The organism is Hymenobacter crusticola, from assembly GCF_002154225.1.
Lineage (GTDB): Bacteria > Bacteroidota > Bacteroidia > Cytophagales > Hymenobacteraceae > Hymenobacter > Hymenobacter crusticola.
This window is the reverse complement of the sequence record NZ_MTSE01000002.1, coordinates 461,372-519,042: the sequence shown is the minus strand read 5'-3', so window position 1 is coordinate 519,042 and position 57,671 is coordinate 461,372. Positions and strand designations below refer to the sequence as shown.

At 54.8% G+C, this 57,671-nt stretch carries 52 protein-coding genes (2 of these 52 running past the window's edge); 32 read left to right on the top strand and 20 right to left on the bottom strand.

Going from position 1 to position 57,671, the window contains the following annotated elements:
- Nucleotides 1-1,034: the 5' portion of a flavin monoamine oxidase family protein gene (locus BXP70_RS05475; protein ID WP_317044455.1), read on the bottom strand. It extends 556 nt beyond the left edge of the window; the window shows 1,034 of its 1,590 coding nt (coding positions 1-1,034); its start codon is at nt 1,032-1,034; its stop codon lies beyond the left edge, outside the window.
- Between the two features lie 277 nt (nt 1,035-1,311).
- On the opposite strand from BXP70_RS05475, the gene BXP70_RS05470 reads away from it, so the two are divergent.
- The 4 genes from BXP70_RS05470 to rplS all read left to right on the top strand — a co-directional run bounded on the left by BXP70_RS05470 (nt 1,312) and on the right by rplS (nt 3,784).
- Complete coding sequence (locus tag BXP70_RS05470) at nt 1,312-1,839, top strand: 30S ribosomal protein S16 (RefSeq protein ID WP_086593008.1); 528 nt, start codon at nt 1,312-1,314, stop codon at nt 1,837-1,839.
- 100 nt (nt 1,840-1,939) lie between these two features.
- Nucleotides 1,940-2,512: a ribosome maturation factor RimM gene (rimM, locus tag BXP70_RS05465; RefSeq protein ID WP_086593007.1), complete on the top strand. Its 573-nt coding sequence runs from the start codon at nt 1,940-1,942 to the stop codon at nt 2,510-2,512.
- A 65-nt stretch (nt 2,513-2,577) separates the two neighbouring features.
- Nucleotides 2,578-3,258 (top strand): tRNA (guanosine(37)-N1)-methyltransferase TrmD, encoded by a 681-nt coding sequence (gene trmD, locus BXP70_RS05460; protein WP_086593006.1) that lies wholly within the window; start codon nt 2,578-2,580, stop codon nt 3,256-3,258.
- 169 nt (nt 3,259-3,427) lie between these two features.
- On the top strand, nt 3,428-3,784 hold the full coding sequence (gene rplS / locus BXP70_RS05455) for a 50S ribosomal protein L19 (protein WP_086593005.1): 357 nt from the start codon (nt 3,428-3,430) through the stop codon (nt 3,782-3,784).
- 88 nt (nt 3,785-3,872) lie between these two features.
- On the opposite strand, the gene BXP70_RS05450 is transcribed toward rplS, so the two are convergent.
- Nucleotides 3,873-4,289: a hypothetical protein gene (locus tag BXP70_RS05450; RefSeq protein ID WP_086593004.1), complete on the bottom strand. Its 417-nt coding sequence runs from the start codon at nt 4,287-4,289 to the stop codon at nt 3,873-3,875.
- A gap of 156 nt (nt 4,290-4,445) precedes the next feature.
- Here BXP70_RS05450 and BXP70_RS05445 point away from each other — a divergent pair, with 156 nt between their 5' ends.
- Complete coding sequence (locus BXP70_RS05445; protein WP_086593003.1) at nt 4,446-7,415, top strand: M1 family metallopeptidase; 2,970 nt, start codon at nt 4,446-4,448, stop codon at nt 7,413-7,415.
- 37 nt (nt 7,416-7,452) lie between these two features.
- Complete coding sequence (locus tag BXP70_RS05440; RefSeq protein ID WP_179197597.1) at nt 7,453-8,034, top strand: inorganic diphosphatase; 582 nt, start codon at nt 7,453-7,455, stop codon at nt 8,032-8,034.
- A gap of 93 nt (nt 8,035-8,127) precedes the next feature.
- Here BXP70_RS05440 and BXP70_RS05435 read toward each other — a convergent pair whose 3' ends face one another.
- Nucleotides 8,128-8,835, bottom strand: coding sequence for a hypothetical protein (locus BXP70_RS05435; protein ID WP_086593001.1), 708 nt, complete (start codon nt 8,833-8,835; stop codon nt 8,128-8,130).
- A gap of 383 nt (nt 8,836-9,218) precedes the next feature.
- Between BXP70_RS05435 and BXP70_RS05430 the strand changes: the two genes are divergently transcribed.
- The 3 genes from BXP70_RS05430 to BXP70_RS05420 all read left to right on the top strand — a co-directional run bounded on the left by BXP70_RS05430 (nt 9,219) and on the right by BXP70_RS05420 (nt 11,375).
- Nucleotides 9,219-9,626, top strand: a complete 408-nt coding sequence (locus BXP70_RS05430) for a 6-pyruvoyl trahydropterin synthase family protein (RefSeq protein WP_086593000.1) — start codon at nt 9,219-9,221, stop codon at nt 9,624-9,626.
- On the top strand, nt 9,619-10,302 hold the full coding sequence (folE, locus tag BXP70_RS05425) for a GTP cyclohydrolase I FolE (RefSeq protein WP_086592999.1): 684 nt from the start codon (nt 9,619-9,621) through the stop codon (nt 10,300-10,302). The genes BXP70_RS05430 and folE overlap by 8 nt, the downstream gene beginning before the upstream one ends.
- Nucleotides 10,303-10,457: 155 nt before the next feature.
- Complete coding sequence (locus tag BXP70_RS05420) at nt 10,458-11,375, top strand: TIGR01777 family oxidoreductase (protein WP_086592998.1); 918 nt, start codon at nt 10,458-10,460, stop codon at nt 11,373-11,375.
- A 107-nt stretch (nt 11,376-11,482) separates the two neighbouring features.
- Here the strand turns inward: BXP70_RS05420 and BXP70_RS05415 are convergent, their stop codons facing one another.
- The 9 genes from BXP70_RS05415 to BXP70_RS05375 form a co-directional block, all read right to left on the bottom strand.
- Nucleotides 11,483-13,852, bottom strand: a complete 2,370-nt coding sequence (locus tag BXP70_RS05415) for a transglycosylase domain-containing protein (RefSeq protein ID WP_218779744.1) — start codon at nt 13,850-13,852, stop codon at nt 11,483-11,485.
- A gap of 250 nt (nt 13,853-14,102) precedes the next feature.
- Nucleotides 14,103-14,447, bottom strand: a complete 345-nt coding sequence (locus tag BXP70_RS31005) for a ribosomal maturation YjgA family protein (protein ID WP_218779743.1) — start codon at nt 14,445-14,447, stop codon at nt 14,103-14,105.
- A gap of 17 nt (nt 14,448-14,464) precedes the next feature.
- Nucleotides 14,465-14,851 carry a hypothetical protein gene (locus BXP70_RS05405; protein WP_143436376.1) on the bottom strand — a complete coding sequence of 129 codons (387 nt, stop codon included), beginning with the start codon at nt 14,849-14,851 and terminating at the stop codon, nt 14,465-14,467.
- Between the two features lie 20 nt (nt 14,852-14,871).
- Nucleotides 14,872-15,255 carry a hypothetical protein gene (locus BXP70_RS05400; protein WP_143436375.1) on the bottom strand — a complete coding sequence of 128 codons (384 nt, stop codon included), beginning with the start codon at nt 15,253-15,255 and terminating at the stop codon, nt 14,872-14,874.
- Nucleotides 15,252-15,665, bottom strand: coding sequence for a hypothetical protein (locus BXP70_RS05395; protein WP_086592995.1), 414 nt, complete (start codon nt 15,663-15,665; stop codon nt 15,252-15,254). The genes BXP70_RS05400 and BXP70_RS05395 overlap by 4 nt, the downstream gene beginning before the upstream one ends.
- Before the next feature lie 136 nt (nt 15,666-15,801).
- Entirely contained in the window at nt 15,802-16,599 is a 798-nt protein-coding gene (locus BXP70_RS05390) for a ferritin-like domain-containing protein (RefSeq protein ID WP_086592994.1), read from the bottom strand.
- An 8-nt stretch (nt 16,600-16,607) separates the two neighbouring features.
- On the bottom strand, nt 16,608-18,248 hold the full coding sequence (locus BXP70_RS05385; protein WP_086592993.1) for a DUF4153 domain-containing protein: 1,641 nt from the start codon (nt 18,246-18,248) through the stop codon (nt 16,608-16,610).
- Nucleotides 18,249-18,304: 56 nt separating this feature from the next.
- Nucleotides 18,305-18,604, bottom strand: coding sequence for a winged helix-turn-helix domain-containing protein (locus BXP70_RS05380; protein WP_179197596.1), 300 nt, complete (start codon nt 18,602-18,604; stop codon nt 18,305-18,307).
- Complete coding sequence (locus BXP70_RS05375; RefSeq protein ID WP_086592992.1) at nt 18,601-19,248, bottom strand: hypothetical protein; 648 nt, start codon at nt 19,246-19,248, stop codon at nt 18,601-18,603. The genes BXP70_RS05380 and BXP70_RS05375 overlap by 4 nt, the downstream gene beginning before the upstream one ends.
- A 311-nt stretch (nt 19,249-19,559) precedes the next feature.
- Here BXP70_RS05375 and BXP70_RS05370 point away from each other — a divergent pair, with 311 nt between their 5' ends.
- From BXP70_RS05370 to BXP70_RS05305, 14 genes are all read left to right on the top strand, one after another.
- Nucleotides 19,560-20,033, top strand: coding sequence for a hypothetical protein (locus BXP70_RS05370; RefSeq protein ID WP_086592991.1), 474 nt, complete (start codon nt 19,560-19,562; stop codon nt 20,031-20,033).
- Nucleotides 20,034-20,059: 26 nt separating this feature from the next.
- Complete coding sequence (locus BXP70_RS05365) at nt 20,060-20,983, top strand: NUDIX hydrolase (RefSeq protein ID WP_143436374.1); 924 nt, start codon at nt 20,060-20,062, stop codon at nt 20,981-20,983.
- Between the two features lie 15 nt (nt 20,984-20,998).
- Complete coding sequence (locus BXP70_RS05360) at nt 20,999-21,880, top strand: UbiA family prenyltransferase (RefSeq protein WP_086592989.1); 882 nt, start codon at nt 20,999-21,001, stop codon at nt 21,878-21,880.
- A 184-nt stretch (nt 21,881-22,064) separates the two neighbouring features.
- Nucleotides 22,065-23,783, top strand: coding sequence for a pectate lyase family protein (locus BXP70_RS05355; RefSeq protein WP_086593195.1), 1,719 nt, complete (start codon nt 22,065-22,067; stop codon nt 23,781-23,783).
- 121 nt (nt 23,784-23,904) lie between these two features.
- Nucleotides 23,905-25,350: a sialate O-acetylesterase gene (locus BXP70_RS05350; RefSeq protein WP_086592988.1), complete on the top strand. Its 1,446-nt coding sequence runs from the start codon at nt 23,905-23,907 to the stop codon at nt 25,348-25,350.
- Nucleotides 25,351-25,450: 100 nt separating this feature from the next.
- Nucleotides 25,451-26,350, top strand: a complete 900-nt coding sequence (locus BXP70_RS05345; protein ID WP_086592987.1) for a sugar phosphate isomerase/epimerase family protein — start codon at nt 25,451-25,453, stop codon at nt 26,348-26,350.
- A gap of 25 nt (nt 26,351-26,375) precedes the next feature.
- Nucleotides 26,376-27,620 carry a ribulose-bisphosphate carboxylase large subunit family protein gene (locus tag BXP70_RS05340; protein ID WP_086592986.1) on the top strand — a complete coding sequence of 415 codons (1,245 nt, stop codon included), beginning with the start codon at nt 26,376-26,378 and terminating at the stop codon, nt 27,618-27,620.
- Nucleotides 27,617-28,969 (top strand): four-carbon acid sugar kinase family protein, encoded by a 1,353-nt coding sequence (locus BXP70_RS05335; RefSeq protein WP_086592985.1) that lies wholly within the window; start codon nt 27,617-27,619, stop codon nt 28,967-28,969. The genes BXP70_RS05340 and BXP70_RS05335 overlap by 4 nt, the downstream gene beginning before the upstream one ends.
- 53 nt (nt 28,970-29,022) lie before the next feature.
- A complete protein-coding gene (locus tag BXP70_RS05330) occupies nt 29,023-29,685 on the top strand; it encodes an aspartate/glutamate racemase family protein (protein WP_086592984.1) in 663 nt (220 codons plus the stop codon).
- A gap of 80 nt (nt 29,686-29,765) precedes the next feature.
- Nucleotides 29,766-31,091, top strand: coding sequence for a bile acid:sodium symporter family protein (locus BXP70_RS05325; protein WP_086592983.1), 1,326 nt, complete (start codon nt 29,766-29,768; stop codon nt 31,089-31,091).
- Between the two features lie 188 nt (nt 31,092-31,279).
- Entirely contained in the window at nt 31,280-31,960 is a 681-nt protein-coding gene (locus BXP70_RS05320; protein WP_086592982.1) for a DUF3826 domain-containing protein, read from the top strand.
- A 41-nt stretch (nt 31,961-32,001) separates the two neighbouring features.
- On the top strand, nt 32,002-35,226 hold the full coding sequence (locus BXP70_RS05315) for a SusC/RagA family TonB-linked outer membrane protein (RefSeq protein ID WP_086592981.1): 3,225 nt from the start codon (nt 32,002-32,004) through the stop codon (nt 35,224-35,226).
- A gap of 13 nt (nt 35,227-35,239) precedes the next feature.
- A complete protein-coding gene (locus BXP70_RS05310) occupies nt 35,240-37,051 on the top strand; it encodes a RagB/SusD family nutrient uptake outer membrane protein (RefSeq protein WP_086593194.1) in 1,812 nt (603 codons plus the stop codon).
- Nucleotides 37,052-37,206: 155 nt separating this feature from the next.
- A complete protein-coding gene (locus BXP70_RS05305) occupies nt 37,207-37,827 on the top strand; it encodes a hypothetical protein (RefSeq protein ID WP_086592980.1) in 621 nt (206 codons plus the stop codon).
- Between the two features lie 19 nt (nt 37,828-37,846).
- Here the strand turns inward: BXP70_RS05305 and BXP70_RS05300 are convergent, their stop codons facing one another.
- Together BXP70_RS05300 and rho are read right to left on the bottom strand one after the other, a co-directional pair.
- A complete protein-coding gene (locus tag BXP70_RS05300) occupies nt 37,847-38,509 on the bottom strand; it encodes a DsbA family protein (protein ID WP_086592979.1) in 663 nt (220 codons plus the stop codon).
- 241 nt (nt 38,510-38,750) lie between these two features.
- Complete coding sequence (rho, locus tag BXP70_RS05295; RefSeq protein WP_086592978.1) at nt 38,751-40,997, bottom strand: transcription termination factor Rho; 2,247 nt, start codon at nt 40,995-40,997, stop codon at nt 38,751-38,753.
- 393 nt (nt 40,998-41,390) lie between these two features.
- Between rho and serS the strand changes: the two genes are divergently transcribed.
- Nucleotides 41,391-42,665 (top strand): serine--tRNA ligase, encoded by a 1,275-nt coding sequence (gene serS, locus BXP70_RS05290; RefSeq protein ID WP_086593193.1) that lies wholly within the window; start codon nt 41,391-41,393, stop codon nt 42,663-42,665.
- Between the two features lie 496 nt (nt 42,666-43,161).
- On the opposite strand, the gene BXP70_RS05280 is transcribed toward serS, so the two are convergent.
- From BXP70_RS05280 to polX, 4 genes are all read right to left on the bottom strand, one after another.
- Nucleotides 43,162-43,428, bottom strand: coding sequence for a UBP-type zinc finger domain-containing protein (locus tag BXP70_RS05280; RefSeq protein WP_086592976.1), 267 nt, complete (start codon nt 43,426-43,428; stop codon nt 43,162-43,164).
- 41 nt (nt 43,429-43,469) lie between these two features.
- On the bottom strand, nt 43,470-43,919 hold the full coding sequence (locus BXP70_RS05275; protein WP_086592975.1) for an OsmC family protein: 450 nt from the start codon (nt 43,917-43,919) through the stop codon (nt 43,470-43,472).
- Nucleotides 43,920-43,993: 74 nt separating this feature from the next.
- Nucleotides 43,994-45,064 carry a glycosyltransferase family 9 protein gene (locus tag BXP70_RS05270; protein ID WP_086592974.1) on the bottom strand — a complete coding sequence of 357 codons (1,071 nt, stop codon included), beginning with the start codon at nt 45,062-45,064 and terminating at the stop codon, nt 43,994-43,996.
- A gap of 174 nt (nt 45,065-45,238) precedes the next feature.
- Nucleotides 45,239-46,987: a DNA polymerase/3'-5' exonuclease PolX gene (gene polX / locus BXP70_RS05265; protein WP_086593192.1), complete on the bottom strand. Its 1,749-nt coding sequence runs from the start codon at nt 46,985-46,987 to the stop codon at nt 45,239-45,241.
- 199 nt (nt 46,988-47,186) lie between these two features.
- Here polX and BXP70_RS05260 point away from each other — a divergent pair, with 199 nt between their 5' ends.
- From BXP70_RS05260 to BXP70_RS05240, 5 genes are all read left to right on the top strand, one after another.
- Nucleotides 47,187-47,579 carry a hypothetical protein gene (locus BXP70_RS05260; RefSeq protein WP_086592973.1) on the top strand — a complete coding sequence of 131 codons (393 nt, stop codon included), beginning with the start codon at nt 47,187-47,189 and terminating at the stop codon, nt 47,577-47,579.
- A 132-nt stretch (nt 47,580-47,711) separates the two neighbouring features.
- Complete coding sequence (locus BXP70_RS05255) at nt 47,712-48,047, top strand: hypothetical protein (protein ID WP_143436373.1); 336 nt, start codon at nt 47,712-47,714, stop codon at nt 48,045-48,047.
- Between the two features lie 112 nt (nt 48,048-48,159).
- Nucleotides 48,160-48,567, top strand: a complete 408-nt coding sequence (locus BXP70_RS05250) for an EVE domain-containing protein (RefSeq protein WP_086592971.1) — start codon at nt 48,160-48,162, stop codon at nt 48,565-48,567.
- A gap of 253 nt (nt 48,568-48,820) precedes the next feature.
- Entirely contained in the window at nt 48,821-50,392 is a 1,572-nt protein-coding gene (locus BXP70_RS05245) for a hypothetical protein (RefSeq protein ID WP_086592970.1), read from the top strand.
- 72 nt (nt 50,393-50,464) lie between these two features.
- Nucleotides 50,465-51,025, top strand: a complete 561-nt coding sequence (locus tag BXP70_RS05240; protein ID WP_086592969.1) for a DUF4252 domain-containing protein — start codon at nt 50,465-50,467, stop codon at nt 51,023-51,025.
- Between the two features lie 543 nt (nt 51,026-51,568).
- Here BXP70_RS05240 and BXP70_RS05235 read toward each other — a convergent pair.
- Both BXP70_RS05235 and BXP70_RS05230 read right to left on the bottom strand, forming a co-directional pair.
- Complete coding sequence (locus BXP70_RS05235; RefSeq protein ID WP_086592968.1) at nt 51,569-53,062, bottom strand: OmpA family protein; 1,494 nt, start codon at nt 53,060-53,062, stop codon at nt 51,569-51,571.
- Nucleotides 53,063-53,420: 358 nt separating this feature from the next.
- Nucleotides 53,421-54,713 carry an aminopeptidase P N-terminal domain-containing protein gene (locus BXP70_RS05230; protein WP_086592967.1) on the bottom strand — a complete coding sequence of 431 codons (1,293 nt, stop codon included), beginning with the start codon at nt 54,711-54,713 and terminating at the stop codon, nt 53,421-53,423.
- Between the two features lie 228 nt (nt 54,714-54,941).
- Here BXP70_RS05230 and BXP70_RS05225 point away from each other — a divergent pair, with 228 nt between their 5' ends.
- The 3 genes from BXP70_RS05225 to BXP70_RS05215 all read left to right on the top strand — a co-directional run.
- Nucleotides 54,942-55,970: a glycosyltransferase family 9 protein gene (locus BXP70_RS05225; protein ID WP_086592966.1), complete on the top strand. Its 1,029-nt coding sequence runs from the start codon at nt 54,942-54,944 to the stop codon at nt 55,968-55,970.
- Between the two features lie 154 nt (nt 55,971-56,124).
- Nucleotides 56,125-57,360, top strand: coding sequence for a M16 family metallopeptidase (locus BXP70_RS05220; RefSeq protein ID WP_086592965.1), 1,236 nt, complete (start codon nt 56,125-56,127; stop codon nt 57,358-57,360).
- Between the two features lie 69 nt (nt 57,361-57,429).
- Nucleotides 57,430-57,671, top strand: partial view of a YDG/SRA domain-containing protein gene (locus BXP70_RS05215; protein ID WP_086592964.1) — the 5' portion only. It continues 208 nt past the right edge of the window; 242 of the gene's 450 nt are visible here — the first part of the coding sequence; its start codon is at nt 57,430-57,432; the stop codon falls past the right edge of the window.

Genomic DNA, 57,671 nt, shown 5'->3' with positions numbered 1-57,671 from the left:
TCCGACGAGAAGTTGTGATTGACGTTACCGAGTACCGGCAACGGCAGCGTGCAGATGCACAAATCACCCGTTAGCTCGTGCGTGCCTTTCTGGTCTTTGTAGGTGATCTTCACCCCTTCCGTTTGGTTCTGAATGGCCGTTACTTCGGCACCTAGCTTTAGGTTTCCAACCACTCTCTTCTCCAGCGCCTTCGCAATTTGATCCATGCCGCCGACGGCCTGGAACATGGTCATTTGAAGTTCGTAGGTATACTCCGCTACGTTGTAGAAATCGGGGTCAAGCAAGCCTGACTGAATAATTTCCGCCAGCCTCAGCGGGTCACCTAGCTTACCGGCATGGGTGCCCGCCCCTGGCGCTTCCATGTAGCCCCGACGGGCAGAAGCTTTGTAGAGCTTATCAACATCTAATCCTCCTTCAGCTCTCAGGTATTCAATTACTTTGGCGGCATCCTCTTGGGTCAGCCCCGTGTCGAGCTTGCGTTGGTCAACGGCTTTGGCGAGTAGCTCGCTCATGTAACCCCGCATATCGTTGTGCACTTCGCGGGCGCGTACTTTCTTGTTAGATAAAGGCCCTTTGCCTTCCGCGTAATAGTAAGTGCTCTCGTTGACGTTGTTGTATACTTCCAGTGGCACCCCTAGCTCCCGGCAGTAGTGCATCGTGAGTTGATGGTGGTGTGGAATGCGCGAAGGGCCAGCATTGAAGTACAATCCGTTATCGAAGCGGGCCGTTTGCTGTGGATTGTTGGTTTCGGCGGCCGTGGCGCCATTGCGAATGCTCCAACATCGTCCGCCGGTGCGGGTGCGGGCTTCGAGTACGGTACACTGGTAGCCTAGCTTAGTCAACTCGTACGCCGACGTCATGCCAGCTAGCCCAGCACCTAGGATGATGATGTGTTTCCCCTTGCCGCTTCCCTGCAAGTTAAAGGCGTGGGCTGGTGCAGCAGGCAACAAGTTCAGCGCCAACATAGCCGGATAAGCTCCGGCCCCGATGATGGCGCTCTTGGTTAGAAAATCTCTTCGTGATAAAGCTTTCAAGGTGTAGGAGCATCGATTACATTCAAAAGCTATGAAATCTTATCCTCTATTAAAAATTTATTATTGCAATAAGCCATTTATTAAAACTTTTTCAAATATAATGTCGAATTGCTGCAACCTTTCAAAAATGCAACACTCTGTTTGTCCTTCTATTTTCTGATAGATTCTTCTTGCTGGATAATCGCTGCTGTGTATTAATCTTTTATGATCTTTTCGTACCTTTGCGCCTCACTTTTCAACCAGACGCACGGGATGCGTCGCATAACCAACTAGGTTTATGGCAGTTAAAATTCGCCTTGCCCGCCGTGGCCGCAAAAAAGCCGCGCAATTTGACATCGTAGTAGCCGACGCCCGCGCTCCTCGCGACGGCCGTTTCATCGAGAAACTTGGCACCTACGACCCCAACACCAACCCCGCTTCGATCAACTTTGATGCTGACAAGGCATTCGATTGGATCATGAAGGGCGCTCAGCCTACCGATACGGTTCGTGCAATGTTGTCGTACCGTGGTGTGTTGTACCGCAAGCACCTACAACTAGGTGTTATCAAGGGCGCAATTGGCCAAGACGTTGCTGATCAGCGTTACGCTGACTGGAAAGAGCAGAAAGACGCAAAAATCGAAGGCAAGCGCACAACCCTGGGCACTGCCAAAGAGGAGGCTCGCAAAGCTCAGCTGGCTGCTGAAACCAAGGTAAAAGAAGCTCGCGCCGAGGCTATCCGCCAGAAGCAAGCTGTTGCTGCTGCACCAGCTGCAACGGAAGCTGACGCGACGGAAGCTCCCGCAACTGAGGAAGCTGCTTCCTAGGTTTGTAGTTATTGAGCTGGGGAGTTTAGGAGCAATGCCAACCATAGAAGGCTAGCTCTTAAGCTCCCCAGCTTTTTAATGGCCCTTTACCTTCCCGCACATGACAATTGACGACTGCTATCAGCTTGGTTCTGTGGTGAAACCACATGGTCTTCGTGGCCTTGTAGTTGCTTTTCTGGACGTTGATGATCTGAATGCTTACCGCAAGATGAAGTCGGTGTACTTAGAATTGCCAACGGCACTAGGTAAGCTAACAGAGTTTGCGGTAGAACGCGTGCAGCCGCAGACGACAGACCGCGCCCTGCTCAAGCTCAAAGGCATCGACACGATAGAAGCTGCTGAACCACTACGCAATGCCAATCTGTACCGGCCGCTTGAGGAATTGCCGGAGTTGGAAGAAGATCAATTCTACTTCCACGACGTGATTGGCTATACTGTAGTTGATGAGCAGCTAGGCGAGCTAGGTATCGTAGAAACGTTCTACGAGTTGCCCCAACAAGACGTACTTGCGATGCGCTACCAAGGCCAAGAAGTGCTTATTCCAGTAGTGGATGAGCTAATTTCACGGGCGGATGAACAAACGCGTAAGCTCCACGTCAATTTGCCCGAAGGCCTACTTGATGTGTATCTCAGTCCCGGCTCCTGGGAGCAAGACGAACCCGACGAGCAGTAGTCATTTGCTAAGAACCTAGCTTCTGCCTCCTACGTGCTCAGCCTAAGCTAGCTTGTACCCTTGCCATGCGTATTGATATTGTCACGTGCCAACCGGATCTGCTTACTAGTCCCTTCGCGCACTCCATCGTAAAGAGGGCGCAGGAGAAAGGTTTAGCAGAAATCCATGTGCACGACTTGCGTCAGTTTGCCATCAACAAGCACGGCCAGATTGATGACTACGTGTTTGGGGGTGGTGCAGGCATGGTGTTGCGTGTCGAGCCGATTGCGGCCTGCTTGGACGGTTTACTCGCTGAACGCTCCTACGACGCGGTCATCTATATGACGCCAGACGGGGAGACACTGCGTCAACCCCTTGTCAATCGACTGTCGTTGGCGGGCAACCTCCTCATTCTTTGCGGTCACTACAAAGGAATTGATGAGCGTATCCGGCAGGCGTACATCACGCACGAAATCAGCGTGGGTGACTACGTCTTGAGCGGCGGTGAATTAGGAGCAGCAATTTTGGTTGATGCCGTGGTTCGGTTGCTGCCAGGAGTGCTCGGTAATGAGGAATCTGCCTTGAGCGACTCATTCCAAGACAATCTACTAGCTCCCCCGGTGTACACCCGCCCTGCGGAATGGCGCGGACAGCAAGTCCCCGAGATTCTGCTGTCCGGTAACACACCCAAAATTGAAGTCTGGCGGCATGAACAGGCGCTCGAACGCACCCGTTTGCGGCGACCCGATCTTCTCGGAGAAGAATAACTGAGTGACTGAGTAGCTGAATAATACCCCTATTCGGCTTTCGCAGCTAGCTCTACTATTCAATTACTCGATAATACTTGCATTCACAAAAACAGAGCGCTATATTTGCGCCTCTTTAGCAAAAATCATCTGGGCGGCGGCGCCGTCCTTTTCAAAGTTTTTTCCAGCCATGAGCGTACTACTCGATTTTATCCAGCAGGAATCCCAGGAGCGCCGCGCCAGCTTCCCTGCCTTCGCCGCCGGTGACACAGTTAATGTGCACGTAAAAATTCGCGAAGGTAACAAGGAGCGCATTCAGCAGTTCCAAGGCGTTGTTATTCAGCGTCGGAATCCTAGCACCAACGGCGAAACGTTTACCGTTCGCAAGATTTCAAACCAGATCGGCACCGAGCGTATTTTTCCGCTGTTGTCGCCCAACATCGACAAGATTGAACTGATTCGTCGCGGTAAAGTACGTCGCGCTCGTTTGTTCTATCTGCGTGGCTTGGCTGGCAAAGCTGCCAAGATCAAAGAAAAGCGTGGCTAGGCTATCATAGCCTACTGCAACAAGCACAAAAAAGCCGGCCCTGAAAAGGAGCCGGCTTTTTCTTGTTTAGGCCACTGCCTTTGTTAGCTTAGCTCTTAGAATTTGAGTTTGCTAGATCTTCTTCTGGGCTCGTGCTTGGGCTTTGTACCAGCTTAGCAGCTTTCAGCAAGGCCTCGCCTAGGTTTTCTACGCGTGGCTTCGTGTTGCCTTCTGCAAACACAGCCGATTTAATAGTATTCTCGCCCAGGCGACCTAGCAAGCGTCCGATTACTTTGCCATCCAGCGTACCCGAGCCGAAGTGGGCTTTCAACTCCTGCAGATCTACAATGATCTGATGCAGTTCAGGATTGTTCACATCTTTCAAGTCTTCGATCCAACGCTGAAGCGTATTGTCTAGCCCCGAGCGGGTAGCTTCCTCTTGCAAATCGCTACCTAGGATCTTGGTAGTCCCGTCAAGGTGATTCTGGTGTTGCGTATCGTCCTTAGGTTGTTTATGGAATGACATAGTAGTAAGGGAATGAAGCCGCCTAGGCGGCTGGAGGTGAGAATATGGTCTTGGCAAACGGGCTAAGCTCCACAAAGGTTATTGCAGGCGGATCTTTCGGAGGCGAAAACGTACTTTCGTGGCGCATCTACTCGACCCGTTTGTGTTCATTCTTACATGAAACATTATCTCATTAGCTTCGGAATAGTAATTCTGTCTATCAATGCATTAGCACAGTCTTCTGCCCCAGGTACGTATTGGCAACAAGAAGTCAATTACTCTATTGACGTGACACTTGACGACCGACAGCACCTGCTGACGGCACAAGAAGAGCTACGCTACATTAATCACTCGCCAGATCAGCTTACCTTCATCTGGTTTCACTTGTGGCCCAATGCTTACCGCGACAACACAACGGCGTTTGCCAAGCAGCAGCTTCGCAATGGAAGCACCAAGTTCCAGTTTGCCAAACCCGAACAGCGCGGCTACATCGGTCAGCTTGATTTCAAAGTCAATGGCCAGGCAGCGCGCCTAGAATACGACCCGCTCAATCCGGATATTGCGAAACTCATCTTGCCAGAGCCCCTAGCTCCTGGCGCACAGATTACGATTACAACGCCCTTCCGAGTCAAAATCCCGGATTCTTTCTCCCGGTTCGGTCACGTTGAGCAGTCGTACCAAATTACCCAGTGGTACCCAAAGCCGGCTGTATACGACTCCAAAGGCTGGCATCCCATGCCCTACCTCGACCAAGGCGAGTTCTACTCGGAGTTCGGTTCGTTCGATGTGCGCGTTACGCTGCCGGCCAATTACACCGTGGGCGCCACGGGCGTGCTGCAGAATACCGAAGAGCAGCAACGCATGGACCAGTTGGCAGCAGCCACGACACAGAAGAAGACAGACAAAGACTTCGGCAGTGATCTTTCGTTTCCAGCCTCCTCTTCGGAAACCAAAACGCTCCGCTACGTGCAAGACCGTGTGCACGACTTTGCCTGGTTTGCTGACAAACGCTTCAACGTGCTTAAGAGCGGCGTCACACTGTCTTCAGGTAAGCAGGTCACGTCCTGGGTGCTATTCACAAACAAAGATGCTACCCAGTGGATTAAGGGCTTACAGGACGTAAATGATGCCCTTACTTACTATTCGCAGTGGGTGGGTGAATATCCCTACTCGGCTGCAACGGCAGTGGATGGCGCCCTCAGTGCTGGCTCAGGCATGGAATACCCTATGGTGACCGTTACGATGCCCGTGGCGATTGTGCACGAGGTAGGTCACAACTGGTTTTATGGCGTGCTGGCGTCCAACGAGCGAGCGTACGCTTGGATGGACGAAGGAGTGAACTCATACGTTGAAAACCGTGTAACCTCGCGCGAAGATCCGACAGCCGGGGAGTTTGGCTTCTTGCTGAAGTCAAGCAAAATTGCGGGCAGCCTAGGGTTGGAAGGCCTAACCTCGGCTACACTCAACCAGGTGCCGTATCAAGCAGCCGCCAGCCGAGGGCTTGATCAGCCAGTAAGTGGAGTGATGGCAGGCGACTATGGGAAAAGCAATTACCCCATAATTGTATATACGAAGACCGCGGCGTTGCTGAGTTACTTAGCGGCCTACCTAGGTCAAGAGAAATTCGACCAGGCGATGCACGCTTATTATGACCGCTGGCAGTTCCGCCATCCTTATCCTGAAGACATGCAAGCCGTGTTTGAGGAAAGTGCCGGTCAAAAGCTAGGTTGGTTTTTTCAGGATATGCTTCGCACGACCAACCGATATAATGCCACCGTGTCGGATTTGCAGACAACTGATGCGCAGGTGAAAGTATTGGTGCGCAACGAATCACCTGCTCCCTTCGCAGTGCCTGTTGCCACGCTAGATGCGCAAGGAAAAGTGCTCGAAACGCAATGGACGCCAGTAATCGGCACCGGTGAAGATGAGGTAGAAACGCAGCTCAATTTCCGACGCGAAGGAGTGGCTGCGGTTGTCATTGACCCGACGTACGTGACACCGCAACTGAACCGCCGCGACGACCACATGAAAACCACTGGCTCGTTGCGCCAGGTAGAGCCGCTACGCCTCAAACCGCTGCTTAGTGTGGAGCGCTGGGACAAGGCCACCATCAACTGGCTGCCAGTAGTGGGAGCTAATACCTCGGACAAGTTTATGCTAGGTGCGGCTTTTTACAACAGTCCGCTAAACCAAAAGCGCTTCAGCTACCTAGCGATGCCCATGTATAGCTTCAACCGCAATGAGCTTAATGGCATTGGCACGCTGAATCTGAACGTACTACCGCGGCGTACGGCGCGGCAGGTGGTCGTAGGCATCACCATTCAGCGCTTTGAGCGCTACAGCAAAGTAGAACCTAGCCTCACATTGCTTCTCCCGCATTCTGCTTACAACGCTCCACAACACTTCGTAAGGCTGGTCAACACCGCCGTGCGCAATCAGGATTTGAATCGTACGTCCAGCATCCAAACCGCCGAGTATGGGGTGCGTGGCGGCAACGCCCTTCAAAAATGGACGGCACACGTTGAGTTGAATCACCTAATACCTACGCTTGCGGAAGATAACCGCTCCCGTGAAGCCACGTTGCTACGCGCTACAGCCACCTACGAACGACTATATGCCCCGAAAAAACGGCTGCAAGCCCGGCTATTTGGCGGGCGGTTTCTGCAAAAGTCGAATGCTACCGAGTTTGTGATGGGCTTGAGCGGCAGCCCCGACTACCGCCGTCAGACAGCTTTTTTGGATCGGCAGCAGATATCGGATGCCTTTACCGCTCAAGTTCACCAGACGGATGGTCGCGACGGTGCCTTTAAGGCGTACTTACCCGTGCAGAGCCAACGCTGGCTTAGTACCCTCAATTTACAAGCGGATCTGCCCGTGACGCCTCTGGCCGTCTTCGCCGATTTTGGCGCTACCAAAGAGCGGCAACTCGTTGCGGCAGGGCGTAGCAGCCAGCGGCTATTCTACGATGCTGGCCTCGTGCTGCCAATTGCGAATGACATTCTACAACTTTACTTCCCAGTAACAGGCTCACAGTATCAGAATGGTTTTCCCAGCAGCCGTCAGAACTTCACAAACAATATCCGTTTCCTGTTGCGGCTCGATCGACTCAACCCCTTCTTGCTGCTGGATGAAGGCCTCGCTCAGTAATTGATTGCGTGTTATGTGGCTTATTGTGCGTCGAAGTTTGCTCGCTTTGCTTGTACTCGGGCTAGCTAGCTGCCAGCCCGACTATGCTCATCTGCCTACCTTCTCTTCAGAGCGCAAGCTACTGCAGGCTGTTATCGAAACGCCAGCCGGTACTAATCACGAGAAGATGTATGATCCGGCCAGCAAAGAATTCCGCAGCCGCCAGCGTGCTGGCACCGACTACGTCGTTGAGTTCCTACCCTTTCCGGGTAATTATGGCTTCATTCCCGGCACCTACACTACGCCAACTCCTAGCTTCCCGACAGGTCGGCCCCAGCCGGTGCTCGTGCTTGCTGAGAGCGAGCCTAGCGGCACCGTCCTAGAAATTATACCCATTGGCCTGTTGGTGCTGGAAGAGGCTGGCGTGCTGGAAAAAATAATCTTAGCAGTGCCTTCCCGCCCTAGCCAGCAGATACTTCCAGATGTCACCACATGGGCGGCACTACAGCAGCACTACCCGGCTGTACAGGCTAGTTTACGGCTGTGGTTCTTGCATCACGGTCAATGGGGAGCGGTGCATATAGTGGGGTGGAAAGATGAACACGCGGCCGAGCAACAGGTACGCAAAGCTATGCAGTAGTAGCGCAGCTGTATTTAACGCGAAAAAGCCCCGCCGTAATGGCGGAGCTTTTTCTATAAGTAGTAGGAATAAAGATAGTAACCTAGCTTGTAACTATTCAATCTTATTAGCGCGGTCCTTCACAGCTTCCAAGGCCACACGCATATTTACAATGTCGGCCCGAGCGGCTTCTTGTTCTTTCAGGTTAGCGTCGACTAAGTTGTTGTACTGTAGCAATTCGGCGGCGTTTTGAGCCAATTGCTGCTGAATTTCAACTTTACGGGCTTTGTTTTTCTCAATATCCTTCTTGATAGCTTCAGCTTTTGAGATAACGGCTAAGTGGTTGTTCTGCGAAGCCACCATCTGCTTTTCGGCCTCTGCTACTTGCACAGCCAAGTCTTCGCGGTAGAGCATCCGGGCGAAGTCTTTTAAATATTTCTCACCGGCTTTCCACTGCACTGGCGTGGCTTCCTTGCTCAAATAAGCGTTACCTAGGTCAATTGACCACCATACTGACGTGCCTGTTGGCTGTGCGTCTACTTTACTGATAACCCGAATGGGAGTCTTAGAAATATCCTCAATGATGATACCGTCGAGGCTATAAATACCTTTGTCGCTTTTTAGCTTACTGCCGAACTGAGTGTTCAGTTGTTTTTGCCAAGATTCATCCACTCGCTTGCTATCCAACTGAATAGTAACGCGTTGTCCTTTGCGAGGAATGCCTTTTACTGCCATATCCGTCTCATCGACGGGTGACTTCTGCGCGTAGCCGGTTACCGTCAGCACGAACACCAGCAAAGAGAGGAGTACGCCTTTTTTCATAAAAACTTAAGTAATTGATTGAAAGTTAGTTGCAAGTATTGCTAGGTCTTCGTTCAGGAGAACTACTTTTCAAGTTTAGCCATACTCATGCCATGTATGTAGGCTTTCAGTCGGGTTTCCTCTATACAGTACGATTTTGTTAAATTCATTACAACGCATATAAACACAGTGCAAAAATCACTCATCTTTTCTTGCGTTTGCACCACATAACCCTTCATCCCCCAAAGCGCCTACGAGCACAGCATTTAGGCCTTGCTAATTCCTTCGCGCTGTAGTTAACAGCCTAGTAGCTTCCGGGCTTGCGTCCAATGACAAAGCATTGAAATCAGCCGTAACTTGCAGGCTCCACGAACAAAAACACTAGCCACCGGTTCAGAACGACTATGCAAGTCACTGTTTGTCGCACCGAGCACTTTAATGCCGCACACCGTCTGCACAACCCAGCCTGGAGCGATGAGCAGAACCAGGAGGTGTTTGGCAAGTGCAACAACCCTAACTACCACGGTCACAACTATGAACTGACCGTTCGTTTGACGGGCCCAATCGATCCGGACACGGGCTATGTGTACGACATGAAGAATCTGAGCAAGCTGGTGAAGCGCGAGATTCTGGATACCTTTGATCATCGAAATTTGAATCTTGACACGGAAGATTTCCGTGCCCTCAACCCTACGGCTGAAAATATTGCCATCGTGATTTGGCAGCGGCTGCGGCCCCACCTAGCTCCGCACCTCGCCTTATCGGTCACGCTGCACGAAACCGACCGTAACTCTGTAGAATACCATGGATAAATCCGTGCCCGCGGCAGCTGCCACGGACGGCTCTCCCGTCCCTCACACTGACGCTCATCTTGCTCCCGATTTGCGTACACCACTTCGCACTGATGCATTTGCCCTGAGCGATGAAGAAAAGGTTGCCGGCATTGCCGAGCACTTCCGCGAGATCATGAATCTGTTGGGTTTAGACCTCAACGACGATAGTTTGAACGGTACGCCCCGTCGCGTAGCAAAAATGTTTGTGCACGAGTGGTTTAAGGGCCTTGATCCGGTGCATCGGCCGGAGGTACGACTTTTTGCTAACCGTTATCAGTACCAGCAGATGCTGGTGGAACGCGATATTACCCTCTTCTCCTGCTGTGAGCACCACTTCGTGCCCATCATTGGCAAGGCACACGTAGCTTATCTACCTGGCGAGCATGTAGTTGGCCTTTCGAAGCTAAACCGGGTGGTGCAGTATTACGCGCGGCGGCCGCAGGTGCAGGAACGTCTGACCCGCCAGATTGCCGAGGAGCTCAAACAAGCCTTAGGCACCGACGACGTGGCCGTACTCATTGAAGCTGACCACTTATGCGTGATGAGCCGCGGCGTTAATGACACCAGCAGCGGTACGCTAACGGCTGAGTATGGCGGCGCCTTTGGGCAGAGCGACGCGCTGCGCAGTGAATTTTTGCGCTTAATTGGTAAATAGTTCGACTAGTACCCACCAGCTTCTGCTTGCCTAGGGTAGTTGACAGATTGCAGTCTTCTGTTAGTTTGCATCACGGTTCACCTTCCATTAGCTGTTGCGTAGAATAGCTAGCTTCTGATTGGCAGAACGTACTAACCTATTGGCCCTAAAAAAGAATGACGCGCAAAGTTCTCATCACGGGGGGTACGGGCCTGATTGGCTCTCGCCTAGCCGACATGCTCATCGATGCAGGCTACGATGTGGCCTTACTGAGCCGTCAGGCGAATACGGGGCGCCACCGGAGTTTCCGCTGGGATCCTAGTCGGGGCACCATCGACGAAGCAGCCATTCCCTACGCCGATTATCTTATTAATCTGGCTGGGGCCAGCGTATCGGAGGGGAAGTGGACGACTGAGCGCAAGCGCGATATTATGGATAGTCGCTTGGGTGGTACCGAGTTGCTTTTTCGGGAGCTAGCCAAGCCCAACCACCATGTGCAAGCGTTTCTATCAGCCTCGGCTATTGGCATTTACGGAGACAGCGGCGACCAACTTGTAGACGAGGAAACGGCACCAGCTCCTTCCGAAGATTTTTTGGCAGATGTATCCTATAAGTGGGAACTGGCCGGTCTGAAGGTCCACGACTTAGGTATCCGCACGGTAGTTATGCGCCTTGGCATTGTGCTAAGTTCGGAGGGGGGCGCCTTGCCGCAGCTCGCCCGTCCGATGAAGCTAGGGGCAGGCGTAGTGCTTGGCTCCGGCAAACAATACATGTCGTGGATTCACTTGGATGATGTCTGCCGTCTTTTCATCCAAGCGCTAGAGGAGCCACAGTGGCACGGCATTTACAACGCCGTAGCCCCTAGCCCCGTCACCAACCAAGAGTTTACCGAAACGCTGGCCGCCGTGATGCACCGCCCGTTGGTACTGCCTAAAGTACCTGCTTTTGGCCTGAAGCTGATGATGGGCGAAATGAGCGAAATCGTACTTTACAGCCAACGGGTGAGTGCCGAAAAGGCCTTGCAGCAAGGCTTCACGTTTGAATATAAGGAGCTCCAGCCTGCTTTAGAGTCCTTTTACGGGGAAGATGAGTAAATACTCTTCGGGCTACACTTAGAAACTGGTTTCCAGCTAACTTTCTAGGTTATGAGACCAGTGTAGAGACGCAAAATATTGCGTCTCTACTTATTCGGGTTTAGTCATTATAAGCTATCTGGAACCGCAATGGTGCCGCTGTTAATCCGCTCCAGCAGATCGTCGGTTACAATAGAATCCACGGGCGTATCGCGGCGCTGACGGGGCTCGGCAGGCGACACACAGTTGTACTTTTTCGTAATTTTCACCGACGGTTTCGGGAAAGGCCCCATGGTGATATCCAGGTTTTTATCCTGGTAAAGTTTTTCCATGTACGTGCCATAGATGGGCAGCGCCATGCGGCCACCTTCTCCTTGTTGCGAGTTGGTGAAGTGAATGCTCCGATCTTCGCCCCCAACCCACACGCCGGTTACGAGGTCTTTGCTAACGCCCATGTACCAGCCATCGGAGTAGTTGGACGTGGTGCCGGTTTTGCCCCCTATCTGGTTGTTGTTATTCCACAAGTCGTACTCCCACAGGGCCTGCGACGTGCCACCGGGCTCGTCCATGCCACCGCGCAGCATATAAAGCATGAGCCACGCCGTTTCAGGCGAGATGGCGCGCTTCTGCCGCGGATCGAACTGCTTAATAACGTTGCCGTTGCGGTCTTCGATGCGGGTGATAAACTGCGGTTCGCTGCGGAAGCCTCCGTTGACAAAGGTGCTATATGCATCTACCATTTCGTACACGCTCACATCACCGGCCGAACCTAGGCCAATGCTCGGAACATCGAGCAGCTTGCTTTGTATCCCAACTTTGTGCGCGTACTGAGCCACGTTGTTCCAACCTACCTTCTCCGTCAGCTGAGCCGTTACGGAATTCACAGAACGGGCCATGGCGTGGCGTAGGGTCATGTTGGTGCCGGTGTAAGAACGCGTCACGTTCTTGGGCTGCCACTCCATATCCTTGCCGTTCTCTACATACTTGATCGTCACGCGCTCATCCCGAATCCGGTCGCAAGGCGAGTAGCCGTTGTCGAGGGCGGTGAGGTACACGAACGGCTTGAAGGTAGAACCCGGCTGCCGCTTGCCTTGCTTCACGTGGTCGTACTTAAAGAAGCGGAAGTTGATACCCCCTACCCACGCTTTTACCTGGCCCGTAAACGGGTCCATGGTCATCATGCCGGCGTGCAGAAAGTGCTTGTAGTAGGCTAAGGAATCGAGCGGCGACATCACCAGCGTTGTATCGCCGTCGCCCTTCCACGTAAAGACCTTGATGGGATGCTTGGCATGCAGAACCGAATCGAGGCGGGCGGGCTGGCCTTTGTAGCGATCCGCCAGTTCTTTGTACAGTTCGGTGCGCTTAATCTGCGTTTCGATGAAGTTGGGAATTTCGTGGCCGTCGTCGTCTACCCACGGGTTGCCGCCACGGTTGCGCCAGAATCGGTCGAACTGCTGTTGCAGCGTCTTCATGCGCTTCTGCAAAGCTTCTTCCGCGTGGGCTTGCATGCGCGAATCGATGGTGGTGTAGATGCGCAGCCCGTCGCGGTACATGTCGTAGCCGTTCTGCTCGCACCAGTCGTTTACAAACTGCCCCACCGCCCCACGGAAGTACGTATCGGGGCCATCGATGTGCTTCACGACTTTATAATCCAGAGCAATAGGCAGCTTCTGCAAAGAATCGACCGCGCCGGCTTTCAGGAACCTAGCTTGCCCCATGCGCTCCAGCACTACGTTGCGGCGTTTTAGGGCGCTTTCGGGGTGAAACTTCGGGTTATACGCCGTCGGATTGTTCAACACGCCTACTAGCATGGCTGCTTCTTCGGGCTTGAGGCTATCGGGCGAAGTGTTAAAAAAGGTCTTGGCGGCTACTTTAATTCCGAACGCCTCCGAGCCATACTCCACGGTGTTGAGATACATCCGCAGAATTTCTTCCTTCGTGTAGCGCCGCTCTAGCTCCACGGCTGTCAGCCACTCCTTGGTTTTGCTGATCAGTGTGCTCACAACGGGAATATGCCCTAGGGCACCCCGCGTTTCGCCGCGGCGGGTTTTATAGAGATTTTTGGCGAGCTGCTGCGTGATGGTGCTGCCACCCCGTTTGTCACCTTGCAGCACTGCGTACACCGAGCCCACAATCGCTTGCGGATCGATACCGGAGTGCTTGTAGTAGCGAACGTCTTCGGTTGCAATGAGCGCCTTGATCAGGAGCGGCGAGATTTGATTGTACGGCACCGGCGAACGATTCTCGCGGAAGTATGTACCAATCAACACATTATCAGCAGTATAGAGCTCGGAGGGCTGTTCTACTTTGGGGTTCTCCAACTCTTCTAAGCTCGGCGACTTACCAAACAGGAACAAGAAGTTGGTACTTACCAAAATGGGGTAAAGCAGAAACAAGCCGGCCCCTATCACAAACGCGGCCCAGATAGCACGCGAAAGTCTATTAGGCCAACGCCGTTTGGGCGTTTCATCTGTTTTTAGGGTAGGGGAAGCAGACATGCAGAACGTGTTGGGAGCCAGCCAGAGCCATAAGCTCCGTTAACGGAGGGGCAAATATATCAGTTAGCCGCGGGTCGCGACTTTTCTGATGTCAAGCTTGCAAAATAGTACCCCCATAAACTGCAAAGACCTGATGAACAGTTTCCGTTAGTTAAACTAACTCCACCCGGTTCCTGCCGAGCTTAGCCATCACCCATTTCTCCAGAACAAAACCGAATGCCACACCCACGGTATAGCAGGCTAGGTCGCTTCACAAGAACCCATGCCCCAGCACCAAGCTCCCTAGGGTTGTACTACGCAGCCAATCGAGCCAGGGCGCGTGATAAAGCTGACTGACCTCGATGGCAAACGCAAAAACGAGCGCTCTACTGGCGACCCACCAGCTAGGTTTTCTGCTGAATGCAATTCTAATAAGCCAAAATACTAGCATTGCCCAGAGCGCATCGCCAGCGTAGGCACTGATAAAAGTCGGCAAATAGCCCCCGTATTTTCGGGAAGCTAGGCCTGCTAAAGTAGTTATGAACGCTAGAAAAAGATACGGGGTGCGGTGGCGTGCAGGGTGCCTAGCCTTGCGAGCCAGAGAGCTACGTTTCATAGCATGAAGCGATTGTATCAAGCTAGCTTTTCAAGTAAATGAATACTCAGGGCTACCAAGGCCATGGCCGTGATGCCGGTAGCGCCCAAAAAACCTAGCACCGCCGCCAAACGCCACGCCACGCTCCAAGAATTAGTCTTGACGTGATTGGCGATGCGCCACGCCATGCTTGACGCCATCCAGACCAGTAGCAGCAAAGACGTAGAGAGCATGCCTACTAGGAAATACTCAGCCTTGGGTGTGTTGGGCCAAACCTCCTTAATGAAGATCAGGTTCACAACGGCAAACACCAGCGTTGCCAAAAGCCACCAAAGTACAGTAGGAACAAGTTGCAGCACCAAGAGCAAGAAATCCGCTAGTTGGACTGCAAGCGCTGCGTTGTCTTTCTTTTCGGTCAGTTTCATGCGTCCTAGCGTCAAAAAGGTCATTGCCACCCCTTACTCATACTTCTATAAGCGAGCCAGGTCGCAAATGCGAGGCAAGCCAAATGAAACACCACGCACAACCAAAAGACGAGGTGGTGCTTCCAGAACTGCGCGGTATCGACGGGGCCAGCGTGCTCTAGGTGGGGCAAGGCAAGGGGCAGCGTAGCCCAACGCAACACGGCCGCATTGGTGAGCAGCAACACAACGCTGAGAGCAGCGGCCCCTAGCCAAACCTGCTGTAAAGCAGCATAGCTCCCCACATCTGCGCTGCCCGAGCGGTACCAAGCAGGAATTTGGACCCATACCCAAAGCAACGCCACGTTGCCTACCAACACCCCTAGGCACAAGCCTGCCGACAACGGTCTTACAATCCTTAGGCTCATTGCGGCAGCGATTCAGCGAGCGAAGAAGAGTTCGTTGCGGCTTCCACCACTCCCACCAAGCTAATTAGAACTCCTAGCGCGTAGCCCCACCCTAGGTAAGTAGCCCACTCGTGCAGCTCGGCTTGCATGTCGGTTGAGAAAAACAGCGCCACGCACAGCACCTCATGGACGGTGGTAAGAGCCCAGAGCACAATGGCGCGAGTTGGGGTTGCTCCCCCACGTGTCAGCTTCCACCGCAGACCGTATAGGATCAAGCCTGGTATGCCAATGCCGAACAGGATACCGAATACTAACAACACGTTCATCCCTAGAATAGTGAGCGTGTCCTTAATTTGTTGAGCAGTGGCTACTTGACGGCCCAAGGAGGTACGGCCGTTTTGGGGTGATGCGGTGTGCGATGTAGTTTCCATAATAGTTAGTGTCTCTTAAAAAGGGGGGCTTTTGCCGTAGCTAGGGTTTTAGGATCGTGGTGGCAGTAGGTATTTTGCACCTAGGTAGCACAAGCTGACGGTGCCCAACAGGTACCCTAGGTGGCGGGCCACATCGTTAGTGAGCCCAGCGCGGTTGCACGTGCCGGCTCGAAGCCCAGCTCGCACATGGTTGATCGGCTGGCACAATAGGTTGTTGGCCGCGAATGGTAATGCGCTCCACCTGTCTCTGCATCGTCTCGGTCCAGATCCACTTGTTCCACACGGCTCCAGCGAAGGTGAAGAAGCCGTACCCGCCAGCCCGCATGGTGCGGTGGTAGCTCAGCCACACCACCACGATGGTACCAACGAGCAGCCCGCCGTAGGCTTTGCGCACCAGCCAATTCCGGACTTTGCTGCGCCCCTGGCTGATCTGGTGGAGCGTGAAGCATTGGAAGTTGAGATGCATCTCCTCATCAGCCAGAATGCGCAGGCAGATTTGTTGGAGCAAGCCCGAGTAGGTAGCTTGAAACAACGCCCGATAATATACCGAGGCAATGATTTCGGCCGTCAGAATCACGCGCACGGTGTTTTCCAGGCTGATCTGCCGCCGCAACCGTTGGAAGATTCGGTCGAGCCAGTGTGTGCGTAGGCGCGGTATGTCTTCCCGATCTAAGTAGGTGCCGAGCACGGCGGCGTGGTCGTGCTCCTCTTGCAGAAACAGCTTGAGGGTGCTTGCGTAGCTAGGGTCGGCTAGCTGCTGGGCTTGTTGGCAGAAGTGTTTTCCGTCGGAGCTTTCGCCTTTCTGAAAGTGTTGGATGGAGCGGCGGACGGCGCGCTTTTCACGGTCAGTCAGCTCGTAGGTATCATCCCACCCTAGATTGTCGAGGTGGTTTTGGTTGGCGCGGAAATACGCAGCCCAGTCTTGGAAATTCATAGCCGTGCTTACTTAGGAGCTGATGTTGGCAGCAGGAATTGCACGTGGGCCGTCTGGCTAGCACCGTCCGACTTAGCTGCTAGGCCAATGCGGTGCAGCTGCTCATAAGCGCGGGCATCGGCGTAGGTCCAGCTTTTCCACGTATGCTCGGCTTGGTAGTCGTGCAGCCAATTGGCCACGCGCGCATCCAGCAGTTGTTGGGCTTTGGCCGCGCCAACCGAATCAATGGTACCGTCGGAGTTTTCGCGCCGCAGATTTGGAATTTGGGCAAGCACAGCGCGTTTCTCTACCAGCTCCGGTAGCATGCGACCCGGCATATTCAACAGGAAACCTAGGTCCAGGGTATCGAAGCGAGTTTGCAGGTTGTAGCGCGCTATCCAGGTTTCCCAGTTGCCGCCAGCCAGCAGTAGGAGCACGGCATAGGCAGCCAGTGCGTTGAGGCGCACCAACGAGTAAGCTGAACGGCGCTGCCAGATTTTGAGCAGGATAGTGCCAAGCCCAAACAGTGTCAGCAGCAGAAACCCATACACGCCAATACGCTTGTACGCCAAGCCCATGTGCAGAATATAATAGTAGTTGCGCAGCCCTACCGACACGGCCAACACCGCGTTCTGTACCACCCACACCGTAGCTCCTAAGCGCAGCCAGCGCAGGCCCGGCGCGTAGAAATTGAGGTTGCGCCGGAAAAACCACAGCACAATGCCCATAGCCACCAAGATGCTGAAGATGAGTACGTAGGTACCCTCATGCACAAACTGGGTCAGATTGAAGCCCTTCTCTGGTTCGAAGCCAAACCAGATCCAGTTGACGTCGACCAGGTTCTCGACGAGCAACAGCAGGTTCACTAGCCCGAATACGGCCAGGGCAGCTAGGTACTCCTTGCGCAAATCGAGCAGTTGGAAACGCTTCGTACTGAAGTCGGGCTGGCGCACGGCGAAGGAGGCTACCCGGTTGCGCTGCCGCCGCACAAACTCTCCGAAGCGCGACTCGTGGTCGGCGAAGAAGTGCACGGGCACGATGATGAGCGCGCTAGTCGTGAGGGCTAGGCCTAGCAAAAAGAACAGCACATGCGGTACCGAGATTTGCTCGAACACACGGGCAAACCAGTCGCCTAGTAGGGTGAGAAAGCTAGCCGTCAGCGCCTCGTAGCGCGGATTGGCTAAGCTGAACAACACATGAAACAGCACCAGCAAGCCAAGCGGAACCAAAAACAGCCGCACGTAAAACCAGGTCCGCTTCAGCCGCAGGCTAGCCTGTCGCGGCGGCTCTAGTTGATTGACAACAGCGGGTACGGCACGCCCTAGGTTGCCCAGGCTCGTGAGCAGCGCATAAGCGACTAGCTTCAGATCGGGCTGGTTGACGTAGCCGAGCACCATTGCCAGCGATGCCACACAAGCTAGCTTCGCCACGAAGGAGCCGTACAGCACCACCAGCCCACCGCTCAGGAGCGTGCCTACCAGCGCTAGCTGGAAGTACCCCGAACGCCACACGGGCGCATGGCGTGGTAGCGTGGCCAGCACTGCCCCCACCACAAACAAGGTGTACAGCAGTAAGTTGAGCCCCGTTTGCTCTTGCCAGAATAAGAAATCAAACAGCACTGCCCCGAGTGGTAGCAGGAGCTTTTGTAAGGAAGTGAGAGGAAAACGCATGAACTATTTCAATTTTATAAAGTACTTTGTATTTCAAAGTTATAGAGCAAAAAAAATCAGCTTTCGCCCTTCAGCAGTTTTTCAAGCGCGTTAAGGTGCTCTTGAAAGGCTTGCTTGCCTTCCGTGCTGGCGGTGTAGGTGGTATTAGGCTTTTTTCCCACAAACTGTTTGCTGACGGTAACGTAGCCCGCCTTCTCCAGCGCGGCCACGTGGCTAGCTAGGTTGCCGTCGGTAAGATCGAGAGCTTCTTTTAAGTCGTTGAAACTTACTAGGTCATTAGCCATGAGCACCGCCATTACGCCCAACCGTACGCGGTGGTCGAACGCCTTATTGAGCGTATGAATGAGGTGCTTCACGATTGAGGAGTGCGTTCGTAGCGATTGTACATGAGCAGGCCATAGCCAATGTGGCAAAGCCCAAAACCGAGCGCAAAGAACGCCAATCCGAGGCCAGGAAGCAGCATAGCTACCAAACCAAGTACTATTTCAGTTAAGCCAAGCAGCCGAATTTCATCCAGCGTGTACTTGCTCGCATTGAGCAGGGCTAGCCCGTAGAACACCAGCATCCCCGGCACCACCATGCCCAGCGCCGACTTCATGTAGAGCTGTAAGCAGAACAAGCCGCCCGCCACCAGCGGAATAGCTAGGCTCAGAGCTAGCCGCCGACCTAAGCTGCTCCACAGTACGGCGCCATCTTGCCGGGCCCGGCGCTGGGTAAAGTAAAACGCAACAACCAACGCAAAGAGAATAATAGCTGTAGCAAGACCTAGTAGGAACGGCAAAATTGCCATCCGCTGGCCTTGGTCGCTATTCAAGAGCCGATAGAAGCCCTGCTCGCCGTACTGCTCGCGCAAGTAGACGTGCCCGATGCCAGCCCCTAGTAGGGCAACCACCCCCGCCCCTACCCCTGATAGGCCACTGAGCGAAATAAAGCGGGAGGAGCGCTCCATAATGGCGCGGATCTCAGTCAGTTGAGCAAGTGGATCAGTAGCGGGCTTCATATATTTAAAAGCACTTTGTATTACAAAGCTGATTCTATTTTTTAACTTTTACAACTAGCTCCTCTTTATTATTTTTGTTTACCAAGGGTAAGAGACTTGCAATAAGCACATTCCGCTTTGGCACTCTCTCTATTCATAGAGTATATAAACTATTTTATCGAACGCTAAAACCATTTCATCGCTCGCTGTCGTATGTATATCCAGCTAGCGTGAACTCACCTTCTGCTAGCTAGCTACCCTACTTATATTTTGCTACTCTTAGTTACCTGCAAGGCCGTGTTCTATTTCTCACTTCAATTTTGCCCTGTCTTATGGCAAAGCGTTATGAAATCACTCGCAATTCGCTAAAGCAAACTCTTTTACTGTGGGTTCTTAGCAACCTAGGTGGCACTCTTATTTTAGCTATCAAGTTTTCTCTTGGTAGGCTCGACGATGCCCTAATTGCCTTGGTTAGCGGAGGCATTGCTGCCCTGCTTTCTTTGTTTGTTCTGCCACTGTGGGTTCCGTTTTTTTCGGCTATCAACTGCGTTGAATGTCGTCGGGTGCAGTACCTGGTCATGCTGTCGGGAAGCGTGCTGTTCTACTTTATCGCCAACATCTTGCTTCTTTACTGCTTTCCCTTAGGCAGCCTAGATGGGGTAATGGAGCTGACTTTCCCCTACTTACTCTCGGCTTTCGTTACCATCACCTACCTCTACCGCATCGTACTGCCCCTGCCGGTAGGCCCGCCAAACATCGACTACTTCTCGCTGACCCAAGAACAGCGCGCCCAGTTTTTCAAATAACCTTTCGCCTACGCGACTTTAGCAGCATGCTTACAACGTTGCTAGGTTGTGAGCATGCCGCTGCTTATTCGGGTAGAGGAAGGCGGAGCGGGCAGCAGCAAGCCTACAACCTAGACCTAGCTCCTACTTCTCCCGTACGTTTGGGGGTGAAACTTCGCCTCCAACTCTTCGAATTTGAGGATTTATCGTGGTTCCCTAGCGTAATACGTGCGGGCATGATGGACTATTTGCGCTTTATGATCAGTCACTTGCGCATCTATGATTCCGTTGTGCCGCTCTTGCAAGTTGCCCTACGCGCTACCAACCAACAGCAAATTGTAGAGCTAGGTGCCGGTGCCGGCGGGGGCACGGAAGGTGTTGCACGTGCTATCAGAGCGGCACCCGACTTGCAAGAAGTAAGCACCACCCTGACCGACTTATATCCGCAGCCGACGGCGTGGCAGCAACTCGCCGCCCGCCCAGACACGGGTATCACCTACGAAGCCGCACCTGTAGATGCCTTAGCCGTGCCGGCACACCTTACGGGATTTCGCACGATTTTCTCCGCGTTTCACCACTTCTCCCCTACCGCCGCTGAGGCGATGCTTGCCGACGCCGTGCGGCAACGCTCGGGCATTGGCGTATTTGAGGGGGCGGGCAAGCATTGGCATGAACTCCTGCTGGCCTGGACGATCTTGCCGGTATTGCAATTGCTAGCCACGCCCTTCATGCCACCTTTCCGGCTAAGCCGGTTGTTCTTCACCTACGTCATTCCGCTGGTGCCGCTCTGCACGATTTGGGATGGCACGGTGTCGATTCTGCGTATGTACCCACCCGAGCAGCTCCTGGCCCTCGCGCACCGCGCCGACCCTAATGGTAGCTTTGCGTGGCAAGCCGGCAAGACCCGGCACTGGTCGGGCTCGCAAGTAACCTACTTATTGGGGTGGCCGAAGAGCAGCAACTCAAAGTAGGTAGTACCTTCGCTTATGCCCTTTGCTGCCTACCGCCGTGCGTTGCCGCTGCTGCGCATTCCGTTCTCGGTTTACCTGATGCCCGTTTTTTGGTTCGGGCTTAGTGCTTTGCGTGGGCCATTCGACGGTATGCGAACCCTGGGCGTGTTCGTTGTGCTGCACGTACTGGCGTACCCGGCCTCTAACGGCTACAACTCCTACTACGACCGCGACGAAGGCAGCATTGGTGGCTTAAAGCAGCCGCCGAAGGTTTCGGAGGAGCTGATTCACTTAGTATGGTTGTTCGACGCTTTGGCCGTGCTAGGTTCCATACTGTTAGGCTTGCCGTTCGCTGCTATGGTAGCCGTGTACCTAGCTATTTCCAAAGCGTACAGCTACGAAGGCATCCGGCTCAAGAAATACCCCCTGATCAGCACGCTGGTAGTGGTGGTCTTCCAGGGCGCTTTCACGTTTCTGATGACGCAGGTTGGGGTGGGCGCTGCCGCTGCGCAACTCACGGAGCCGACCAATTTGCTACTAGCTTTGGTGAGCACGCTGTTTTTGTGCGGTTCTTACCCGCTCACGCAAGTGTACCAACACACCGAAGACCGGCAGCGCGGTGACCAGACGCTGAGCCTACTGCTAGGTATTCGGGGCACGTTTGTATTTGCCGCCATTGGCTTGCTGCTCGGCGCCTTGGTGTTGGCTTTCACGTACTGGCAGCGCCAAGAATTACGCAATCTTATCATCTTCCTGCTAGCTACTGTGCCTGTAGTGGCCTTGTTCAACAGCTGGGCCTGGCAAGTATGGCGCAACCCCGCCGCAGCCGACTTCGAGCACACCATGCGTATGAACCAGGTTTCGTCCTTGTGTCTGAGCGCAGCTTTTATCACAATGCTCGTGTGGCAACACCTCTAGAGGCCCGTCGGTATTCGGACCTAGGTTCTTACACAAGCTAAAACAGCTTTAGGCAGGCATTTAGCACAACTTGCCGTGCTGAATAAGCAGGAATGATAATATCCTACACAGGGTCGAAAAAATGATAGAGGTATTGGGCGGTATTGTGGCGTTACTTAGCCGCAGTAAAAAACCCATCCTGTTCATGAAAAAATACGCCGCCTCTCTTTTCATTTCAGCAGCTTCCTTGGCCGCGCCATCCGTAGCGCTAGCGCAGTACCCTCAGATTCCGCCGGATGTTCAGAAGGCGTCCAATGAGATGATGGAAGAGGAGCTTCGCCAGTCTAATATTGCCTGGCAAAAGGCGTATCCAATCATTAAAAAGGAGGCCCGCGAAGGCAAGCCGTACATTCCGTGGGCAGCCCGCCCGATCGATTTGCCCCAGTCGCCGCTGCTTGCTTTTCCGGGTGCGGAAGGTGGCGGTGCGCATTCCTTCGGTGGTCGGGGTGGCAAGGTGTACGTGGTGACGAGCCTGGAAGACCGAGGCCCTGGCACGCTGCGCGAAGCCTGCGAACAGGGCGGCGCCCGCACCATTGTGTTTAATGTAGCTGGTATTATCCGCCTGAAAAGCCCGCTGATTATCCGGGCGCCTTATATCACTATTGCCGGTCAAACGGCCCCCGGCGACGGAATTTGCGTGGCCGGTGAGTCGGTGTGGATCAATACCCACGACGTGGTGATTCGCTATATGCGCTTCCGGCGGGGCGAAACCAACGTGGGCCGCCGCGACGACTCGATTGGTGGCAACCCAGTGGGCAACATCATCATCGACCACGTGTCGGCGAGTTGGGGCCTAGACGAGAACATGTCGATGTACCGCCACATGTACAACGACAGCACCGGCATTGCTGAGCAGAAGCTAGGTACGGTGAACATCACGATTCAAAACTCCATTTTCTCGGAGGCCCTCGACACTTGGAACCACGCCTTTGGCAGCACCCTAGGCGGCGAGAACTGCACGTTCATGCGCAACCTGTGGGCCGACAATGCGGGCCGCAACCCGTCGATTGGCTGGAACGGCGTTTTCAACTTCGCGAACAACGTCATGTTCAACTGGGTGCACCGCTCCACCGACGGCGGCGACTACCGGGCGATGTACAATATTATCAACAACTACTACAAGCCTGGCCCCCAGACGCCCAAGGATTCGCCCATCGGCTACCGCATTCTCAAGCCGGAGTCGGGCCGCAGCAAGCTAGGGTACCTGACGTTTGGCCGGGCCTACGTAGCTGGCAACATCATGGAAGGCCACGATGCCGTGACCAAAGACAATTGGAACGGAGGCGTGCAGGTGGAAGAGATGCCAAATGCGGGCAAGTACACCGCCGACATCAAGACGAACCAGCCGCTGCCTATGCCCGACATCACCATCATCCCCACCGAAAAGGCCTACAACTACGTGCTTGAAAACGCTGGCGCGACCCTGCCCAAGCGTGACCCCGTGGATACGCGTGTGATTGAGCAAGTGCGCACGGGCAAGATTGCCTACAAAGAAGGCGTGCCACTGCCCACTACGCAGTTCAAGCACCGCCGCCTGCCCATCGATTCCTACAAGAACGGCATCATCACCGACCCCATCCAGGTAGGTGGCTACCCAACCTACGCTGGCACGCCCTATGAAGATTCTGATAAGGATGGCATGCCTGATTCTTACGAGAAAAAGCACGGACTCGACCCCAAAAACTCAGGTGATGCTAGCCAAGTGAAAGGCAAAGACGGCTACACCAACATCGAGAACTACCTGAACAGCGTGGTGCCGCTGAAGCAGGTGCAGCCCTCAGGGTCAAGGTCTTTGACCAAGAAATCGGGCCGCAAGAAGGACGCTACCTCTCCCTCGCCGGGCGCTTTTTTGAGCCAGAACTAAGCTCGTACCAAGGCCCTTTTTGCATCGTCTTTCCCGAACGTGTTCTGCTCAACTCGGCAGGACACGTTCTATTTCCGGGCACATTTCTCTAGTCACTTTAAGTAGCGGGGCGCGTAAAATAATGAGGAAGAACGTACTGCTTTGGGCGCTGCTGTGCGTGCTAGCTTGGCCGGCGCAGGCTAGGATCGTGCTGCCGCGGGTGCTGGGGCACAACATGGTCTTGCAACGCAACAAACCCCTCACTATTTGGGGCAAGGCCGCGCCGGGCGAGGCTGTATCGGTAGAGTTTGGTAAGCAGAAACCTAGCACGACCGCCGACGCCGACGGAAACTGGCAGGTCACGCTTCAGCCCCTGACCGCCTCCGCCACGCCCGCCGACCTCGTGATTAGCGGCAGCAATACCATCCGGCTCCACGACATCTTGGTGGGCGAAGTGTGGCTGTGCTCAGGCCAATCGAACATGGAGTACACCATGCGCAAGAACAGCAAGGTAACGCGCCCCCAAGTGAAGGGCCCAAACCCAGTGGATGAGCTCAACTACGCCCACAACCCGGCTATCCGCATTTTTCTGGTCAACCGCAAGGAGCTGGCGAAACCAGATTCTCTGCACCGCGGCTGGAGCATCGCCCAAGATTCGGCGCTGCGGTCGTTTTCGGCAGCGGGTTACTTCTTCGCCAAAGAGCTGTACAGCAAGCTGCATGTGCCTATCGGCATAATTTCCTCCGCTGTGCCGGGCAGCCGCATCGAGCCCTGGGTGTCGGAGGCGGCTTTTCAGGCCGACCCTAGCTTTGCGGGGCAGAAAGTAGACGGCGAGCCGGGTAAGTTTTATGAGCCGATGATCCGGCCGCTGGTGCCACTCACGCTGCGCGGTTTTCTGTGGTACCAAGGCGAGAGCAACTGTTTCCTGGCCGAAACAGCCAGCTACGCCCAGAAGATGAAAACACTGATTCAGAGCTGGCGCGCGGCTTGGCATGATTCAGAGCTGCCATTTTACTATGTGCAGCTAGCTCCTTTCCAGTACTCCGAATCGAAGGACACCAAGGTGCCATTGACCAAGGAAACACTGCCCAAGTTTCGGGAAGCGCAAGAGCTGGCACTGCAGATTCCGCGCACCGGCATGATCGTCACGACGGACCTAGCCAATACAGAAGGCGGCATTCATCCTGGTTTTAAGTGGGAAATCGGACGCCGACTGGCGCTGCTTGCCCTCACAAATACCTACGGCTACAAGACCCTTGCCGCGTCTGGCCCGGTGTACCAACAGATGGCAGTGAAGGGCAACGCCGTTACGCTAACATTTTCTGAAAATGGTGGTCGCCTCGTCAGCAAAGACGGCAAGCCATTGTCGGGTTTCATGCTAGCTGGCGCTGATGGCGTTTTCGTGCCGGCTGAGGCCCGCATCAAAGGTCAGCAGGTGGTAGTAACCGCCGCTGGTGTAGCCCAACCCACGGCCGTACGCTTTGGCTGGGATGAGTCGGCTCAACCCAACTTGTTCTCGAAATCTGGCCTCCCCGCTCGCCCTTTCCGCACCGACAAGCCTGAAGTAGAACTGAAAGCTAGCAAGTAGCGTGTTCGTCTTTAGCCCGCCGACGCTGAACGCTGCGTCTTCTGCGAAATTCTCTGCGCCCTCTGCGGGCTAGTTCTGTCCCCGAAACCTTCTACTCCCCATGCTCCCTAATTCCCTCACCCGCCGTACTTTTCTGAAAGGCAGCTTGCTACTCACGGGAAGCTTGCTGCTGCCGAACGTACTACTAGCCAAGTCTAAGAAGCTCACCTACAAGATTGCCGTGGTCGATTTGATGATCCTGAAGCGGCAAAAGCTAGGGGCTTTGCAACTCACCAAAGACATTGGGGCCGACGGCGTAGAGGTAGACATGGGCGGCCTAGGTCAGCGGGAAACGTTTGACAGTCAGCTTGCTAATCCGGAGATACGCCAGCAGTTTCTGGACAAAGCCAAGGAGCTGAACCTCGAAATCTGCTCTTTAGCCATGACGGGGTTCTACGCCCAGTCGTTTGCCACGCGCGCCACCTATCAGCGCATGGTACAGGACTGCCTCGATACGATGAAGGCCATGAATGTGAAGGTGGCCTTTTTGCCCCTCGGCACGCAAGGCGACCTAGTGAAGAACCCCGAACTGCGCCCCGCCATTGTGGAGCGACTGAAAGTGGTGGGCAAAATGGCGCAGAAAGCGGGCGTCGTTGTCGGCATCGAGACAGCCTTGGATGCGAAAGGCGAAGTGGAGTTGCTACAGGAAATTGGCTCCAAGCACATTCAGATCTACTTCAACTTCTCAAATCCCCTGAAGGCCGGCCGCGACTTGAACCAGGAGCTAAAAATTCTCGGTAGCAAGCGCATTTGCCAGATCCACTGCACCGACGACGATGGCGTATGGCTACAAAACAATACCCGCCTCGACATGAACCGTGTGAAGCAGACCCTAGCCGAAATGGGCTGGGAAGGCTGGCTGGTGATTGAACGCTCGCGCGACGCCAACGACCCGCGTAACGTCAAGAAGAACTTCGGCGCTAACACCGCTTACCTCAAATCGATTTTTCAAGCTAGCTAGTCGCCTACTAGCCTGTTTTCTGCACATGGAGCGCATTACCGCCACTTATTTCATCGAAACACCTTTTGAGCCCGAAGCAGCCGCGGCTGTTCTAGCCGGCGAACAATCGTCGGGCACCTTTGTGGCGGTGCCGGGCGAAACGGCAGAACTCAAGCAGCGCTTCGCGGCGCGGGTGGAATCGGTGGAACGATTGGAAACGGTTACGGAACCGGCTATTCCGGGTGCTTCCAGCAGCACGGGCAACTATCACCGCGCCTTGGTGAACGTATCGTGGTCGGTTGAAAATTTTGGCTACAACTTGCCGGTGCTGGTGTCTACGTTGCAGGGCAACCTCTACGAAATTCGGCAGTTTACGGGCCTGAAGCTCCTCGACCTCGACGTACCTAGCTCCTATGCCGATCAGTATGCCGGCCCCGCGTTCGGCATAGAGGGGTGCCGCGCCCTCACGGGCGTATACGAGCGGCCGCTCATCGGCACCATCATCAAGCCGAGCATCGGCCTTACACCAGAGCAAACTGCCGACCTGGTGCGCACGCTCGCTGAGGCAGGTATCGACTTCGTGAAGGACGACGAGCTGCAAGGCGCGGCGGCCAATTCACCCTTTGAGGCGCGGGTGGATGCCATTATGAACGTCATCAATCGCCACGCTGACAAAACGGGCAAGAAGGTGATGTACGCTTTCAACATCAGCGGGGAGATGGACGAAATGCTGCGCCGCTACGACAAAGTAGTGAGTAGCGGCGGCACTTGCGCCATGGTTAGCCTAAACAGCGTGGGCCTAGCTGGCGCCAAGAAGATTTGTGACCAACGCGCCCTGGCCATTCACGGGCACCGCAATGGCTGGGGCATGATGACCCGCCACCCTTTGCTTGGCATCGAGTTCACGGCCTACCAGAAGCTATGGCGACTAGCCGGCGTCGACCAGATTCACGTGAATGGCATCCAGAACAAGTTTTGGGAGTCAGACGACAGCGTGGTACAATCCATCCAGGCCTGCCTCACGCCGCTGCTCGGGGGCTACTCAGTGCTGCCGGTGGTGTCGTCGGGACAGTGGGGCGGGCAGGCGCCCGAAACCTACCGGCGCACCCAAACCACTGACCTATTGTACATGGCCGGGGGCGGCATCTTGGCGCATCCGATGGGTCCTAAAGCGGGCGTGCTCGCATTGCAGCAAGCGTGGGAAGGCGCCGTGCAAGGCCTAGGTATACCTGAAATAGCCGCACGCTACCCTGAGTTTGCGGAGTCGGTGAGGAAGTTCGGCAGCCTATGAGGAAGCAACTGCTCCTCGCCTACTACGGCGACGACTTCACCGGTTCGACCGATGCGCTGGAATTTCTGAGCCGGGCAGGCGCCAAAACAGCCCTGTTTATCGAGCCGCCCACTGCTGACCATCTAGCCGCTTACCCGGAGCTTGATGCTATCGGCGTAGCCGGCCTGACGCGCGCTATGCCACCCAAGACCATGCAAACCACGTTGCAGAAGGCATTTGCGGAGCTGCGCGACCTAGGTCCGCGGCACGTTCATTATAAAGTATGTTCCACCTTTGACTCGTCGCCGACGGTGGGTAGCATCGGCCGAGCTATTGAAGTAGGCAAGTCGGTTTTCAATACTGCCTTCGTGCCGCTACTAGTAGCTGCCCCAGCCTTAGGTCGCTATTGCGCGTTCGGCAACCTGTTTGCGCGCATGGGCATCGGCAGCCAAGGCAGCATTTTCCGGCTCGATCGGCACCCCTCCATGCGTCAGCACCCCGTCACCCCCGCCGACGAAAGCGACCTGCGCCTGCACCTAGCTAGGCAAACCACGAAGCAAATCGGCTTACTCGATATTCTCTCCATCGAGAAGCCGTCAGCTGCGATTCGTGCCACCCTAGCTGCGCAAGTGCAAAACGGCGCCGAAGTGATGCTCATCGACGCGCTGTACGACGAGCAGCTGCTTGCCATTGGTGAAACGCTGGACTACTACGCCGCCGATCAGCCGCTGTTTTCGGTGGGCTCATCGGGCGTGGAAATGGCTCTAGGTAAGTTTTGGGCGCAACAGGGGGCGCTTGCACCAGTCACGGCGTGGCCTACCCCTAGCGTTGTTGATCCGTTGCTTGTGATTTCGGGAAGCTGCTCCCCCGTTACGGCGGGGCAAGTCGCTTGGGCCAAGGAAAACGGTTTTGCCGAAGTTGTGCTGAACGCGCAGGAGCTAGCCCGCCGCCCCGAAAAAGCCCTCGACCTGTGTGACTACAAGCAAGCTGCCATCGACTACATGGAGCAAGGGCAAAGCGTGGTGGTGCACACCAACGGCGGCACGGCGCGGGCAGAAGAAAATCTATCTTCTCAAAAGCTAGGTACGGCCTTGGGGCTGATTGCCCGCGCCGTAGCACAGCACACCAAGGTGCAGCGGGTGGTAGTAGCCGGCGGCGACACCTCCAGCTACGCGGCCCGCGCCATGGGTATCGAGGCGGTAGAAATGATAGCGCCGCTCTGCCCAGGGGCGCCCCTTTGCCGCGCTTCGGCCCCTGGTTCGCCCTTGCACGGCGTGGAGGTCAACTTCAAGGGCGGCCAAGTTGGCGAGCCTAATTACTTCGGCGCTTTACGGACCGGAAAACTGTCTGAAACCCCAACACCCTCCTAGCAGGCTAGCGTCTGCCCGAGCGCACATCTTACTCCTCACCTCTCAGTACAACTATGGCCACCCCAACCCTAGGTCTTATCCACACTTCCGCCACGTTGGTGCCCGTGTTTCAGCAGCTTTGCAACGAGTACTTGCCCGGCGTGCAGGTGTTTAACATCGTCGACGATAGCCTGATCAAGAATGTTATCAAGTGCGGCGAGCTACGCCCCGATAATGCGCGGCGCGTGGTCAACTACGTGGGCTCCGCCGAAGCCGCCGGCGCCGACTACATTATGGTGACGTGTTCCTCCATCGGGGCGGCGGTGGAAGCTTCGGCGGCTCTCACCAAAGTGCCCGTGCTCCGCGTCGATCAGCCCATGGCCGACCAGGCCGTGCAAACCGGCAAGCGCATCGGTGTTATTGCCACGCTGCCTACCACCCTAGGTCCTACCAGCGACTTGGTGCGCCGCCGTGCGGCCGCCGCGGGCAAAGACATCGAGCTAGTGTCCGTGCTCTGCGAAGGTGCCTTCGACGCTCTCATGAGCGGCGACGCTGCCACCCATGATGCCATGGTAGCCGGTGCCCTCAAAGACCTCGTGACGAAGGTAGATGTGGTGGTGCTCGCGCAAGCCTCCATGGCCCGCGTGGTCGACACGCTCGACCCAGCTGACAAGCAAGTACCTATTCTAGCTAGCCCCGCCATTGCCGTGCAGCACTTAGCTAAAGAGCTGCTATAAGCTGAGCAGAGTATCACGGCGCTTACGTCGTGGTGCCACGCTAATTCAGCTTATTCGTCTTAACCCGCTATCCTGCTGCTATGAATCGGATTTCTAAGCTCTGTTTACTCGTCTGTGGCGTAGCAATGGCCACTTTACTGCTCGGGATAGTTCAGCAAAACGCGCTGTTATGGCAACCAGCGGCTGTTGTGGCGGCCGTGAGCTTTGCTCTGGGGATGAAGAGCATACCACTGCTGCGGAGCTACCAATACACCGCCTGGATCATTGTGGCCGTAGTGGCGGGCATGGTTTACCCGGCCGCTTTCTCGCACTGGGGCAGCGTCGATTTGCGCAACAAGTGGCTCATTTTGTTCGTCGTGCAGCTGGTAATGTTTGGGATGGGTATTCAGATGAGCATCCGCGACTTTTCGGGGCTAGCTTCGACTGGCAAGGGTGTGCTCATTGGCCTATCTTGCCATTTCTCGGTGATGCCGCTGATGGGTTTGCTGCTCACCAAAGTATTTCGTTTCGAGCCCGAAATTGCCGCCGGCATCATTCTCATTGGCTCCTGCTCCAGTGGGCTAGCTTCCAACGTGATGGTGTATCTGGCGCGAGCCAACATGGTGCTATCAGTAGTCGTGACGGCCATGGCTACCCTAGCTGCTCCATTCCTTACGCCTTTGCTGCTGAAGCTCTTAGCCGGCACGCTCATCGAAATTAAGTTCGTGAACATGATGATGGAAATCATCAAGATTGTGCTTGTCCCAATTTCAGCGGCCCTGCTCCACGACTACCTCAAAACTGCTTCTCCCCACGGTTGGCGTACGGTACGCCTGATGCTGTTTGCCGCTGTCGGCTGGTTGGTGGCACTAGCAGCGGGCTTGTGGCAGTTCTTCGAAACGCACCTAGGTAGTCCCGAAGCGCTAGAAAGCTTGAGCGTTGTGGGTTTCTTGGCGGCCGCTTTGGTCGTAGGGGTGCTGTATCATGTGCTGGCAAACCGGTACCAACGGCTCGACACCATAATGCCCTACCTTTCCATGTTCGGCATCATCTATTTCACCGCCGTGACCACCGCCGCTGGCCGCGACAACCTGCTCAAGGTCGGTTTCCTGCTCTTCCTGGCCTCAATTATTCATAACGCCGCTGGCTACTTCTTTGGCTATTGGCTCAGTCGCTTGGCAGGCTTGGATAAGAACTCCGCGCGTACAGTGGCCTTCGAGGTGGGGTTACAGAATGGCGGTATGGCGTCGGGGCTGGCGGGTAGCATGGGTAAGCTAGGTACCGTAGGACTTCCCGCCGCTGTTTTCAGTCCCTGGATGAACATTTCTGGATCTATCCTAGCCAACTATTGGCGCCGCAAACCAGTGGAAGTTGAAGAAACGCCCATTCTGAACTTGCGGGAGGCAGAAATGCTCTCGGAGAGATAATCCGCCCGAATTCTGTTTCTTGAATAATATCGGTAACGTTTGCGGTATCCTTGTAGAGTTCACCCGCTCATGAGCTTCACCTTAGCTTCATGTATGGTAATTTCCTACAATAAGTTGGTAAAAAACTGGATATAGGCGTCGGGCAATAGAATGTAACTTGCTACCATTCTCGCAGTTACAAACACACTATGCACAACGCTCTTCGAAGTCTTCTTCTTGCCGCAATCCTTTCCGGCTCAGTTAGTAACCTAACTTTTGCACAAGCTCAACCCACGGAGTCGGCAGAGGCTGCTTACACGCGCACCATCAACGAGCGGGCCGATAAGATTGTAGCAAAGATTGAAGGCCTAGACGCGAAGAAAGCGCCGCAAGTGCGCGACGCCATTGCGAATCAGTACCGGGAGCTCAACGAGCTACAAGAAAAACAAGATGCTCAGCTAGCCGCCCTAAAAGTCAAACCCCAAGGGGAAAACACAGCCGACGAGAAAAAGAAAATAGAGGCTGCGGTAGCTGCATCGCGTGATAAGCTGCACAAAAAGTACCTGGGCAAGCTTAGCCGCACGCTTACCTCTAGCCAGGTCGATCAAGTGAAGGATGGCATGACCTACGCTGTGCTGCCCATCACGATGAAAGCCTACCAGGAAATGTTGCCCGATCTGACGGAAGCGCAGAAAACGCAAATCATGGCCTGGCTAACTGAAGCGCGCGAACACGCCATGGACGCGGGCTCCTCGAAGGAAAAACATGCTTGGTTTGGCAAGTATAAAGGCCGCATCAACAACTACTTGTCCGCGCAAGGTGTCGACATGAAGCAGGCCGGAAAGGACTGGGCAGAGCGCCGCGCCCGCGCCGAAACTCCCAGCAACTAGCCCCAGCGGATTGTACGATTTTAACTCCCCATCCATTTGCTATGATCCATCATCTACAAGCGCAGCTCCCACCTACTCTAAGCCCTCCTACCCGCTTAGCCTGTGCGCTACTAGCCGGGTTTCTGCTCGGGATTCCCGCCACCTATGCTGCTAGTTCATCCGAGCCTACTTTCTACCGGCTCACCGATACGCCTGTGGCTAATGGCGTGGGCGGTACGGTAAAAGATGCCAAGGGTGCTGGTATTCCGGGCGTAACGGTGGTGGTAAAAGGCACGAAGAACGGCACCGTTACGAACCCCGACGGCTCCTACCGCCTCGAGCTAGCGACCGGCAAAGAAACCTTGGTGTTTAGCTCTATTGGCTTCAAAACCCAAGAAGTTGCGGTGAATGGCCGTGCTATTGTCACTATTACCCTCATAGACGACGCGGCCGCCCTGAACGAAGTGGTAGTCGTTGGTTACGGCGCCCAAACGAAGGTCAACCTGACGGGCTCCGTGGCGCAGGTCAACATGAAAGCCATTGAAGAACTGCCTGTTGGTAGCTTATCGACTACGCTGGTGGGCCAATTGCCCGGCGTGGGCGTGAGCGGTGGTACGGGTCGCCCCGGCGACAACGGCCAGATCACCGTACGTAACCCCGTTATCCTGTCGAAAGACGGTGGCACTTTACGTCCGTTGTTCGTCATCGACAACATTGTTCGGACAGAGGACGACTTCAACGTACTCGACCAATCAGAGGTCGAATCGATTTCGGTACTGAAGGATGCGGCTGCCGCTATCTACGGCGCCCGTGGCAACCAAGGCGTGGTGCTGGTGACTACGAAGCGTGGCAAAGCCGGCGCGCCTAAGTTCAGCTACAGCGGCTCGGCTGGTACTGCCGATGCCGTACGACTACCTAGCATGATGAGCGGGTACGAACAAGCCGGTTACCTCAACGACCTCAACTTCACCAACGGTGTAGCGCCTACTTCACAACTTTACTACACCCAGGATGAGCTTGACTACTTCAAGCAGCACAACTTCAATTGGTTGAAGGCAGCTTGGAAGCCTGCCGTCGTGACGCGCCACGCGCTAAACGTGAGCGGGGGCAGCGAGCGAGCTACGTACTTTGCGGGGGTATCATACAACTACCAGAACGCCAACTTTGATAATATCAATGCTAACAAGTGGACGTTCCGGGCCAGCACCGATGTGAACATCACGCGGGGTTTGCGGGCGAGTATGATACTCAGCGGGGACCTAGCTCAGAAGAAGATGTACTTCCTGAAGCAGGGTAGTGAAAACCCCGAGAACGACATGCGGAGCCTGCTCTACACTCCGCAGTTCAGCGTGCCTTATGTAGATGGCTTGCCCGTACTGCTATCCACTAGCAGCAACACCAATACCCTAGATGCTTTTCACTTCTTCGAAGTACAGAAGCTGAACAACTACAGCCTCACGCGCAACTCAGGCTTCAACCTGAATGCCTCCCTCGACTACGAACTGCCTTTCATCAAAGGCTTGAAGGTGCGGGCCGTGTACAGCAAAACCATGGATAATAGCTTTGGTAAGCAGTACGGCACCCGCTACAATGTGTACCAGTTCGATATGCTAGGTACCAATAAGCACATCTACGGCGGCCCAGTGACACGGACAGTTTCGCTGAACAACGGGGACCGGGTGCGCCTCAATCCCTCTTACTACGATAACTATCAGGTAAACGGCTACATCAACTACGACCGTAAGTTTGGGCGGCACCAGGTATCGGCTATTGCATTCTTTGAGCAAGCCGAGTACCACCGCGACGAGCTGACCGGCATGAAGGAAGGCGTTGTACAAGGCGGCTACGACAACATGAACTTCGCCCTAGGTACTACTACGACTACGGAGAGCGAAGTTAAAACGGCTAACCTGTCGTACGCGGGTCGTCTGAACTACAACTTCGACAACCGCTACCTACTCGAAGCATCGGTGCGCTACGACGCCTCCACCAACTTTGCGCCGGAGTATCGGTGGGGTGTTTTCCCCTCCATATCGGCCGGCTGGATTATCTCCGACGAGTCCTTCTTCAAAAATAATATTCGCCCCATCAACTTCCTTAAGTTCCGGGGTTCGGTGGGTCACCTCGGTGGTGATGCTACCAAGGCGTATCAGTGGCTACAGAGCTATGATATTCTGCTAGGTAAAGGAGCTGTGTTCAACAACGCAGACAAAGGCATAGGGGTACAACCCAAAAACGCCATTGCCAACCGCGAAGCACGTTGGGACGATAACATCAAGTATAATGCGGGCATCGATATGCAGATGCTAGGCAACCGGTTGTCGTTCACGGTAGATGCATTCTATGACCACCGTTACAACATGCTAACGGCCCTGAGCGCTTCTGCTCCGCTCCTAATTGGCGCCACGCTACCCTCCGAAAACTTCTCAACAGTAAATGCTTACGGCTACGAAATATCGCTGGGCTACGGCGACAAAATCACCGCAGACTGGTCGTATCGCATCAACACGTTCCTAACCTGGAACGACGCCAAGTCCATTAAGATCGACGTAGATAAAGGCAAGGTTGGCCAGTGGAACGACCCTACGGGCCGCACCACCAACCTAGGTATTGAGGGCTACCGCTACCTAGGTATGTTCCGCACTGATCAGGAGGTAAAAGACTACGTAGATGCTCATAAAGGCTATACCATCTTCGGAAAAGCGCCGGCGCCTGGCATGCTCTACTACCAGGACCTTCGCGGCCCCAAAGATGCCAACGGCCAATACACGGAGCCCGACGGCATTATCACAGAGGTGGACCAGGAGTATATCTCCAAACGGCAGAACAACAACTACAGCATCGGCTTCAACCCCAGCATGACGTATCGGGGGCTGAGCATCCAAGTAGTCATGGGAGCTTCTTTTGGCGCTCCGGCTCAGGTGGAAGGTGCCGCTCGTAAGCAAGGAACCGTTACCTCGAACCGCCCTGATTTCTGGGCTGACCACTGGCGGGCCGATCATACGGATGCCAAGTATCCAAGCCCAGCCTACGTGCAAAGCTACGATGTGAACTCCGCCTACTGGCTTCGCAATGGTTTCACGGCTGGTATGCGCAACGCTACTGTTTCGTACACTTTCCCGGTGCAACTAGCCAGCAAAGTGGGCATGAGCAGCGTCAAGCTATTCTTCGTGGCTGTGAACCCGCTCAATTTCTATAATCCCTACAGCTACAAAGTGTACGGTGGTGGCTTCGACAACTACCCCACCATCCGCTCGCTGTCCTTGGGTTTGAACGTTGGCCTGTAATCTTTTTGTAGAAATGAATATTTGCTTGAAAAGCACGGCTACTGCTTGCGCTGCCTTGCTCATGCTGCTAACCAGCTGCGAGAAGGTACTCGACAAAGTTGACCTAGGGGCTGCCAACCCAACTTTAGTGTTTGGCGACTCAACCCTCGCCAACCTCAACCTCAGCGTTATCTACGACCAAAACTTACCGGGCTGGGCTGGGCAGGGCACCATCGGTCTAAATAGCATCAACCCTAGTAACCTGTCGGACGAGTGTGCGAACACAAACGTCTCTTCGCTCGAAGCTAGGTTGTTGGAGGGCACCCTACAGCCCAACGACATCCAGGATTTTGGCACTGGACTAAGTCCCACCAATAATTACGGTAAGATCCGGCTGATCAATTCTTTCTTGCGAGATGCAAACCGGGGCTCGCTCTTACAGGGCACCAAAAACCGCCTACGTGCCCAAGCTTACTTCTTTCGTGCCTGGCGCTATTTCGACTTAGTACGCCTTTACGGCGGGGTTCCGCTTATCACAAAGCCTTTGGATGCCGTTGGCGAAGATGCGCGCGCCGCGGCGTATCTACCCCGCAATACCACCGCCGAAACATTTGCGCTGATCAAAAGTGACCTTGATTCGGCTATCATGTTCTTGCCAGGTAGGTGGACCGCTGCTGAGTGGGGCAAAATCACGAAAGGGGCCGCCGCCGCGTTCAAAGCCCGTGCGCTGCTTTACTATGCTAGCCCGCAGTTCAACCCATCCAACAACTCTGCTCGGTGGCAGGATGCTTATGACGCCAGCAAACAAGCGGTTGCTATCCTGAGTGCTAATGGCTACAGCCTGCACCCTTCCTTCGACCAGCTGTGGTTCACGGAAAGCGCAAGCAACCAAGAAGCAGTGATGATCACTGGCTTCAACACAGCCACCGGCGACCAAGTAAGGAAACCTAACGGCTACGATAACAGTGCCCGCCCAGCCTACACCGGTACGGGTGGTGGCTCCTGGCAGCCGACTTGGGACATCGTAAGTGCTTTCCCGATGCTTGATGGCAAAAAGCCTGGCCAATCGACGAAGTACAGCTACACGCAGCAGCTCTTCTACAAGAACCGTGACCCACGTTTCGATAAGACCATTGCCTATAATGGAGCAACGTGGCCACTGAACGGCAATAATTCGTACAAGCTCTGGACGTACTTAGAGAAAGGCAAAAGCGTAGAGCGGACGGCTACCAACACAGGCTTCTACACGCGTAAAGCCATCAACCCAACCGTAGCCACCGGCGATGCGCAGTATGTCGGCACCGATTGGATTGAGATTCGCTACGCAGAAGTGCTCTTAAACCTAGCTGAAAGTGCGTGCGGTATCAACCGCTTGCCCGAAGCCTACGACCAGCTAAAAGCCATTCGGAAGCGAGCAGGCATCGAAGCAGGTGCTGATGGCAACTACGGTTTGAAAGCCGGTATGAGTCAGGCCGAAATGCTCGAAGCTATTCTTTACGAGCGGCAAATCGAATTTGCCTTCGAGGGCAAGCGCTTCTGGGATTTGCGTCGTCATAAACTATTTGAATCGACGCTAAACAATAAACGCCGTCGTAGAGTCGAAATCGCGCTGAAAACAACAGGTGTTCCAGCTGATTTCACTACCACTCGTGATAACGTGAACCTAGACAAAGCCTACACAGATTACTTCGATATTACTGTTAAGGACCTAGATCCCAGCCCCAGAATCCTCAAATGGGATTCGAAGTACTACTTCTTCGCTTTGCCTCAACAGGCTATTGACAACAATCCTAGCTTGAAGCAGACCCTAGGTTGGCCAGCCGGTTCCTTCGATCCGCTGCAATAACAAGACTTTTCCACTCAACTTCGGCCTACAATCCCTTCTGCCTACCCGGCGGAAGGGATTTTTGCTTTTGCCCTATCTGTAACTTGTCTGCGTCTGTTTCGTTTGTAGCACCTAGGTTTTTGGCTCAACAGTTACCTTGCTAACGCTGTCAGGTTATGCGCTTTACCACACCTTTGCTGCTGCTGTTGCTATTGGCTGCTTGCTCGACACCCGATGCCCGACAGGCCCGCACTACTGCACCCACAGCCGACACCGCTTCAACTGCCGAACCAATGGATACGGCCCGCGCTGCCAAGGTGAATGCCCAATCGGATACGTTGAAGACGGTGCAGCGCAAGCACCTCTTCTCCTCTCCTTCTACGCCCGATGTGTTTATGCTCACGCTGCGCGGACCCAACTTACTCAGCGGCGAAGCTAGCTTTACCATCACCGACGCCAGCGGGCAAGTTATCTTCCGAGAGGTGCTCACCGCCCCCGATTTGGAAGCAGCTATGGTGTATGAGATGCAAGGACCTAGTGCCACCCAAACCGAGCGCGAAGCTTTTGTAAAGAAGCGGATCGACGAGTTTTTTGCTGACGAAAATTTTCAGCAGCCAGCCCTGGCTAAAAACGAAAAATACCAGCCTGGCCAACTCGACCGCGCCACCTGGGACGACCTACATAACCGCGCCGATGCCATTGGCTTCCGCTACTTAGTAGGTAAGGAAGAAACCCGCCGGATCGCGTGGTCGCCGCTGAAGAAGCAGGTGGTAAAGCTAGGTAGTACTGGCGGTTGAGCTTCAGCCAAAAGCTAGGTTACTTTGCTTCTTCGTCAGCCTGCAACAAAGCTAGCTCCAGCCCCGAGGCAAATACCTCATAGCGCTGAAAGCCCTGGGCTAATAGGTAGCCTTGGTTGCCTAGGCGCAGAATAGAAGTAGGAAAGCCTTTGACGCCGATTTGAGCTACGGCGGCAAATTCTTGACGTACCGCTTTTTGTGCAGTAGCTAATAGTTGCTGGAAAGCCTCTGCTTCGATGCCATACGGCGCAACCAATGCGTTGTAAGTCGCGGGATCGTTCAGATCCTTGCCGTCTTCAAACAAGGCCTGCTGAATAGCATGCGCGAAATGAACAGCGCGGTTTTGCGTTACATCCAGTTGGCGGAAAACGACGAGCGCCCGACACGGCAGCTCTGAGTTTAGCACATAGTCTCCTTGCTGACCTAGGGTTCGGAAAGCTTCGCCGAATCGTGCGCCTGTAATGCGCGCCAACTCGGGCAGAGCCGTTTCGAGTTGAGGCCATTTGGCACGAATTGGCCCCACCTGCTCGCCCGTTACCATGCCCCCATTCAGCACCGAAACATTGATACGCCCCTCAAATTCAGCTTGAATGCGTTGGATAACGGGCGTCATGCCGTAGCACCAGCTGCACAACGGGTCGTAGATATAGAGTAGCTCGGGCAGGTCGATTTCGGGTTCCATGAGCGAAAAACTAGCTAACGGAGTAAATGTTAGAACGGCTCTCTTGTACCTAGCTTGAGCGGCGATGAAGTAGTGATAACAGCTGAACAACGGACGCGCTTAATTTATGCCCGCTACAGTGCGACGCAGAACAGGTTTTTACGCTACCTAGCTTCTACTTCTTTATATCTTCAAGGATGCTCAAACGAAAAGCGCCAACCCTTACCGGGTTGGCGCTTTTCGTTTGAGCATTTTATACGACCTAGCCGTTCATTGAAACCAAGAACTCTTCATTGCTCTTGGTGCCTTTGATACGGTCTTTCAGGAACTCCATGGCCTCAATAGCCGTCATGTCCGACATGAACTTGCGCAGCACCCAAATGCGGCTGAGTTCGTCCTTGCCCATGAGCAGGTCTTCGCGACGAGTGCCGGAAGCTGGAATATCGATGGCTGGGAACACCCGCTTGTTGGCAAGCTTGCGGTCGAGCTGCAATTCCATGTTGCCGGTACCTTTGAATTCCTCGAAGATAACTTCGTCCATCTTCGAGCCGGTTTCAATCAGCGCCGTAGCAATGATGGTGAGCGAACCACCATTTTCCACGTTGCGGGCTGCCCCGAAGAAACGCTTGGGCTTGTGCAACGCGTTAGCATCCACACCACCCGATAGGATTTTGCCGGAAGCTGGCTGCACCGTGTTGTAGGCACGAGCTAGGCGTGTGATGGAGTCAAGCAGAATAACGACGTCGTGGCCGCACTCTACAAGGCGCTTTGCTTTTTCCAGCGCGATGGTGGCAATCTTCACATGGCGGTCGGCCGTCTCGTCGAAGGTCGAGCTGAGCACTTCAGCTTTCACCGAGCGTGCCATGTCGGTTACCTCTTCCGGGCGCTCATCAATGAGCAGAATCATGAGGTAAACCTCGGGGTGATTCTCAGAAATGGCGTTGGCTACCTCTTGCAACAGCACCGTCTTACCCGTTTTGGGTTGCGCCACGATCAGGCCACGCTGGCCCTTACCAATGGGAGCAAACAAATCCAGAATCCGGGTGCTTAGTAAGCTCGACTTGGTCGTTAGCTTCAGGCGCTCCTGAGCGAACAACGGCGTCAAGTTATTAAACGGAATCCGGTCGCGGGCTTCTTCCACCGTGCGGCCGTTGATGCCTTCCACGTTTACTAGCGCGAAGTATTTCTCGCCTTCGCGAGGCGGACGGATGGTGCACTTCACCGTATCGCCTGCTTTCAGAGCAAATTGCTTTACCTGCTGCGGCGCTACATAAATATCGTCGGGCGACGACAAGTAGTTGTAGAACGGTGAGCGGAGGAAACCATAGCCACCATCGGGCATCATTTCCAGGGTGCCTTCGCTGTTGATGGTGATATCAAAATCGTTACGCGGCGTCCGGGGCTGCTGTTGGTCACCTTGCCCCTGGCGTGGCTCCCGAACTTCTCCTTGGCGCTGTTGGCGCTGTTGGTCGCGGGCGGCAAACCGATCATCGCGGCGTTGCTGTTGGTCGCGGTTGCCTAGGCCATCGCGCTGCTCGCGGGGTTCACGCGGCGCATCCGTGCGCAACGCACGTGGCTCGCGATTATCCCGGTCGCGGGGTGCATCATTACGGTACTCACGTGGCTCGCGCGGAGCATCGTTTCGCTGCTCACGGCCATCACGATTTTCTCGTGGCTCGCGCTGAAACTCGCGGTTTTCGCGTGGCTCGCGGCCTTCACGTACAAATCCTGTTGGCTGCTCAGGGCGCGGTTCGCGGGGAGCGGGCGCTACCACTGCTTCCACCGCAACCGGTGCTTCAGTAACTGCTGTTTCAACGCTAGGCGCTTCTACTACAGGAGCTTCCGGCGTTTCGGCTACTACTGGGGCAGGGCTAGGTGCTGGCGCATCTGAGGAGAATTCTGGTTGAGCATCCGCAGCAGGCGCGGCTACCGCACCGTTCTCCGATGCCCGGCCATTGCGCGTCCGGCGTTCAGGCCGCTGGTATATCTTCACCGGACGATTAGGACCGGTCAGGTCTTGCGGATTTGCATCTGACGCAGCTACTGCTTCTGGGGCTGTCGCGGGCTCTGGAGCTACTGTAGGCTCCGGCGCGGGGCTAGGTGCAGCAGCTTCAAGGGCCGGAGCCTCTACCTCGCTCGCTATAGCGGCAGGGGCAGCAACAGCGGACTGCGAAGCGCGCGGGTTACGCCGCGGGGCAGGCTCACGCCGGGCAGGGGCTGCAGCCGCCGCCCGGCCATTGGCCGCTGGTTCGGGGGCAGGAGCCGCTTCCACCACTTCTACAGGCGGTGCAGCCACTGCCACGTCAGAGAACGGTTGATCGGTTGCCTTACCGTTGGCCGATTTTACTTTTTTAGGAAGCTTATCAGTCGGCGTAATCGCCTGTTGATCTAAGATCTTATAAATCAGATCTTGCTTGCTGAGTTTCTTGAAGTTGCCAACATTTAGCTCTTCTGCTATCTCCTTTAGCTCGGATAGCAGTCGATCCTTCAACTCTTCAATATTGTACATAAACTAAACAGGAGGAAAAAACGGACAGGGCACAGAACCGGCAATGGAGCACTATAGATCAAACCTGACAAGGGTGAGTAGCCGCAGAACGGCGCGCGACAGTGAGAATAGCACGAAACCCGGGGTGATAGTAGGGGAGGCGCTGGAAAGAAAACGGGCCGTACGCGAGAAATACTAACTGCGGGCCCGGCATCAGCGGCCGGCTTGCTAACGCAATGTTAACAGAATACGCCCGAACCGCCAAATAGGATACACGAAATTTATAAGTTATACGCGGTGCCGGTCAATAACCTAGCTAAACTTAGTTTGCTTAGTACGTAGCAGGCTCCGTGCATGTTGCTTACGCTACTTCTATCTACTTTTGTTCCCATTCCACTACGCGTTTTCTGCTATATGCTGCAAGTTTCTGTACTAAAAGAACAAACTGACCTCGTACTGGCTGGTTTGGCGAAAAAACATTACCCCAACGCCGAAGCGGAAGTGGCCGCCATTCTCGACCTCGACCAGCGTCGGCGGCAACTCCAGACGGAGCATGACCAAGCCCAGGCCGAAGCCAATGAGCTAGCTCGCCAAATTGGTGGCCTGATGAAAAGCGGCGACAAAGCCGGTGCCGAAACGCTTAAAGCCCGCACGGCCACGCTGAAGCAGCAAACCAAAACGTCTGCCGAAGAGCTTACGCAGGTAGAAGCCTCGCTGCAGCAGGCCTTGGTGAAGTTGCCCAACCTGCCCCACAGCAGCGTACCCGCTGGCCGCACTCCCGCCGACAATGAAGTGGTAGCCGAACATGGCCCCAAACCCGAGCTGCCCGCCCACTCCCTCCCCCACTGGGAGCTGATCAAGAAGTACGACATCATCGACTTTGAGCTAGGTAACAAAATTGCCGGCGCAGGTTTCCCGGTGTACAAAGGCCAAGGCGCTCGGTTGCAGCGGGCTCTCATCAATTTTTTCCTCGATGAAGCGCGCAACGCTGGCTACTTCGAAGTGCAGCCGCCTATCTTGGTAAATGAAGCCTCGGGCTACGGCACGGGCCAGCTGCCTGACAAAGACGGCCAGATGTACCACGATGCCCAGGACAACCTGTACCTGATTCCGACGGCTGAGGTGCCCATCACGAACCTCTACCGCGACGAGATTATCCCGACGGAAAAGCTGCCCATCCGCAATGCGGGCTACACGCCTTGCTTCCGCCGCGAGGCCGGCAGCTGGGGCGCCGACGTGCGCGGCCTCAACCGCCTGCACCAGTTCGACAAGGTGGAAATTGTGCAGATTGCCCAGCCAGAGCAGAGCTACGCCATTCTGGAGGAAATGCGGGCGCACATTGAAAGCTTGCTGCAAAAGCTAGGCTTGCCTTACCGCGTACTACGTCTTTGCGGCGGCGATATGAGCTTCACCTCGGCCCTCACTTACGACCTAGAGGTGTGGAGTGCTGCTCAGGGTCGTTGGCTGGAAGTAAGCTCGGCTAGCAACTTCGAAACCTACCAAGCCAACCGCCTCAAGCTCCGCTACCGCGCCGAAGGCGGCAAGACGCAACTGCTGCACACGCTAAACGGCTCGGCTCTGGCTTTGCCACGTATTGTGGCCGCCCTGCTGGAAAACAACCAGACCGAAGACGGCATTCGGTTACCGCAGGTGCTGCACAGCTACTGCGGGTTCGAAAAGATTGGGTAACACTTCTATTTATCTCCAAAACCAAAAAGGGTCGCTAAGTAGCGACCCTTTTTGGTTTTTAGCTGATACCAACTCTTTAAGTGCAGGAAATTTGCACTGCACAACACAAACGCTACTATCTCCATCGATTCAGCATGCGGTTCTCTCTTATCTTATTCTCACTTCTTCTTTCAGCTTGCATTGATCTAGATCTGCATGAACGTCACCTTGTTGGTCCTTACTACCTAGCTCAAGACCCGGTGGGTTCTTACGAAACTCTATTTTATCGCTTATCAGGGGGTCTTGATGCGGAGAGAGTTAGCAACGTATACAAAGCAGGTTATACAGAGAAGTTTGTTTTCGTCGAAGCAAAAGCTGGCTTCTATTGCATAAACCGCAGGCAAGACCGACCTGCGGACTTGGGTGACCTTGCTGTGCAGCAATCAATGAGCGGCCCTCTTAATCATTCAACCTTCACAACATTCCTACGCCGCATAGGAGAAGCTAGCTTCTCCTTCTAATACTCCGCCATTTGACTATCGGCGTAGCACCACACCCACTGCTCACCCGTTTCGCCCGACGACACCACGGGATGCTCAGTGGCGCGAAAGTGCTGGGTAGCGTGCTTATTCTTGGACGAGTCGCAGCAACCGACGTGGCCGCAAGTCTGGCACACGCGCAGGTGCACCCAGGTGTCGCCCATAGCCACGCACTCGGGGCAGACGTGCTCGGATGGCGTGGGAATAATCGTCTCGATAGCTTGAAGGTGCGCGCAAAGAGCCATAGAAGTTGCTTTTGACGGGTTAGTATAGCAAAGAATTGATATTACTCAGCCAGTGTTGTGATGATGCGCATAGCGCCACTCGTGAGTGTTTTCTGCACCGGACACTTTTCAGAAATAAGATGAAGGCGCTGGCGCTGCTCGGGGGTGAGCGGACCTAGCAGGCGCAGTTCCTTGGACACTTCCTCTAGCATTTCACCCGAAGCCTCGCATTGTTCACAGTCTTTGCGGTGGACACGCTGATGGCTCAGCTGCACTTCGATGCCTTCTAAGGGCCATTTTTTCTGCGTGGCGTACAAGCGCAGGGTGATGGCTGTGCAGGCGCCAAGGGCTGAGAGCAGCATATCGTAGGGAGTAGGACCTAGGTCTTGCCCACCAACGGCAACAGGCTCATCCAGAAAGAACGTGTGGCGGCCAGCCTGCACTTCCGCCAGTAAGGCTTCCGGACCAACTTTTACCACAACACGAGCAGGAACGAGAGGCGGCGTTTCCATGAGATTTTGGGGATAGATAGCTACTAGTATGCCCCAAGCTACACATCCGCAGCCATATTCGCTTTTGCGTTGCTCTAGCGCCCGTCGCGGGTCGGCGGCAAGTCTAGGTTGAAAGGTATTTCGCGCATGCACTTGAAGTGTCCGAGCGGGCACTTGGCGTACCCGATTTTGGAGCAAGGCCGGCAGCTTAGCCCTTCGCGCTCCAGAATGCGAAACTCGGTGCGGTAGGGATACATGCCGAAAGCCGGCACCGTATTCCCCCACACGCTGAAGATTTCCTTTTTGAACGCTGCGGCAATGTGCATTAGGCCCGTATCATGGCTTACTACAAACTGCGCCTGCCGCACCAGCGACGCCGACTGATTCAGCGAAAAATGGCCGCAGGCGTTGTAGATCAGTGTTTGCGCGGGGCGCTTGTCGGTATTTCGGGGAAAGTAATAGGGACTATCAGGCACGCTTCGCACGACTAGGCTATCCGTTTTTGCCTGCTGACGCTGCTGCTCAAAATGCAGCTCAATGACGTGGCCGGTACTTTCATCTTCGGGGCCGCCCAGCAACACGACGGGGCGCCGTAGCAAACCACACAGCTCGATAATACGCTCTACGGGCAGCCGCTTGGTGGCGTGCTGCGCGCCGATGGCAAACGCCACGTAGCCGCGCTGGAAATCGGCCGGCAATACCTCTAGGTCGACCTCGTCCTGGGTTGGAATAAAGTAATCGAGCCCTTTGCCATCGTTGCGCACGCCGAGCGGTGCGGCGGCCGCTAGGTACCGATCAACGATGTGCACGTGCGGCAGCGTGTTGATCTTGAAGCGCACTAGCAGCCACTTTTGCAAGTTCAACTTATCGAAGCTGGAAGCGTGTACTCCTAGCCGCAGCTTGATCATGGCCGTGCGCAGATTGTTGTGCAAATCGACTACGAAGTCGAAGCGCTCGGCCTGCAACTCCTTGACCAGCTCCCCGAGGGTACCAGTGAGGTAATGCGCCTTATCCACGTAAGGATTTGACTCGATAATGCTGCGGTACGCGGGTTTTGTACAGTAGTGTACCTGCGCGCCGGGCACTTGCTGCTTCAGCCCCCGGATTACGGGGGTGGTCAGCACAATATCGCCGATGGAAGAAAAGCGCAGAACCAGGATTTTCATAGAGGCTTGATAGGATGTAACACGGCAATCGATTTATAGCGCCTTGTAGAACAGAATCCCCTTCTACTCTATTTCAACAGCACAAAGGTTGTATTGCCTAGGCTAGGTAGCAGCGCCAGCAACAGGCAAAGTCGGTAATAAGCCGGTGGCGTTGCTTGCCTGCTACCTAGCTTTTTAGAATAGCGTCGTCTTGAAGGCTTCGGCCGGCTTGATGTTGGCTTTGCGCTCGGCAAAGTAGGTTGCCATTTCGTCGCCAGATAAGGCGTTGAAGGTCATTTCCTTCGTGAGTCCTCCTTTTCGCCCCATCATTACGCCGTAGCGCATATCGGCGTAGCCGTTGGTATGGTGCGCATCGGGGTTGATGCTCAGCTTCACCCCCTGATCCAGGGCATACCGGACCCAGCGCCAGTCGAGGTCGAGGCGCCATGGGTTCGCATTAATTTCAATGATTACATTATGCTGGGCGCAAGCATCGATAACAGCCTTGTAATTAATAGGATACCCTTCGCGCCGCAATAGCAAACGGCCGGTAGGGTGGCCTAGCATGGTGGTATAAGGGTTTTCGATGGCGCGCAGCAACCGGTTGGTGGCGCGCTGCTCGTCCATCTTCAAGTTGCTGTGCACCGAGGCCACAATGAAGTCGAAGGAAGCTAGCACGTCGGGGGCGTAGTCGAGGGCGCCGTCGCCGAGAATGTCGCTCTCGATGCCTTTGAAGATGCGGAAAGGAGCAAGTTCTTGGTTGAGTTGCTCGATTTCGCGCTGTTGCTGACGCACGCGGTCGGGGTTTAGGCCGTTGGCATAGTGCGCGGCCTGCGAGTGGTCGCAGATACCTAGGTACTCATAGCCGTTGTCGCGCAGAAACTCGGCCATCTGACGTAGCGTGTGCGAGCCGTCGGAGTAGGTACTGTGGTTGTGCAGGGAGCCGCGCAGGTCGCTGTCTTCGAGTAGCTTCGGTAGCTTTTGGGCTTTCGCCAGCACTATTTCTCCTAGGCCTTCGCGCAACTCGGGCTCTACGTATTGCAGACCAGCTTTCTGGTAAATGGCCGTTTCCTGGTAAAACTGTTCACGCTTCACCACTTGGCGCAAGGAGCTAGGTTGGCCGGGTAACGCATCCGGAATCAGCTCAGTTAGGTGCGCTTCGGCGCCGGTAAGTAGGAATAGCTGGTTGGTGTAGTCTTCCTTCTTCACCAAGTACACTTCCACTTTCACACCCGAGGCCGTAGCCGCGCCACGCCACGCAAAGGGCCCCGAACGCGTAGGATCAGCGGTAAGGCCATCGAGGCCGTTGAGCATCTCTTGTGCTTTCCAGGGCTGCGACGTAGCCGCTACCAGGCACACCGTTTCGATTACTTCTAGCCGGCGCCGCACTTCCCCAACTACAGCTACTTGGTCGGTGAAGAGCGTTTCCTGCAAACGGGCAGCTAAGTCATTGCCTAGCTCTTCGGCTTGCGGGTACAGCAGCTTGCCGCGGCTCTCCTGGCTAAACTCCAGGGCTTGCAAGATGGCGTCTTGGGTCTTTTTGCCAAACCCCTTGAGCTTGCTTACGCGGTCTTGCTCGGCGGCGTCGCGCAGGGCATCGGGGCTTTCAATACCTAGCTCCCGCCACAGGGCTCTAATTTTCTTGGGCCCAATGCCTTTGATGTTCAGCATTTCTACCACGCCGGGCGGTGTGATGCTAAGGAGGCGGGTCAGTTCGTCGAAGCTACCAGTATCGAGAAGTTCGGCAACGCGGGCGGCGGCAGTTTTGCTTAGGCCCGTGCGATCGGGCAGGCCGGTGCGCTCTATTTCGGCCACGGGAAACTCAAGCCGCTCGAGGGCGGCAGCGGTGCCTTCATAAGCCCGAATCTTAAACGGGTTTTCGTCGTGCAGCTCCAGCAACGAAGCCGCCAAGCGGAAGGCGCGGATCAGGGCGCGGTTATCCAAAATCAATAGGTTCTACGGCGTCTGGAATGCGGCTCAGGCGCCAGGTGGTAAGGTAAAGGTACGATACAGTACGCGGGAACTGTTACAGCGCCCTATCAGCTACATGACTAACTTGGGCCGCCGACGTATCAGTAGAAGCTGTACGTAAGCTGTTGCTATTTGTGAACTTCTTTCTCCTAGCTTCTTCGCTCCTAGTCTTATGCGCTTGTTCACTTTGTTAGCCTGCCTGAGTATCATGCTAGTGGCCGCCACTTGCCGACCAAACACAAATTCCTCCCCGGAGTTTCAGCAGTTGCACCGCACGTGGCTGCACGCTCAGGAGGAAGACCAAGGCGACGTGCTGGTGTACCGCCCCAATACCTACAGTTTCCCGCCGTCGCGCGGCCGCACTGGGTTCAGCTTCGACCCTAATGGCTTGTTTACCCAGTTTGACATTGCGCCCACAGATGGCTTGGAAGGACGCAAAGGCACCTGGAAGCCAGAAAGTAGCCATACCCTGCACATTACGCTCGACGATAAGCGCGACCCAGACTATCGGCTGGAAATTGTGTCGCTGGAAAAAAACGTGCTGAAAGTGCGGCGGGTGCAGTAGGGCTTGCAACCTCTCCACGTGCTTGGAGGCTCTTTAGCAGCAACTCTTCCCCTACACTACATGCGGCTTCTCAGATTACATTTCGCTGTATTCTTATTAGTTCAACTAACTTCTTGCAAGCCAGACGCTGATGTGGCTCCAACGTCGGCAAAGCTAGCTGACCGCACGTGGCTCCGGTCGCACGAAGAAGAGTCAGCCAACAGCTTCATCCAAGTTTATCGTCCTGAAAGCTACGCATTTCCGCCTTCGTGGCCCCGCACAGGGTACCTTTTCCATGCGGATGGACGCTTAGTTCACTACAATCCGGCTCCTAACGATGGGGGTTCTATCCCGTCAGAGGTAGGAACCTGGACATGGGAAGAAGCTGCTATTATCCACGGACATTTTTCCGCGCAATATGGCGCCGGCGATTATAAGCTGAAAGTCATAGAGTTGACGAACAGCATCCTCAAAGTGCAGCTTCTTTAGAAGAAGTATTCGACGAAAAGTTGAGAAGTTTGCCTGTTTGATAGACTATGCGCCCGGCTGACCGCCGCGCTACCTAGGTCTGCTGCTTCTCCATTTTAATTGCTTGCGCCGTATGAACTACTGGCTCGTTAAATCAGAACCCGTCAAATATTCCTGGACCGATTTTACCACTGAAGGCCGCACAGAGTGGACGGGCGTCCGCAACTTTCAGGCGCGTAACTACCTGCAACAGATGCAGCCCGGCGACTTCGTGCTCTTCTACCACAGCGTCACCGATAAAACGGTAGTGGGCATTGCCGCAGTGAGCCGCGTCGCCGCCCCCGACTCAACGGCGGAGGCTGGCAGTGGTTGGGTGGCCGTGGAACTCACGCCGCACCATGCGTTGTCTCGCCCTGTTTCCCTGGCCCAAATCAAGCAAGATGAGCGCCTAGGTCAAATTGGCCTCTTGCGGCAGTCACGCTTGTCGGTGATGCCCTTGCAGCCCGCCGAGTTCGACGTGGTGCTAGAGCTGGGCAGTTAGCACTAGGGCAAGTTACCACCTTAGCGAAAGCTAGGTTTCGGTCGCTTAAGCAGCCGGAACCTAGCTTTTTTGTTTGACCATGATCGTAGCAAAGCAGTGAACATTGTGCCACAGTTTACGTGTTGTTACGAAGCAAAACCGCACCAAAAAACACGTACCTATTGGCGAAATAGAACGTGACTTTGCCGCTGCTTCCTCGTATCTTACTTAGGTAACAAACGCCTCGCAAAGGCAGCACTGTACTCCTGCCGCTATGAAACACCCACTACTCCGCGTGCTTATGCTCCTACTGGCTGGTTTGCCAGCCTGGAGCCTAGCCCAAGCCCCTCCCACCCAACCCAACCGCGTTGAATTACCGTTGCCAGCCTACGCCAGCGACGTGTACGTGCAGACGCTAGCCGAAGACAGCAGCGTAGTACTGCTGGTAAACGACGAAAAGTCGGGCACCATGCGCCGCCAGATTAGCTTTCAGAAATTCGACAGCAAGTTGCGGACCGTATGGTCGCTGCCGTTGGAAGTAGCGCCCGAGTACGAGGTGGTACAGCTTTGCACGGAAGGCTCCATGGTATATGCGCTGTTCCAATCAGAATACACGCCCGATCATCTTTGGGTAGCTAGCCTCGATGCCCATGATGGTTTGCTGCACTCCGGGGCTTTTGAAACAAAAATCAGCCGCACGATTTATGAAGCCAAGGCGCTGGGCGGCAATCTGTTTGTGACGACGATGGTGGAAAACCACCTCACCGTAATGCTGCTCAACTTGCGGGTCGGTACGCACCAGTTTTTGCCCGCCGTGTACGAGACGTTGCCAACGCAGTTCACCTTCCTAGCCGACTCCGTAACGAAGCGAGCCAAGTTCGTGATGAGCCAATCGAACGGGCAGAAAACGCGCTTGCAGGTGAAACAGCTAGCCGCCGACGGGACGCTCCTGAAGTCAGAATTTGTGCAGGCTGAAAGTGAGCGGGGCCTTATTACGGCCCAAATCAGCCCGGGCGACAGCGCGGCCAACTTGCTCACTGGCACTTACACACTGCGCGACCCCCGCTATTCGCAAGGTCTTTTTGCCGCCGACCTCTCGGCGGGCACTACGCCTACGGGCTCCCGTAAGTCATTGCGTTTCTACGACTTCATGAATCTTAAGCACTTCTTTGATTTTATGCAGCCTGCCCGTGCCGCCCGGATGCGCGAACGGGGCCAGCGCATGAAGGAGTCGGATCGGCAGTTACGGCACCATTATCACCTGCTCATGCACGACCTAGAGCCTTACCAGGATGGCTACGTGCTAGTCGGCGAGGTTTATTTCCCTAACTCACAAAGCAATAGCGCTTTTAACAACTATTACGCCCGGAGCTTCAGCCCATATTACGCTAATGGTTACGTGCCTAGCTACTATCCGCTTAACGCGGCTAATAACACGGCCAACAGCTACCTAGCCTCGCAGGCCATCGTATGCGGCTTCGACCGCAACGGGATGCTGCTGTGGGATAATGCGTTCGTACTCAAAGACGTGCGGCAATCCAACTTGGTAGAAACTGTTCGGATTCGTCCGCTGGCGGGCGGCGAGAAGTTTGTAATGGCCTACCTCAAAGACGAAGAGGTTTATTACAAGATCATCGACCATGCAGTTGCCTCGCCAAACGATTTGAAGGTGACCCTAGCTACATCGCCCCAACCCGACTCAAAAGAGAAACCCTTGGATACCAATCAAGAAGGATTGCTGCCTTGGTATGGCAGCCGGTTCTTGGCGTATGGCTACCAGCACGTTCGCGTACCACACGGGTCAGACCGCGACGTATTTTTTCTAAATACGATTTCTTTCGAGTAGCCTAGCGGCCAAACAGCCGCCGCGCACTTGCGTACAGGAAGCAAATCGTATGTTTACGCTTTCTGTCATTTTATGAAACTTCGCTTTTTCTCTCTCTTTGTTCTGCTGGCGCTGCTGGCGGCGAGCTGCCGCACGGGCGGCCCCGGCCGCCCGGCCAAAACGGTTGCTGCGTTTTTCAACAAGTATCAGAACCGCCCAGGCTTCCGTACCACCGACTGGTCAGCGGGCCTCACCACGCGGCTCTTGCTGGGGCGTATTGGCAAGCTAGGTGGCGACAATGACATATCGCAGGCCCTGACGGCCGTGCGTGGTGTGAAGGTCCTCACCTTTACGCCTACTTCGGCTAAGTCGGAAAAGTTGGTGGCGGAAGGCTTGCTGAAGGAGGTAGACGGGCTGCTTTCTAATGAGCGTTATACACCACTCCCCGTTACTTCAAACGATAACAGCGCTGGTCAGCTTCGCTACTCTGCTCGCCATCAAGGCGACCGGGTGCAGGAGCTAGTAGCCACGGGCAATGTACAGGGCGCACCCGATTCCTTTATGCTGGTGGCCGTTTCCGGCGACTTCACCAAGGACCAACTCAATCAGCTCACTAAGTTTCTTCCCACTGCGGTCAGCCAGATTACGAAGTAAGCGTCTTTACTATTACATCAAACAAAAGGCCCTGCTAGCTAGCAGGGCCTTTTGTTTGATGTGCAGTAGTTGTTTGCAGAGGCACCGCCTTGCGTAACATAGCGCACTGCACGTGCGCCTACTCAAGGAATGGCAGCGTTAGCTCCTATGAAGTTGCTTCGTAGCACGAGTTGCCTCCGCTCCTATGGTTCTAGGATGCATCTGCCTTATACTGATTCAGGTATCAACTCGTGGGTTATTCGGCAGCCAATCAAGGCCAAACCTAGGTTTTGAGCTTGCTATATAAGCTACTCGCAACGGAAACTGTCCTGTTGATTCCTACCGAGTACGTTGCTTCTAGAGCGGTGAAGAGACGCAATATTTTGCGTCTCTACTAAAGAACGATTCTTAAACACACTGTGCATGTTGACCTAGCTCGGTCTATTCCCACTAACAGCATAACAGCTTATCCTAGGTTGTTTTTTTACTGACGAGTGCCAACAAAAAAGCGGCGGACCGGGTAGGTCCGCCGCTTTTGGTCGGTGAGCTTACACTATTCAGCAATTATGGCTGAGGTGCGCTCGGGATGTAGAACTCGAACTTGAACTCTACGCGACGGTTCTTCGCCTGACCTGCTTTCGACGTGTTCGGAGCAGCTGGTTGCGATTCACCGAAGCCTTCGGTCGTTACACGGTTCGGATCCATCTTCTTGTTGGTGAAGTAACGCTTAGCCGAAGCAGCGCGACGTTCCGACAAGCCTTGGTTGTATTCATCCGTGCCGCGGCTATCGGCGTGGCCCGAGATGCGGACGCTGTACTCAGGATACTGGTTCAGGATCGTGATTACGTTGTCGAGGGTTGGGTAAGAAGACTTGCGAAGTACGGTGCTGTTCGTTTCGAACTGTACAGGCTTCACTTTCTCCATCAACGCTGGGTCGATTACGCGGCAGCCAGTCGAGTCAACCGTCGAACCAGGAGCCGTGCCGGGGCACTTATCGCGGTCATCTGGTACACCGTCGCCGTCAGCGTCTACTACTACTGGGCAGCCAGTAGCATCTACTTGCGTACCAGCAGGAGTGCCGGGGCACTTGTCATCAGAGTCACGTACACCGTCGCCGTCAGCATCTGGGCAACCTTTTAGAGCAGGCAGACCAGCTTGGTCTGGGCAAGCGTCGTCGCCGTCACGTACGCCGTCACCGTCGCGGTCTGGGCAGCCCTCGAGGGTAGCTAGGCCTTTTTCGGTGGGGCACTTATCTTGATAATCCGGTACACCGTCGCCGTCACCGTCAAGTGGGCAGCCATTGGGATCAACAGCTACGCCAGCGGGCGTATCGGGGCACTTGTCTTTGCGGTCTGGAACACCGTCGCCGTCCGTATCTTTTGGTTTGCCTAGGCCTACCGTGATACCAGCGGTGTGTTGGAGGTAGCGGTCATTGATGTTGCCTTTCAGCGCTACCCCATCAACCCGGTCGCTCAGCGGATAGTGCTGGCCGGTTTGAACGAAGATGGAGAAAGCAGGCGAGAATTGCAGCTTGATACCAGCAGCGCCCATGATGTCGAATGCGTAGATGTCGACGTTGGAGTTACGCTGCGTTTGGTCGGTGAAGCGGCGGTCAGTGCTGGCGAAGAATACACCGGGCTGCACAATCAGGTAAGGCGCGAAGAACGCATCTTCTTTCAGGGCCCAAGTACCGTTGTTCAGCTTCAGCTTAATTGGAATGCCTACGTTCACTACGTTCGCATCGAATCCCCGCACGGTCTTCCCTTCTAACACATACAATGCGTTCTTGGGTGGGTTGGCATTGAACTTCATGTCGCCGTAGCTCAGGTTCAAGCCTACATCAAGACCTTTGGCTACGTAGCGATCAACGCCAATGCCGAAGCCTTTCTCGATCTTGTCGTGCTTAAACCACTCCGAACCTAGGTCGCCGTGGTACTGAAGGGTGCTGCCATAGATATTAATGGCAGTTTTTTGATCCGATGTCTGCGCGTGCCCGTCTGGGGCAGCCGCCAGCAGCGCCAGACCCAGGGCAGCAGATTTTGCTAGAACGTTTCTCATAGCAGGGTGTTTGAGGGTGAACAAAGACGTCCGGTGTTGTTGCATTTAGTAGGTGAATGCGTAAGAGAACTAGCTGCCTATACTTCGACTTTAAAATAAAGTTGTTGTCAAGGCGAAAAATGGAACCTTTTTTGGCCGATTTGCTCCCTACTACTTTATCTTGGCTAGATACTACTAGTAGTTGATTGTCAGCCCAAACGAAGCTTCTTCAGCCTCGCTATATATGGGTTTCAAATTTCTTATTTTGGGGCAAATATATTTTAGAAAAGCACAAAAAAAAGGCTCCCGTCTTATATCGGGAGCCTTTTTAGGCTTACTAGGCAAGCAATTCTGCCCTTCATGAGCGACACTGCACGCGCTAGCTCCGGCGCATAAGTCGCTCTATGTCTTCGATCTCCAATGGGATGTTCCGCATCAGATCTTCGTTGCCGTTTTCCGTGATCAAAATGTCGTTTTCGAGGCGAATTCCGAGCCCTTCTTCCCGGATATAAATGCCCGGCTCACAGGTATACACCATGCCCGGCTCGAAGCTGCGGTATTTGTCGCCCACGTCGTGCACGTCGAGACCTAGGTAGTGCGAAGTACCGTGCATAAAGTACTTTTTGTACAGAGGTGCGGCCGGATTCTGGTTCTTCACATCCGACTCGTTGAGCAGGTCCAGCTTGATCAGCTCCTGCTCCATGGTGCGCCCCACGGCGGCGTGGTACTCCTCAATGTTGTTGCCAGCAACCAGGTTGGCAGTGGCAAATTTCATGACTCGCAACACCGCCTCGTACACGTCGCGCTGACGCTTGGTGAAGGTACCGTTCACGGGAATAGAGCGCGAAAGATCGGCGGCGTAGTTGGCATACTCGGCACCGAAATCCAGCAGCAACACGTCGCCGTCCTGGCACTGACGGTCGTTGCTCACGTAGTGCAAAATGCACGCGCTGGGCCCCGAGGCAATGATGCTGCCGTAGGCAGGCCAGCGGCTCCCGTTGCGCACAAATTCGTGCAGGATCTCGGCTTCTATCTCGTATTCCCACACACCTGGCTTCAGAAAACCTAGCAGGCGCCGGAACGCTTTGTCGGTGATATCGGCCGCTACGCGCATTAACCGAATTTCTTCGGCGCTTTTGATGGCGCGCAGTTGGTGCATGATGGGCGCCGCACGCCGGTACTGATGCAGCGGGTACTGCTCCCTGATCCACTTGCTGAAACGGGCATCGCGCGTTTCGACTTCCACCACGGCCCGAATGTGCTCGTTGGAGTTCAGGTACACGTTTTCAGCTTCGTTCATCAGGGCCGGCAGCACTTGCTTAAAGGAGTCGAGCCACATGATGGTAGGAATGCCTGCTTGCGCCCGCGCTTCCTCTTTGGTTAGTTTGTAGCCTTCCCAGATCAGAATATGCTCGCTGGTTTCGCGCAAAAACAAGATTTCGCGGTGCTGCGGCAGCTTAGCATCCGGAAAAAGCACGAGGATGCTTTCTTCCTGATCGACGCCGGAGAGGTAAAACAAATCGGTATTTTGCCGAAACGCCATGGTACCGTCGGCGTTGGTGGGCATCACATCGTTGGACTGAAAAATGGCCAACGACGCCGGGGGTAGGCGCTCCGTGAAGTTGCGACGATTCTGAATAAAGAGCTGCGGATCGATGGGGCCGTAACGCATAAAGAAGAAACTTTGGTAAGGAAAAACGCGCCAAAGCGCGGCTTGCGCAAGTTAGAACAATGCGGAATACGGTTTGGTAGCTAGCTAGGCTAGCTTTCTTTTCTAAAGCACAGGAAGCAGCCAATGGCCGCCGCGCTCAGCACTTGCTACACTGCCTTAGCAGTTACAACGCGTAAGTTGCGCTAGATACCTAGGCCTAGGTATCTTTGTCCCTTTCCTTTGCTCCTGATGCCTCACCCCACCGAACGTGCTATTTTGCTGATTCAAACGGCCTTCATCGGCGACGTGATTCTGGCGACAGCACTGCTAGAGCGTCTGCACCAGGAGCACCCCAACACGCCTGTCGATTTCTTGGTGCGCAAGGGCAACGAAGGCTTGGTGAAGGATCATCCACACGTGCGAAACGTGCTGATTTGGGATAAAAAGAAAGACAAATACCTAGGTCTGGGACGGTTGCTGCGGCAGATCCGGGCTACTGGCTACGATCAGGTTATTACGCTACAGCGGTTTGCTTCGACGGGGATGCTCACGGCTTTTTCGGGGGCGCGGGAGCGGATTGGCTTCGATAAAAATCCGCTTTCCTTCGCTTTCACGCGGTCGGTGCCGCATATCATTGGCGAAGGCTTGCACGAAGTTCAACGCAACCTGATGCTGTTGGGTGCCGACAAAGAAGCGCCTCCCACACGTCCGCGCCTCTATCCTACCGCCCAAGATGAAGCCGCTGCCGCACAAGTTGCCCAACAGGCTCATGCGGGTTCCTATATCTGCATTGCGCCCACTTCGGTGTGGTTTACCAAGCAGTTTCCTGAGGAGCAATGGCTTAAACTTCTGCATGCCTTGCCAGCGCACTACACCATCTTTCTCCTGGGCGGCCCGCCCGATGTGGCAGCCTGCGAAGAGCTGCGGGTAGCTAGCGGCCAACCGAATGTGCAGAATGTGGCGGGGAAGCTGTCGTTGCTTGCCTCGGCGGCGCTCATGCGCGGGGCCGTACTGAACTACGTTAACGACTCGGCACCTATGCACTTGTGCTCGGCGGTAGGCGCCCCTACTTGTGCCATCTACTGCTCTACGGTACCTAGCTTTGGCTTTGGGCCGCTTAGCCCGCACTCCTGGGTAGTGGAGCTGGAAGAGAAGCTAGCTTGCCGGCCCTGTGGCTTGCACGGCTACCGCCAGTGCCCACTTGGCCATTTTCGTTGCGCCCGCGACATCAAAACTACTCAGCTGCTGGCGGTGTTAGCGGAAAGAGTATCGGAGTAGCGCGACAAGCCAGTAGTGTCGTTCAACGGTTTACTTAGCTACTCACTTACTCCGCTGTTCTTTTGCAACTACCTAGGTAGTTGAATGGTTATTATCAGGTTGGGCTTGCTAATTTTCAAGCCTCCACTTCGTCCGCTTTCCAAGACCCTACATAATGTCTGATTACGATCTATACGAGTTGCCGAATGGCATTCGGGTCCTGCATAAACAAGTTCTGCACACCAAAATTGCCCACTGCGGTTTTCTGCTCGACATTGGCTCCCGCGATGAGAATGAGCACCAGCAGGGCCTAGCGCACTTCTGGGAGCACATGGCCTTCAAGGGCACCAAAAAGCGCCGCTCGTTCCACATCCTGAACCGCCTCGAGACGGTGGGCGGCGAACTGAATGCGTACACGACCAAAGAGAAAATCTGCTTCTACGCCTCGTTGCTGAGCACGCACTTCGAGCGCGCCTTCGAGTTGCTCACGGACCTAACCTTTCACTCCATCTTCCCGGAGCGCGAGATTGAGAAAGAGCGCGGCGTGATTCTGGAGGAAATGTCGATGTACCTCGACGCGCCCGACGATGCCATCATCGACGACTTCGACGAGGTGATTTTTGGCAAACACGCCCTAGGTCACAATATTTTAGGCACCCGCCAGAGCGTATCGGGCTTTCAGCAGAAAGACTTCCGGGACTTTCTGGCCGAGCAGATTCGTACGGATCGGCTCATCTTTAGCTCCGTGAGCAACTTACCCTTCAAGGAGGTAAAACGCTTAGCGGACAAGTACCTAGCTCCGTTGCCCGCTCGGCTTGGCCCGCGGCCCCGTGCACCGTTTACGAGCTATCAGCGCGTAGAGCAGCTTGAGCGCAAGCCTATTACGCAAGCACACTGCCTCATTGGGGGACCAGCTTACGCCATTGAAGACCCGCGCCGGATTCCGTTCTTCATGCTCACCAATATCCTAGGTGGCCCCGGCATGAACTCGCGCCTGAACCTAGGCATTCGGGAGAAGTACGGCTTGGTGTACACCATCGATGCCACGTACTCGCCCTACACCGACACAGGCCTGTTTGGCATTTACTTCGGCACGGAAAAGAAGCAGGTAAACCGCACCGTTGGCTTGGTGCAGAAGGAGTTGAAGCAGCTTCGCGAAAAGATGCTTGGCTCGACGCAACTGCACACGGCGAAAGAGCAACTCATGGGGCAGCTGGCTATGGCCGAAGAAAGCAACGGCGGGCTGATGCAACTGCTGGCTAAAAGCACCCTTGACATTGGCCGGGTAGAGCCCTTAAATGAAATCTTCGACCGAATCCGCAAAGTTTCGGCCAGTGAGCTGTGCGAGTTAGCCAACGACGTACTGCGCGAAGACAACCTAAGCGTGCTGCAATACGTGCCCAACGAGTAACTGAGCAACTGAGTGACTGAGTAATCGTTCTTGTATCTTACTGGGCTCTATTCCTCAGTCACTCACCCCTTGGCGCGTCAGTTCGGACATGTTGGGAGCTACCGTCCCGGCGATTTCTTCGCTAATCGGCTTGCGTTGTCGGCGGCGGGCTTGCACCGGCCCACACGGGCTGGCATCAGCGGCACGCAGCACGAAGGGGCCGATTCCATCGTGCTAGCGGACGCCTACGAGGACGACGTTTTCACCGACGACGAAATCCTGTATACAGGCCACGGCGGGCGCGACCCGCGCACCGGCAAGCAGGTCACGGA

Bases quoted from the DNA above. Each gene is read 5' to 3' on its own strand.
- BXP70_RS05470 (WP_086593008.1), top strand. From the start codon at position 1,312: ATGGCAGTTAAAATTCGCCTTGCCCGCCGTGGCCGCAAAAAAGCCGCG.
- rimM (WP_086593007.1), top strand. From the start codon at position 1,940: ATGACAATTGACGACTGCTATCAGCTTGGTTCTGTGGTGAAACCACAT.
- trmD (WP_086593006.1), top strand. From the start codon at position 2,578: ATGCGTATTGATATTGTCACGTGCCAACCGGATCTGCTTACTAGTCCC.
- rplS (WP_086593005.1), top strand. From the start codon at position 3,428: ATGAGCGTACTACTCGATTTTATCCAGCAGGAATCCCAGGAGCGCCGC.
- BXP70_RS05450 (WP_086593004.1), bottom strand. From the start codon at position 4,289: ATGTCATTCCATAAACAACCTAAGGACGATACGCAACACCAGAATCAC.
- BXP70_RS05445 (WP_086593003.1), top strand. From the start codon at position 4,446: ATGAAACATTATCTCATTAGCTTCGGAATAGTAATTCTGTCTATCAAT.
- BXP70_RS05435 (WP_086593001.1), bottom strand. From the start codon at position 8,835: ATGAAAAAAGGCGTACTCCTCTCTTTGCTGGTGTTCGTGCTGACGGTA.
- BXP70_RS05430 (WP_086593000.1), top strand. From the start codon at position 9,219: ATGCAAGTCACTGTTTGTCGCACCGAGCACTTTAATGCCGCACACCGT.
- folE (WP_086592999.1), top strand. From the start codon at position 9,619: ATGGATAAATCCGTGCCCGCGGCAGCTGCCACGGACGGCTCTCCCGTC.
- BXP70_RS05420 (WP_086592998.1), top strand. From the start codon at position 10,458: ATGACGCGCAAAGTTCTCATCACGGGGGGTACGGGCCTGATTGGCTCT.
- BXP70_RS05415 (WP_218779744.1), bottom strand. From the start codon at position 13,852: ATGTCTGCTTCCCCTACCCTAAAAACAGATGAAACGCCCAAACGGCGT.
- BXP70_RS31005 (WP_218779743.1), bottom strand. From the start codon at position 14,447: ATGAAACGTAGCTCTCTGGCTCGCAAGGCTAGGCACCCTGCACGCCAC.
- BXP70_RS05405 (WP_143436376.1), bottom strand. From the start codon at position 14,851: ATGAAACTGACCGAAAAGAAAGACAACGCAGCGCTTGCAGTCCAACTA.
- BXP70_RS05400 (WP_143436375.1), bottom strand. From the start codon at position 15,255: ATGAGCCTAAGGATTGTAAGACCGTTGTCGGCAGGCTTGTGCCTAGGG.
- BXP70_RS05395 (WP_086592995.1), bottom strand. From the start codon at position 15,665: ATGGAAACTACATCGCACACCGCATCACCCCAAAACGGCCGTACCTCC.
- BXP70_RS05390 (WP_086592994.1), bottom strand. From the start codon at position 16,599: ATGAATTTCCAAGACTGGGCTGCGTATTTCCGCGCCAACCAAAACCAC.
- BXP70_RS05385 (WP_086592993.1), bottom strand. From the start codon at position 18,248: ATGCGTTTTCCTCTCACTTCCTTACAAAAGCTCCTGCTACCACTCGGG.
- BXP70_RS05375 (WP_086592992.1), bottom strand. From the start codon at position 19,248: ATGAAGCCCGCTACTGATCCACTTGCTCAACTGACTGAGATCCGCGCC.
- BXP70_RS05370 (WP_086592991.1), top strand. From the start codon at position 19,560: ATGGCAAAGCGTTATGAAATCACTCGCAATTCGCTAAAGCAAACTCTT.
- BXP70_RS05365 (WP_143436374.1), top strand. From the start codon at position 20,060: ATGCTTACAACGTTGCTAGGTTGTGAGCATGCCGCTGCTTATTCGGGT.
- BXP70_RS05360 (WP_086592989.1), top strand. From the start codon at position 20,999: ATGCCCTTTGCTGCCTACCGCCGTGCGTTGCCGCTGCTGCGCATTCCG.
- BXP70_RS05355 (WP_086593195.1), top strand. From the start codon at position 22,065: ATGAAAAAATACGCCGCCTCTCTTTTCATTTCAGCAGCTTCCTTGGCC.
- BXP70_RS05350 (WP_086592988.1), top strand. From the start codon at position 23,905: ATGAGGAAGAACGTACTGCTTTGGGCGCTGCTGTGCGTGCTAGCTTGG.
- BXP70_RS05345 (WP_086592987.1), top strand. From the start codon at position 25,451: ATGCTCCCTAATTCCCTCACCCGCCGTACTTTTCTGAAAGGCAGCTTG.
- BXP70_RS05340 (WP_086592986.1), top strand. From the start codon at position 26,376: ATGGAGCGCATTACCGCCACTTATTTCATCGAAACACCTTTTGAGCCC.
- BXP70_RS05335 (WP_086592985.1), top strand. From the start codon at position 27,617: ATGAGGAAGCAACTGCTCCTCGCCTACTACGGCGACGACTTCACCGGT.
- BXP70_RS05330 (WP_086592984.1), top strand. From the start codon at position 29,023: ATGGCCACCCCAACCCTAGGTCTTATCCACACTTCCGCCACGTTGGTG.
- BXP70_RS05325 (WP_086592983.1), top strand. From the start codon at position 29,766: ATGAATCGGATTTCTAAGCTCTGTTTACTCGTCTGTGGCGTAGCAATG.
- BXP70_RS05320 (WP_086592982.1), top strand. From the start codon at position 31,280: ATGCACAACGCTCTTCGAAGTCTTCTTCTTGCCGCAATCCTTTCCGGC.
- BXP70_RS05315 (WP_086592981.1), top strand. From the start codon at position 32,002: ATGATCCATCATCTACAAGCGCAGCTCCCACCTACTCTAAGCCCTCCT.
- BXP70_RS05310 (WP_086593194.1), top strand. From the start codon at position 35,240: ATGAATATTTGCTTGAAAAGCACGGCTACTGCTTGCGCTGCCTTGCTC.
- BXP70_RS05305 (WP_086592980.1), top strand. From the start codon at position 37,207: ATGCGCTTTACCACACCTTTGCTGCTGCTGTTGCTATTGGCTGCTTGC.
- BXP70_RS05300 (WP_086592979.1), bottom strand. From the start codon at position 38,509: ATGGAACCCGAAATCGACCTGCCCGAGCTACTCTATATCTACGACCCG.
- rho (WP_086592978.1), bottom strand. From the start codon at position 40,997: ATGTACAATATTGAAGAGTTGAAGGATCGACTGCTATCCGAGCTAAAG.
- serS (WP_086593193.1), top strand. From the start codon at position 41,391: ATGCTGCAAGTTTCTGTACTAAAAGAACAAACTGACCTCGTACTGGCT.
- BXP70_RS05280 (WP_086592976.1), bottom strand. From the start codon at position 43,428: ATGGCTCTTTGCGCGCACCTTCAAGCTATCGAGACGATTATTCCCACG.
- BXP70_RS05275 (WP_086592975.1), bottom strand. From the start codon at position 43,919: ATGGAAACGCCGCCTCTCGTTCCTGCTCGTGTTGTGGTAAAAGTTGGT.
- BXP70_RS05270 (WP_086592974.1), bottom strand. From the start codon at position 45,064: ATGAAAATCCTGGTTCTGCGCTTTTCTTCCATCGGCGATATTGTGCTG.
- BXP70_RS05260 (WP_086592973.1), top strand. From the start codon at position 47,187: ATGCGCTTGTTCACTTTGTTAGCCTGCCTGAGTATCATGCTAGTGGCC.
- BXP70_RS05250 (WP_086592971.1), top strand. From the start codon at position 48,160: ATGAACTACTGGCTCGTTAAATCAGAACCCGTCAAATATTCCTGGACC.
- BXP70_RS05245 (WP_086592970.1), top strand. From the start codon at position 48,821: ATGAAACACCCACTACTCCGCGTGCTTATGCTCCTACTGGCTGGTTTG.
- BXP70_RS05240 (WP_086592969.1), top strand. From the start codon at position 50,465: ATGAAACTTCGCTTTTTCTCTCTCTTTGTTCTGCTGGCGCTGCTGGCG.
- BXP70_RS05235 (WP_086592968.1), bottom strand. From the start codon at position 53,062: ATGAGAAACGTTCTAGCAAAATCTGCTGCCCTGGGTCTGGCGCTGCTG.
- BXP70_RS05230 (WP_086592967.1), bottom strand. From the start codon at position 54,713: ATGCGTTACGGCCCCATCGATCCGCAGCTCTTTATTCAGAATCGTCGC.
- BXP70_RS05225 (WP_086592966.1), top strand. From the start codon at position 54,942: ATGCCTCACCCCACCGAACGTGCTATTTTGCTGATTCAAACGGCCTTC.
- BXP70_RS05220 (WP_086592965.1), top strand. From the start codon at position 56,125: ATGTCTGATTACGATCTATACGAGTTGCCGAATGGCATTCGGGTCCTG.